Source organism: Salinisphaera orenii subsp. halophila YIM 95161 (genome assembly GCF_003732545.1).
GTDB classification, from domain to species: domain Bacteria; phylum Pseudomonadota; class Gammaproteobacteria; order Nevskiales; family Salinisphaeraceae; genus Salinisphaera; species Salinisphaera orenii_A.
On record NZ_AYKF01000074.1, the window covers coordinates 1 to 47,282 of the forward strand.

40 protein-coding genes are annotated in these 47,282 nt (G+C 67.1%); 22 read left to right on the top strand and 18 right to left on the bottom strand.

What is annotated here, in order from left to right; translation table 11 throughout:
• Positions 1 to 11 precede the first annotated feature (11 nt).
• The 7 genes from cas6f to SAHL_RS07490 form a co-directional block, all read right to left on the bottom strand.
• A complete protein-coding gene (cas6f, locus tag SAHL_RS07460; protein WP_123590781.1) occupies positions 12 to 578 on the bottom strand; it encodes a type I-F CRISPR-associated endoribonuclease Cas6/Csy4 in 567 nt (188 codons plus the stop codon).
• Positions 578 to 1,618, bottom strand: a complete 1,041-nt coding sequence (csy3, locus tag SAHL_RS07465; protein ID WP_123590782.1) for a type I-F CRISPR-associated protein Csy3 — start codon at positions 1,616 to 1,618, stop codon at positions 578 to 580. Before csy3 ends, cas6f begins: the two co-directional genes overlap by 1 nt.
• 13 nt (positions 1,619 to 1,631) lie before the next feature.
• Positions 1,632 to 2,582 (bottom strand): type I-F CRISPR-associated protein Csy2, encoded by a 951-nt coding sequence (csy2, locus tag SAHL_RS07470; protein WP_123590783.1) that lies wholly within the window; start codon positions 2,580 to 2,582, stop codon positions 1,632 to 1,634.
• Complete coding sequence (csy1, locus tag SAHL_RS07475; protein WP_123590784.1) at positions 2,575 to 3,939, bottom strand: type I-F CRISPR-associated protein Csy1; 1,365 nt, start codon at positions 3,937 to 3,939, stop codon at positions 2,575 to 2,577. The genes csy2 and csy1 overlap by 8 nt, the downstream gene beginning before the upstream one ends.
• Positions 3,940 to 4,031: 92 nt before the next feature.
• Complete coding sequence (gene cas3f / locus SAHL_RS07480; protein WP_123590785.1) at positions 4,032 to 7,388, bottom strand: type I-F CRISPR-associated helicase Cas3f; 3,357 nt, start codon at positions 7,386 to 7,388, stop codon at positions 4,032 to 4,034.
• Positions 7,385 to 8,368 carry a type I-F CRISPR-associated endonuclease Cas1f gene (cas1f, locus tag SAHL_RS07485; protein ID WP_123590786.1) on the bottom strand — a complete coding sequence of 328 codons (984 nt, stop codon included), beginning with the start codon at positions 8,366 to 8,368 and terminating at the stop codon, positions 7,385 to 7,387. The genes cas3f and cas1f overlap by 4 nt, the downstream gene beginning before the upstream one ends.
• Before the next feature lie 90 nt (positions 8,369 to 8,458).
• Complete coding sequence (locus SAHL_RS07490; protein ID WP_221177876.1) at positions 8,459 to 9,157, bottom strand: TetR/AcrR family transcriptional regulator; 699 nt, start codon at positions 9,155 to 9,157, stop codon at positions 8,459 to 8,461.
• Positions 9,158 to 9,356: 199 nt separating this feature from the next.
• On the opposite strand from SAHL_RS07490, the gene SAHL_RS07495 reads away from it, so the two are divergent.
• Both SAHL_RS07495 and SAHL_RS07500 read left to right on the top strand, forming a co-directional pair.
• Complete coding sequence (locus SAHL_RS07495; RefSeq protein WP_123590788.1) at positions 9,357 to 10,319, top strand: NAD(P)H-dependent flavin oxidoreductase; 963 nt, start codon at positions 9,357 to 9,359, stop codon at positions 10,317 to 10,319.
• Positions 10,320 to 11,033: 714 nt separating this feature from the next.
• The gene (locus SAHL_RS07500; RefSeq protein WP_123590789.1) at positions 11,034 to 11,432 is read left to right on the top strand and encodes a four-helix bundle copper-binding protein; all 399 of its coding nucleotides are present in this window, start codon (positions 11,034 to 11,036) and stop codon (positions 11,430 to 11,432) included.
• Positions 11,433 to 11,544: 112 nt separating this feature from the next.
• Here the strand turns inward: SAHL_RS07500 and SAHL_RS07505 are convergent, their stop codons facing one another.
• From SAHL_RS07505 to SAHL_RS07530, 6 genes are all read right to left on the bottom strand, one after another.
• Entirely contained in the window at positions 11,545 to 12,327 is a 783-nt protein-coding gene (locus tag SAHL_RS07505; RefSeq protein ID WP_123590790.1) for an enoyl-CoA hydratase-related protein, read from the bottom strand.
• 20 nt (positions 12,328 to 12,347) lie between these two features.
• Positions 12,348 to 12,806 (bottom strand): MaoC family dehydratase, encoded by a 459-nt coding sequence (locus SAHL_RS07510; RefSeq protein ID WP_123590791.1) that lies wholly within the window; start codon positions 12,804 to 12,806, stop codon positions 12,348 to 12,350.
• A 133-nt stretch (positions 12,807 to 12,939) separates the two neighbouring features.
• On the bottom strand, positions 12,940 to 13,890 hold the full coding sequence (locus SAHL_RS07515) for an electron transfer flavoprotein subunit alpha/FixB family protein (RefSeq protein ID WP_123590792.1): 951 nt from the start codon (positions 13,888 to 13,890) through the stop codon (positions 12,940 to 12,942).
• Positions 13,887 to 14,633, bottom strand: a complete 747-nt coding sequence (locus tag SAHL_RS07520; protein ID WP_123590793.1) for an electron transfer flavoprotein subunit beta/FixA family protein — start codon at positions 14,631 to 14,633, stop codon at positions 13,887 to 13,889. The genes SAHL_RS07515 and SAHL_RS07520 overlap by 4 nt, the downstream gene beginning before the upstream one ends.
• A gap of 45 nt (positions 14,634 to 14,678) precedes the next feature.
• The gene (locus tag SAHL_RS07525) at positions 14,679 to 16,316 is read right to left on the bottom strand and encodes an electron transfer flavoprotein-ubiquinone oxidoreductase (RefSeq protein WP_342782240.1); all 1,638 of its coding nucleotides are present in this window, start codon (positions 16,314 to 16,316) and stop codon (positions 14,679 to 14,681) included.
• Positions 16,317 to 16,511: 195 nt separating this feature from the next.
• The gene (locus SAHL_RS07530) at positions 16,512 to 17,297 is read right to left on the bottom strand and encodes an SDR family NAD(P)-dependent oxidoreductase (protein ID WP_123590795.1); all 786 of its coding nucleotides are present in this window, start codon (positions 17,295 to 17,297) and stop codon (positions 16,512 to 16,514) included.
• 598 nt (positions 17,298 to 17,895) lie between these two features.
• On the opposite strand from SAHL_RS07530, the gene SAHL_RS07535 reads away from it, so the two are divergent.
• The 8 genes from SAHL_RS07535 to SAHL_RS07570 all read left to right on the top strand — a co-directional run bounded on the left by SAHL_RS07535 (position 17,896) and on the right by SAHL_RS07570 (position 26,857).
• A complete protein-coding gene (locus SAHL_RS07535) occupies positions 17,896 to 19,572 on the top strand; it encodes a long-chain fatty acid--CoA ligase (RefSeq protein WP_123590796.1) in 1,677 nt (558 codons plus the stop codon).
• Between the two features lie 84 nt (positions 19,573 to 19,656).
• Positions 19,657 to 20,520, top strand: a complete 864-nt coding sequence (locus SAHL_RS07540) for a branched-chain amino acid ABC transporter permease (protein ID WP_123590797.1) — start codon at positions 19,657 to 19,659, stop codon at positions 20,518 to 20,520.
• Positions 20,520 to 21,563, top strand: coding sequence for a branched-chain amino acid ABC transporter permease (locus SAHL_RS07545; RefSeq protein WP_184947503.1), 1,044 nt, complete (start codon positions 20,520 to 20,522; stop codon positions 21,561 to 21,563). Before SAHL_RS07540 ends, SAHL_RS07545 begins: the two co-directional genes overlap by 1 nt.
• Complete coding sequence (locus SAHL_RS07550) at positions 21,556 to 22,320, top strand: ABC transporter ATP-binding protein (protein WP_123590798.1); 765 nt, start codon at positions 21,556 to 21,558, stop codon at positions 22,318 to 22,320. The genes SAHL_RS07545 and SAHL_RS07550 overlap by 8 nt, the downstream gene beginning before the upstream one ends.
• Positions 22,307 to 23,014, top strand: coding sequence for an ABC transporter ATP-binding protein (locus tag SAHL_RS07555; protein ID WP_123590799.1), 708 nt, complete (start codon positions 22,307 to 22,309; stop codon positions 23,012 to 23,014). Before SAHL_RS07550 ends, SAHL_RS07555 begins: the two co-directional genes overlap by 14 nt.
• Before the next feature lie 76 nt (positions 23,015 to 23,090).
• A complete protein-coding gene (locus SAHL_RS07560; RefSeq protein ID WP_123590800.1) occupies positions 23,091 to 24,263 on the top strand; it encodes an ABC transporter substrate-binding protein in 1,173 nt (390 codons plus the stop codon).
• A gap of 109 nt (positions 24,264 to 24,372) precedes the next feature.
• The gene (locus SAHL_RS07565; protein ID WP_123590815.1) at positions 24,373 to 25,404 is read left to right on the top strand and encodes an NADP-dependent oxidoreductase; all 1,032 of its coding nucleotides are present in this window, start codon (positions 24,373 to 24,375) and stop codon (positions 25,402 to 25,404) included.
• Between the two features lie 13 nt (positions 25,405 to 25,417).
• Positions 25,418 to 26,857, top strand: coding sequence for a DHA2 family efflux MFS transporter permease subunit (locus tag SAHL_RS07570; protein ID WP_245968441.1), 1,440 nt, complete (start codon positions 25,418 to 25,420; stop codon positions 26,855 to 26,857).
• A 42-nt stretch (positions 26,858 to 26,899) separates the two neighbouring features.
• Here SAHL_RS07570 and SAHL_RS07575 read toward each other — a convergent pair whose 3' ends face one another.
• From SAHL_RS07575 to SAHL_RS07585, 3 genes are all read right to left on the bottom strand, one after another.
• Complete coding sequence (locus tag SAHL_RS07575; RefSeq protein WP_123590801.1) at positions 26,900 to 28,102, bottom strand: acetyl-CoA C-acyltransferase; 1,203 nt, start codon at positions 28,100 to 28,102, stop codon at positions 26,900 to 26,902.
• A gap of 228 nt (positions 28,103 to 28,330) precedes the next feature.
• Positions 28,331 to 29,431: an acyl-CoA dehydrogenase family protein gene (locus SAHL_RS07580; RefSeq protein WP_123590802.1), complete on the bottom strand. Its 1,101-nt coding sequence runs from the start codon at positions 29,429 to 29,431 to the stop codon at positions 28,331 to 28,333.
• A 174-nt stretch (positions 29,432 to 29,605) separates the two neighbouring features.
• Positions 29,606 to 30,793 carry an acyl-CoA dehydrogenase family protein gene (locus SAHL_RS07585; protein ID WP_123590817.1) on the bottom strand — a complete coding sequence of 396 codons (1,188 nt, stop codon included), beginning with the start codon at positions 30,791 to 30,793 and terminating at the stop codon, positions 29,606 to 29,608.
• 639 nt (positions 30,794 to 31,432) lie between these two features.
• On the opposite strand from SAHL_RS07585, the gene SAHL_RS07590 reads away from it, so the two are divergent.
• The gene (locus tag SAHL_RS07590) at positions 31,433 to 32,275 is read left to right on the top strand and encodes an IclR family transcriptional regulator (protein WP_123590803.1); all 843 of its coding nucleotides are present in this window, start codon (positions 31,433 to 31,435) and stop codon (positions 32,273 to 32,275) included.
• Between the two features lie 29 nt (positions 32,276 to 32,304).
• Entirely contained in the window at positions 32,305 to 32,763 is a 459-nt protein-coding gene (locus SAHL_RS07595; RefSeq protein WP_123590804.1) for a PaaI family thioesterase, read from the top strand.
• Between the two features lie 38 nt (positions 32,764 to 32,801).
• On the opposite strand, the gene SAHL_RS07600 is transcribed toward SAHL_RS07595, so the two are convergent.
• Both SAHL_RS07600 and SAHL_RS07605 read right to left on the bottom strand, forming a co-directional pair.
• Positions 32,802 to 33,296 carry a MaoC family dehydratase gene (locus tag SAHL_RS07600; protein WP_123590805.1) on the bottom strand — a complete coding sequence of 165 codons (495 nt, stop codon included), beginning with the start codon at positions 33,294 to 33,296 and terminating at the stop codon, positions 32,802 to 32,804.
• A 13-nt stretch (positions 33,297 to 33,309) separates the two neighbouring features.
• Positions 33,310 to 34,440, bottom strand: coding sequence for a TAXI family TRAP transporter solute-binding subunit (locus SAHL_RS07605; RefSeq protein WP_245968445.1), 1,131 nt, complete (start codon positions 34,438 to 34,440; stop codon positions 33,310 to 33,312).
• A 293-nt stretch (positions 34,441 to 34,733) separates the two neighbouring features.
• Between SAHL_RS07605 and SAHL_RS07610 the strand changes: the two genes are divergently transcribed.
• From SAHL_RS07610 to SAHL_RS07655, 10 genes are all read left to right on the top strand, one after another.
• Positions 34,734 to 35,951, top strand: coding sequence for an acyl-CoA dehydrogenase family protein (locus SAHL_RS07610; protein WP_123590807.1), 1,218 nt, complete (start codon positions 34,734 to 34,736; stop codon positions 35,949 to 35,951).
• Between the two features lie 40 nt (positions 35,952 to 35,991).
• On the top strand, positions 35,992 to 36,756 hold the full coding sequence (locus SAHL_RS07615) for an SDR family NAD(P)-dependent oxidoreductase (protein ID WP_221177877.1): 765 nt from the start codon (positions 35,992 to 35,994) through the stop codon (positions 36,754 to 36,756).
• A 2-nt stretch (positions 36,757 to 36,758) separates the two neighbouring features.
• Positions 36,759 to 37,838 carry a phosphotransferase gene (locus SAHL_RS07620; protein ID WP_221177878.1) on the top strand — a complete coding sequence of 360 codons (1,080 nt, stop codon included), beginning with the start codon at positions 36,759 to 36,761 and terminating at the stop codon, positions 37,836 to 37,838.
• A 62-nt stretch (positions 37,839 to 37,900) separates the two neighbouring features.
• A complete protein-coding gene (surE, locus tag SAHL_RS07625) occupies positions 37,901 to 38,704 on the top strand; it encodes a 5'/3'-nucleotidase SurE (protein WP_123590808.1) in 804 nt (267 codons plus the stop codon).
• A gap of 144 nt (positions 38,705 to 38,848) precedes the next feature.
• A complete protein-coding gene (locus SAHL_RS07630; protein ID WP_123590809.1) occupies positions 38,849 to 40,513 on the top strand; it encodes a long-chain fatty acid--CoA ligase in 1,665 nt (554 codons plus the stop codon).
• A 150-nt stretch (positions 40,514 to 40,663) separates the two neighbouring features.
• Positions 40,664 to 42,751 (top strand): 3-hydroxyacyl-CoA dehydrogenase NAD-binding domain-containing protein, encoded by a 2,088-nt coding sequence (locus SAHL_RS07635; protein ID WP_123590810.1) that lies wholly within the window; start codon positions 40,664 to 40,666, stop codon positions 42,749 to 42,751.
• A 22-nt stretch (positions 42,752 to 42,773) separates the two neighbouring features.
• On the top strand, positions 42,774 to 43,952 hold the full coding sequence (locus SAHL_RS07640) for an acyl-CoA dehydrogenase family protein (RefSeq protein ID WP_123590811.1): 1,179 nt from the start codon (positions 42,774 to 42,776) through the stop codon (positions 43,950 to 43,952).
• 18 nt (positions 43,953 to 43,970) lie between these two features.
• Complete coding sequence (locus tag SAHL_RS07645; RefSeq protein ID WP_123590812.1) at positions 43,971 to 45,122, top strand: acyl-CoA dehydrogenase family protein; 1,152 nt, start codon at positions 43,971 to 43,973, stop codon at positions 45,120 to 45,122.
• Between the two features lie 88 nt (positions 45,123 to 45,210).
• Entirely contained in the window at positions 45,211 to 46,152 is a 942-nt protein-coding gene (locus SAHL_RS07650) for a ketopantoate reductase family protein (protein ID WP_123590813.1), read from the top strand.
• 92 nt (positions 46,153 to 46,244) lie between these two features.
• Positions 46,245 to 47,282: histone deacetylase family protein (locus SAHL_RS07655; protein ID WP_221177879.1), on the top strand; the 1,038-nt coding region annotated here is incomplete at its 3' end.

Sequence of the window (47,282 nt, forward strand, 5' to 3'; positions counted from 1 at the left end):
GAGAAAAAGGGTCAAAACCATGGGATGGTCGCGCCACGACTGAGCCCGTATGTGTTGAATTGGCCAGGTTCGGGATTCGGCTGAACGGGGCCGTGCTCGATGAACAGACTAAAACGTTGGCCGGTGCTTGTACTGCGTATCTGTACGAACGGTAGTGACACGCGTTGTTCGACGCTGTCGGGGATGCGTTCCAGGACGGTGGCTTCTGACTCGTTGTGCCGGCGCATACGCCGTCGCCGCAGACGTTCTGCATTGGTCTTGAACTGCCGCCGCGATACGGTGCGGTGTGAAGCATCCGTAGGGGCCGGCGCTACTTCGCTGATCTCGGCGTATTCCCGCATGCCGCCGAGCCAGGCGGTGTCCATGAGTGAATCCAGGTCTGTTGGCGTGGCATGGATACGTAATCGGTTGCCAACGTCTCGCGGCTGCAGTCGATGGGCCGGAAAACTCACGCCGATCGCGCTCGCATCGAGCGCGACAAGTCGGCGATGCAGCTTCGAGAACAGGGCGCCCATGAGTTGGCCTGCGGGAAAATCCGGGTCCGGCCGAAGCTGGATGTCGACGTAATGCGATGTCATCAGCCGCCCTCCCCGAAGACGCCGCCACGGATCAAGGTGGCCATGACGAAATGCTGCTGTTCCGGCGCGGGCTTTTCGTCCTTGAGCATCCAGCGATCGAGCAGCGTGTAGAAGTCGACCTTGGCTTTCGGCTGACGGTAGGCGGTGCCTTGCGTCGTGACCGAGCCGTAAGGTTCGACCGCGATCGGGCCGAGCGCGTTGCTGTCGGCGTCCGGGTACCAGGTGTCGACGGTGCGCAGGGCGTTACCGAGTTTCTGTGAATGCATGCCCGCAATGCCGTCGACGGAGTAGAGCGTCTTGGATTTGTCGCCACGGCTGCGATCGAGTATCAGCTCTTGCGATGGGAATACTTCCTGACCAGCGCCGACGCGGGCGAAGGCGGTAATCTCGAACAGGGCATACTGTTCGCCGGCCAGCCCGTCCGCGATCTGTGCGGCCAGTGCGTCCACGGATGACTGAGCGGCACCGTGGGCCTCGAAACGGCGAAGATCGAAGGCCAGTGCATCGAATGTCCATTCATGTTCGGTCTTGCCCTTCACGAGCTGGCGAACACGGACTTCGACTTCTTCTGCCACCAGCCGGTTGCGCCAGAGGAAGCGGCCGTTGGCGATATTGTGGGCGTAGCGCTGTGCGAGCGTGCCGAAGCCGTGCTCGGATGCGTAGCCGGTTACGGCTTCCGACAGACGTTGTTCGTACGCGGCGTTGTTGCAGGCGGAAGGTTTGCCGGCCCCGCCGAGCACGCGCAGGCTGAACCGGGCCTTGAGCGTGTCGGCGTCGTGCGGGAGGGTGGCGACGTCCACCGTCTGCAGATTCGGGTTTTCGATCGCCGCGTCGAGTTTAGCCGGGTCCTGGTCCTTGGCCTTGAGTCGGTTGGAGATCGTGCCGCGCACGGATTTTTCGCGCAGTGTCACCGCCGGCCAGTCGGCGCTCTGGCCGCGGGCGTCCCAGTCGCCGGCATGAAACAGGGCGTCGGATGGATCGAGCTTGCGCTCGAAGGCGAGTACGGAAGCGGTCTTGGGTGCGTCGTCTTTCTTGGCCATGATGATTCTCCCCCTAGGAGTGTTTGTGGTCGCGATAGTCGTTGTTCAGGCGATACACGCCGTGCTCGAGATCGTTGTCGACGTACCAGAGCAGTGACTCGGGTCGATCGAGACGGTGTGGGCTGACCCACTGGCCGATCGAGTACAGGCTTTCGACAAAACGAAACGGTGTCGTGGTGTCGCGCGCGTTGGCGACTTCACCGGGCTCGTGGGTACTGAGCGTGCCGTAGCCGATCGGAATGGGTACGTGCCACCCCGGTATGCTGCGGACCTCCCAGCGATGCGTGCCGTCATCTGCGTCGATGACGCACTGGTGGTGGAGCCGGGCGAAGTCGAGCCAGGCATCGAGACGCGATGCGCCGGGGGCTGTCGTCTGGAGCTCGTCCAGACGATCGGTCAACGCCTGCTCATTCAGCACGAGCGCAAAGCCGGGCAGTAGTCGGCTGCGGTGCTTTCGAAACATGGCTTCGTATTCGTCGGCATCGTCCGGCATGGAGACGAGCTGCGGGTGGCGCTTCGTGTCGTTACGGGGAATCACGCTGCCGCCGGCGATGCGCATGCCGTGCACGATGTCGTCGATGCCCTCGGCGATGTGTGCGGTGCGAGCCTTGTCTGCCGTGCAATTATCGCCGCTGACGGCGAATACGAGGCTGATGTCCATGTGCATGCGGCCTTCTTCGGCGATGGCCGCGGTGTCGCCGTCCTTGTTCACGGGGTTGCGGGTTAGATGAAACTGCTGCAGGTTGTAGCCGGCGGATGAGGACAGGATTTCGTGGCTGTGACACACCACGCCGATCTGTTCGAGTTGCAGATAGAGATCGTCCGGCAGCTTGCGTTCCAGCGCATGCATGAAGCCCACGAATGCGCTCATGGCCGGAAATCCCCAGGTCAGCGGGCTGGAAATGGCGTTCGCGTTCTGTACCCGCAGCCGGGGCAGAATCAGAAGGTGGCGGGGCTTACTCATCGTCGAATACCTCGGCGAGCGCGGCGAGTTCTTTCTCGAGCTGCGCCTGCCAATCCTTGCGAGCGCTCTCGAGTGCATTCCTGATGTTGGTGTCGTTTCCGGCCGCACTCGCGAAGTGGCGATGTTCCGCATCGCCCATGTGCAGGTTCCGATGGCGGTCGAGGCGCGCGTTCAGCCAGCGGCTGAAGTCCTGGCACATCTCGGGTAGCCATTCGGTTTCGACCAGGGTCTCGGCGAACTCGCGGTCCATTTCTGCGCGATGCGGGTCGAGCCAGCACTGTTGTTCGATGGGTAGGCGGCACTGCCAGTCGTCGGTCCAGCCCGGCGGCAGTTGACGCATCTCGCTCGTGAACACGATCAGCTCGTCGACGAGTTCCGCAGTGAGCTGATCGCGATAGTCGCGCGTGTGCATGTTGCGGGTCGGGTCTTCGGCCAGGAAAGTGCCGAGTTCGCGGATCGTGGCGCGCACGTTGCGGCGTCGGCCATAGGCGTTGAACGCCGAGGGCGAGCGGATCGGTGCGACGGCGCGGGATCGCCAGAGCGGCGGCGCCGATCCCAACAGATAACTGTTACCGCCGCGTTCGCTGTTCAGCTGTGAAATGTTCTGCGGTTTGCTGCCGCCGAAACGCTGCACGGCCAGGCCGGGATAGTCGCAATACCCGGTTTCGCTGGGCTGGTCCTTTCGCCGTGCGTCGCGGGCCGCTTTCGCTTCGTCCGAAAAGCGGTCGCGATTGATGGTCTGGAAGACGCGATGGGCCAGCGAAGTTGCGTAGAGCGGTGCCAGCAGATGGAAGTCGTCGTTCACGGCCGGGTCGTCGCCGACCAGCCAGAACAGTTGCTTGCCGCGCGTATGCGATGCGTACCGGCCGCCCGGCTCGGTGATCGTCGCGAACTGCTGCATCCGCTCGCGACCGGTCTGGGGGTCGTCGCTCAGAGCGGCTTCGAGATCCGGATCGGACTGTTCGACGCGTTCCAGGAGCGTGCGACCGTCGACGTCGATCTTCAGGAACTTGAAGACGTCCAGAGCGGCGGCGTTGCCGACCACGTCCACCGTGAATTGGTCACCGAGCAGGTCGGTGCCGACGACAGCGCCCGGCCGCGGGGCGCCGGGCGGCGCGTACACGCTGGAGCCCTTGGCGTCGGGATGAATCGGTTTGAGCGAGTGGGTCACCACCTGGAGCTGGGCCACCCGTCGGGCGGCGTCCGCGAGCCAGTGTTCGTAATCGAACTGGGCGACCAATGCTTCGTGCTTCGGGTCGTCCTCGGCGAGCTTCTCGACCTTTCCTGCCAGGCGCTCGCTCAAGAATTCCTGGATGGTCAGACGTAGTTTTTCTGTTTCATTGGTGCTGCCCCGCATATCCCCTCGCGCACGCGTTGTTGGTCGATGACTCTGTTGTCCCAAGACTAGTCATCGGCTGGGTCAATGCATGACCTTTGCTTTCTCGCCGATCATGTTTTTCTGAAACCCAGTAGCGGATGCGAGAGCCAACCGTTCTCGGAGGCATCCATCTGAATCGTTCCGAACAGGCGTGCGCACTGCTCCAGGTCCATGTCGCGTGCCGTGGCAAGGGCCGCGAGCTCGGTCATGTAGTCGGCGTTCGCCCAGGGCGTGATGCGTTCGGCTGTCAGCGTCTCCTCGCCGATCCGGCGATTGAAGCGACCTTCGACCGCGGTTTCCTTGGGTGGGCCGAACTTCTGCGGCTCGCTTTGTACGAGCTGATAGTCGGTTTCGTCCTCGTTGGGCAGGAGCACGAGTTCGACTTGCGCGGCGGTCTGCTCACGAAAGCGTTGCTGCTGTGCGAGGACGCCGGTAAGCCACAAGTCGGGGCGTGAATAAGCGCTATGGGCGGCGAGTGCCGGCGTGGCGGGTGCGTTGCGTCGGCGGCGACCTCGGCTCGGTTGTGTCGGCTCCGGCGGTGCCGCGGGCGCGAGCAGGTCGTCGGCCATGCGGGCGTGCTCGAGATCCACGAGGCTGTGGCGGGCATCGAGTGGTTCGCGAGCCACCAGGCGCGGTCGTGCGTCGACGATGCGGTATTCCTCTTCGGCCAGCAGCTGGGAGAGGGCATGGCTCGCGAGTCGATGGTCGCCGTCCTCGAAGCCGGGGCGGCGGAACACCGGTTCACCCGGCTCGGCCGTCAGCGCGCGCCAGTTGCGCTCCAGCAGGATGATGTTGTCGTGTTCCGCCTCGCCGAGGCGATGACGGCGCACGCGCCCGGCCAGCTGGATGATCGAACGCATGGAGGAGGGCTCGACCACGGCCCAGTCGTAATCGTGGTCGCGGCCGACCTCGGTGACTGGGGAGCCGAGCACGATGAACAGCTGATCGGGTTCGGTGGTGTGGTCCAGATGGCGGCGTATGTCGGCCAGTTCGTAGACGGCGGCCGGGTCTCGGCGATCCAATGCCGCATCCAGCCGGGTTTCGATGGCCGAGCGCGCCAGTAACGGGAACTGGGCGTGATAGACGCACAAATGAAACCGGACCCCGGGCGGCGCATCGAGGGCATAAAGCGCCCGGGCGATATCGAAAAGCGGGCCGATATTCGCCATGCGGATGAGACCGAAGCTCACGCGGTGGCCGGTGTGCGGATCGGTTTCGTGATGGTGCTCGTGCAGGGCCATCGCATGGGTTTGAAGCGCTTCGGCGAACTGTCGCGGAAGTTCGTCGCGCTTCGAACGCGCGACACCGAGCTCGGTGATCCTGGCGCGGCGATGTGGCATCGCCTTCGACAGCGCGGTGGCGCGACGGACGGCGAATGCGTCGTGCCGGGCGCGGAACGACGCGCTGTCTGAACAGTCGTGGTGCACGCGATCATGCTCGTCGAACCAGGCGCAGCAGATGTCCAACGGTTGGCCCGGCTCGCCGCGGTTCTTCTGGAGCTCCGCGCGCCCGGCGCGATAGGCGCGAAACAGGCCTTCGACCATCGCCGGCGGCAATGTGGCGGAGGACAGGATGAGCCGGGAACCGAGCAGCCCGGTCCAGTAGACCAGCCGACACAGCGCAGGCATGTCGCTCTGGCCGAAATCGTCCGGTTCATCGAGGATCAGGTCGGCCCCCATCAGGCGGAGCATCGGCGCGATCTGGCCGCCACCGCGGAGGCTCTCGGTGGCCGGCATCAGATGATCGATGGTGCAGACCAGAATCGGCGCGGCGATCAGCGACCGTGCATGCGGGGATTTCACCACCCGTGACAGCAGCGGATGCTCGTCGATGCGGCCGTCGAAATGAACATAGCTGTCGCTATCGAACAGAGGTTCCGCCGAGCTGCGGCCCTGGGTATCGAGTTCGGCTTCGCGATGATGGAACAGCGCGCGGCTGGCCTGTCCGCCGACGCGAACCGCGAGATCGTCACTCGATAGGTTGAGATCGCGACGATAGGCGCTGCCGGTCTGTAATGTGAGCGTGCGTAGCCCCAGGGCGATGGTGAAACGGGTGCCGCGGTCGGGATCTGACAGGGCGTAGCAGATGCGGCCGTTGGCCAACGTCTTGCCGCAGCCGGTCGAAGCCATGTTGATGCCGAAGAATCCCTGGCGCTCGCTGCGATCGCGCAGAGACGCGCTCAGGTCGAACGCCCGATCCTGCCAGCGAAAGCGTGCGTCCTTGCTGCGCTTTCGAAAGCCCTTGTGACGGGCGATTCGCGGTAGCGCCGCAATGCTGTCCGGCAGACGATGGCTGATCGCACCGACCTCCCGGGTGACGCCCAGCAAATGATCGTCGAGTCGCTGTGCCAGCACGTTCTCGCTGTCTGTGTTGGCGAACAGGGGAAAGTCGGTATCGCCCGCCGTCGGGCGATGGCGAGCCTGATCGCTCAGGCTGGAGTAGTGATGGTCCGCCAGCATCAGACACAGCCGTGCGATATGCAGCGCGTACGGGTTGTGGATATCGACCGCGCCGAGCATCGATTGACGGGCAAGGCTTTGGCGCGCGATGCGGGTGGCGCGCTTGCACCACGCATGGCTACGGCTCGGCAGACCGTGCGGGAACGTCCAGTACGGCGCGATCGTTGCCGCATCGTCGGGCGCATCGATTTCATTCCAGCCGGCATGGATACCGTCCGGCAGGTCGGGAATCGAATCGGCGTTGTCCCGAGTGGACTTGCGGCCGATGCGTTGCTGGGCTTCGTTCTCGTCGTAGCTGGGCAGCACGGGCAGACGGTGATGACCGATCACGAGCCAGCCCACCGTGCGAGCGATGGGCGGCAGGTCGGCTAACGGTAACGGCGTATTTCTGGTCTGGCCGTCCCTGACGAGGACGCTCAGCCAATGCGCTTCGTCGATGGCCTCGGGATGGCGTAGCCGGGCCAGCCAGTCGGCGTCGTCACTGTCGCCCACGAATGCCTGCAGCAGCCTGAGCGATATCCATTCGTGTCGATAGCGATTGCGCTCGGTGTTCTTTCCCGTGAGCTTGTCCTGAAACGCTTGGCAGGCCTTGCCGAAATCGTGGAACAGGGCGGCGAGCGAGGCGAGCAAGTGAATGTCGGTGAGGGTATGCCAGTCGTTTTCGTCACGGCTGCGCAGAATATCGCTGCGCGTGGTGTGGGTAGGGACCGCGCCGCGAAAGTTGAATCGCGACGCGTCACCCACGACCCACAGCAGTTCGCTGTGATCGCGTCCGCGTATCCAGTGACAGGCCACGGCCGTGTTCTTGCGCGCGTTCTTGCGCAGCATCCGGCGCAGGGTGTCGAGGCCCGCTTTCGTGATCGGGGTCTGCCAGGTGCGTTCGCCGCGGCGCTCGGCGAACTGATCGAGGACCCGGCGAGTCTCCTTGAGCGCGTTCTTGCGACACTGCGAGACGAGGACGACGTTCATTCCGAGGCGGCCCGGCGTGCCAGCTCTTCGGCGACGCGTTTGATGGTATCGATCATGCCGTCGAGCGCTTCCACCTGGGTCAGGCGCTGGATACAGCCCTGGCGGAACTCCTGTTCCTCATCCCCGCGTACGGCCGAAATGAATGCCTGCGGCAGGATGACGCCGTCCTTGATCAGGTCGGCGACGTCGAATACCAGGCCGCCACGTCGTGTCTTGCCGTGGAGCACGGCCAGTCCGTGCGGTAGACCCAGAACCCAGCAAGCGGTTGCGGCCAGCCCGTACGCCAGATAGTTGCCGTGATCGAGAAACCGGTTCGCCGGATCGATGCCGCTGCCGCGTTTCGCACGGGTGAACTCGCCGTAGTCGACACTCCCGGCAGCGAGCTTGAAAAGCGTGCGGGTCAGGCGAGCCTCGAGTGTTAGCAGTTCCGTGGTGTCGCGTGCGTTGTCGATCGGCGGAAGCTGCGCATCGACTGCGGCTTCGAGCCGGGCCTTGTCGACGTTGAAGCCGGCATCGGGTAAGGCACGGTCGGTGGTCCAGAGCGTGCGGATCGTTGCCAGACGTGACCGCTGAAACGCTTTCGCCGCTTCCAGTCTGAGTGTGTCATCGAACCAGAAACGCACCCAGTACTGCAGGTACTCGGTGGGCCGGTATTCGCTCTGCGGCGTCAGCCAGGCAACGTCGACGTCCACTTCCGTCGCCGAGAACAGCGGTGTGCCTCCGCCGCCGCAGAATCCGACGAGCACGCCGGCCTTGGCGAGTTCCCGCATCGCCGCCTGCGTGATCGATGTGCCCGTGCCGAGGAGAATCGACGTCGTATTCGCGATGGGAATATTCCAGTATCTGGATTCACGCCCTTCGTCGGTGACGTACGAAACCCGTCCGCCTTTGACCAGCACACGACAGTGCTGCAGGTAGTACAGATTCGCGCGCTTGGAGTGCAGGATCGTTTTCAGATCGCTGGGCGCGAGATCTTCCATGGTTTTGCCCCCGAGTCCCCTACGGTTACAGCGTCGCCGCAGAGCCGATGTGCATGCAAATCCCGTTGCCACGACGGCGGCAGGGGCGGATCACGCCGGTGCGTGCTGCAGATACCGCTCGAGGACCTCCCGCATCGTTTCGGCGTAGGTTGTCACCGACGTGCCCTGGTCGTGATACTTGCCGCGCTTGAGATACCAGTCTTGAAGCATGGCCTTGATCAGCGAGGCCAGCAGACGGGCGTCGACGGGACGAAATGCGCCGGCCTCGATGCCTTCGGCGATGATGTCGTGGTAGACGCGCTCGGTCTCGCGCTCGATGGCCACGGCGTCGCGCTTGTGCGACTGCGCCAGGTGCCGCGCCTCCATGTAGGAGAAATAGAACCACGGCCGCATGAGTTCGCTGAGAAAGAGATGGCTCTTGACCGCGACATGCAGTTTCTCGTGCGGGTCGTCGACGTCGCGGGTGAAGTCGTGGAGCGTGCGCCGGGTGAGCATGAAGCCGTGGCTCTGGATCAGGCCGACGAGATCGTCCTTGTTGCGGATGTAGGCGTAGAGTCCGCCCATGCTCAGGCCGGCGTCGGTGCACAGATCGCGCAGGGTCATGCCGGTGAAGCCCTTGGCGTTGGCCAGCCGCAGGGTGGAGTCGATGATGCGCACGAGGTTGCGCACCGCCACGTGTTCCTTCTTGATGCGGATCAGGTCGCGGTTCTGGCGATAGAGCGTCGTGCAGATGTCCGTTTTCGAGACGCTGACGATCTCCTTGAACTGGTCGAAATCCAAATCCGCCACGATGGTGCCGCTGCCTCTTTTCTGTACCCGTCGGATGGGCGCACAGCCTAGCGTCTGTGGCCCGGCGGCGACACTCGTGCCGTGTGGCATGGGCCGGAAAATGGGCTGGAACGACGGCTGATCGCAGAACGCAATTCCACAAAGCGCCGCGATTTGCTAGGTTCTCGTCTGCTTTTATCCGTATACAAAAGGAAACAAGATGTCGCTGCTCGAGGAGCTCCGGGGCCAGATGCGCCTGCCCGTCATCGGTTCGCCGATGTTCATTCTGTCCAACCCGGACCTGGTGATCGCCCAGTGCCGCAGCGGCATCATCGGCGCGTTCCCCGCGCTCAACGCGCGCCCGGCCGACCAGCTGCCCGTCTGGCTGGAGCGCATCACCACCGAGCTGGCCGCCGCCCGCGAGGCCGATCCGACGGCGAAGATCGCGCCGTTCGCGGTCAACCAGATCGTGCATTCGTCCAACGACCGGCTGGAGCAGGATATGAAGGTCTGCGCGGATTACCGGGTGCCGATCATGATCACCAGCCTGCGCGCGCCGCACGCGGCCGTCGAGGTGGCCCACGACTACGGCGGCCGGGTCTTTCACGACGTCATCAGCGTGCGCCACGCGGAGAAGGCGATCGAGGCCGGGGTCGACGGGCTCATCGTGGTCTGCGCGGGCGCCGGCGGTCATGCGGGCACGCTCAGCCCGTTCGCGCTGGTCTCGGAGATCCGCCGGTTCTGGGACGGGCCGCTGATCCTGTCGGGCGCGATCACCCGCGGCGAACACGTGCTCTCGGCCCAGGCGATGGGTGCGGATCTGGCCTACATGGGCACGCGCTTCATCGCCAGCGCGGAGGCCAACGCGGCGCCGTCCTACAAGGAGATGGTGACCACTTCGAGTGCGAAGGACATCGTCTACACCAACCTGTTCACGGGCGTGCACGGCAACTATCTGCGCGGCTCCATCGAGAACGTGGGCCTGGATCCGAACGACCTGCCCGAGTCCGGCAAGGATGCGATGACCTTCGGCTCCGACCGCGACGAGAAGAAAAAGGCGTGGAAGGACATCTGGGGCGCCGGGCAGGGCGTCGGCAACATCGACGACATCAAGCCGACCGGCGAGATCGTCGATCAGCTCGAGGCGGAATACGAGGGCGCCCGCGCCCGTCTGTCGCTCTAGAGGCGCCGGCGGGTACGGGGTCGCCTTAGACGCGATCCGTGCCGGCCCGCGTCGAGCGCCGCGGGCCTCGGCCGGCCCTCCATCGGCGCAGGGCGGTCTTGGCCGCGCCCGCGTGACAAGACCCGGCGCGGAGAACGTCAGGCGTGATCCGTGTCGCCCCGGCGGCCTTCGCCGCTGCCGCGGCGAAGGCCGGGCCGAGCGCAGTGCTGTAGTCGCCCCGCGCCGCAAACCTCCGGGCGCGCGGCTGTTCGTGGCGGCGGCAGTCGTTGCACGCCGTGTGTGCCAGCGCGAGCCCGCCGGCACGCCGAAGCGCGCCGACGGTGACCGGCCCAAGGCGTCCTTCGATGCCGGTGCGGCGCTGGTGTCGCCCTGGAACTGGCCCGGTCGATGCCGGACTCATGCCGCGTTTCGTCCGGGGCGTCGGCGCGCGGGCGACCGGGCCCGTGACGATCTGCGCCTTGGCCGCTCCAGCCGGCCCGTTTTGCCGTGGCCGTTCGGCCTGTCATGAGCGCCTTGAGCCAGAGTCCAATGTCCGGCTCCGTAGCACTGCCCATATACCGGCGCGCCGCCCTCGGTTTTCATGCCTGCACACGACACGCCGCGGTGGCCGAGCCGCCGCGGCCGAACCACTCGCGGTGCGTCGCTCGGGCGCATCCGCTGCCACGGCACTGCCGAGAACGCCGGTGGCGTGGCGGCCCATCCAACGGAGTCATCATGCAAATCGAAACCATGCACAAGACGCATCCGAAACCGGTGTCCTTCCAGGACCAGCTCGCCGACTGCCTGTCGGCCTGCCTCGAGTGCGCGCATACCTGCGCCAGCTGCGCCGACGCCTGCCTCGCCGAGGACAGCGTGGCCGATCTGCGCGGCTGCATCCGCACCGATCTGGACTGTGCCGACATCTGCACCGCCACCGCCCGCGTGCTGTCGCGCCAGACCGCGTTCGGCGAGTCGCCCGCGGCCACGCAGGTCAAGGCCTGCCGCGACGCCTGTCAGAAGTGCGCGTCGCACTGCGAGGCGCATCGGAGTCATCACGCGCACTGTGCGCACTGCGCCGATGCCTGCAACGCCTGCGCGGCGGCCTGCGACCGGCTGCTCGGCGTGATCGACTGATCGACCGCTTCGCTGCCTGCGGCGGTCCGGCATCGGGCCGCCGAGCGACAGGGCCCCTGCGTGATCGCGCAGGGGCCTTTTTCGTGCGCGTCGTTGCCGTGGCTGTCTCGGTTCAGCCCTTGCGCTTGAGGAAGCGGTTCATGATCTCGCGGACTTCATCGGAAATCAGCCGCTCGCCGAAGACTTTCGCCTCGCGGTCGATCTGACCGTCGACGTCGTCGCTGCCCAGCCCCGCGCGCATGAGCTGCTTGGTCAGGCGCACGGCTTCCGGCGGCTTGGCGGCGAGCCGCTCGGCGAGCGCCGTGGCGTGCTCGCCGAGCTCGATCGCCGGCACGCGGTAGGCGATCAGGCCCATGCGCTCGGCCTCGGCGGCGTCGAGGGTGTCGCCGGCCAGCAGCAGGCGCGCGGCGTTCTGTCGACCCACGAGCTGGGGCAACAGCAGGCTGGAGGCGGCCTCGGGCACCAGCGCCAGGTCGATGAAGGCGGTATAGAAGCGAGCACCGTCGGCGGCGACGACCAGGTCGGCGTGCAGCAGCAGGGTCGTGCCGATGCCGGTCGCCTGGCCCTGGACGGCGACCACGACCGGCTTGTCCAGCGCGCGCAGCGCCTTGATGAAGGCCAGCGCCGGACCGGCCGCGCCGTCCTCGCGTTCGTGCGGGTCGACGTTGGCGAAGTCCGCGATGTCGTTGCCGGCGCAGAACATCTCGCCTTCACCGGCGATGAGCACCGCGCGGACGTCGTCGCTGTCCGCGGCGTGATCCATGCACCGGCGCAGATCGGTGTACATCGCCCGGGTCAGGGCGTTGCGCTTGTCGGCGCGGTCCAGGGACACGTGCAGGACCTGAGACTCGGTCCGGGCGCGGATGTGGCCGCTTTCGAGTTCGGGTTCGGACATGGTGATGCGGGCCTCGACGGTCAGAGAATGTAGAGCAGCAGACTTTCGGCGATACAGGCGGGCTTGTCACTGCCTTCGAGCTCGATGGTGACCTCGTTGCAGATCATGTAGCGGCCCTCGCCGCGTTCGTCCACGGATTTCAGCCGCACGCGCGCCCGCACCCGGTCGCCCACCGGCACCGGCGCCATGAAGCGCACCTTGTTCAGGCCGTAGTTCACGCGCGTGGACACGCCCTCGACGCGGTAGATGTCGTTGACCAGCGGCGGCAGCAGCGACAGCGTGAGAAAACCGTGCGCGATGGGCCCGCCGAAGGGCGACTCGCGTTTCGCGCGCTCGACGTCGACGTGGATCCACTGGTGGTCGTCGGTGGCGTCAGCGAAACCGTCGACGCGCTGCTGGTCGATGGTCAGCCAGTCGCTGGCGCCGATCTCTTCGCCGGCAAGCGCCTGCAGTTGTTCGATGTTGTCCAGGGTTCGCATTGGATTCTCCTCTTTTTTCAGTTCGTTCCGGCGCCCGTCAGGCGGCCGTCGGGCATAAAAAAGCCGGCTGCAGCGCGCCGCGGCCGGACCGCTGCGCGCCGCCAGCCGGCGGCTCGTGGCCGGGCGGCCATCGTCAGCCGATCTTTTCTTCCAGTTCCGGGATGATCTTGAACAGATCGCCCACGAGGCCGATGTCGGCAACCTCGAAGATGGGCGCCTCCTCGTCCTTGTTGATCGCCACGATGGTCTGGGCGTCCTTGATCCCGGCCAGATGCTGGATCGCGCCGGAGATGCCGAAGCACATGTAGAGTTCCGGCGAGATGATCTTGCCGGTCTGGCCGACCTGCATGTCGTTGGGCACGTAGCCGGCGTCGACGGCCGCACGGGATGCGCCCACGGCGGCGCCGATCTTGTCGGCCAGGTCGTAGATGACCTTGAAGTTCTCCTCGCTGCCGACACCGCGGCCGCCCGAGATGACCTTGGGTGCGGTCTGCAGGTCCGGCCGATCGCTGGAGGCCTGCTCCAGATTCACGAAACGGGTGTGGCCCGGCAGCTCCGCGTCCAGCGACAGCGTCTCGATCTCGGCGCTGTTGCCGCCCGGCGCGGCCGGGTAGGAGGCGCAGCGCACCGAGGCGACCAGCACCTGATCCGTGGGGGCGCCGACCGTGATCACGGCGTTGCCGGCATAGATGGGCCGGTCGAACTCGTGCGCCGAATGCACGCTCATGATGTCGGTGACCATGGCCACGCCGAGCTTGGCGGCCACGCGCGGCATCAAGTCCTTGCCGAAGGTCGTGTTCGGCCCGAGCACGTGGCTGTATTCGCCCTGCTGGGCGGCGGCCACGATCTGCGGCGTCAGCAGGGCGGCCATCGGATGCGCGTTGGCGGCGTTGTCGGCCTGCAGCACCCGGGACACGCCCTCGATCTGCGCGGCCTCCGCCGCTACGCTCGCGCCGTCCTCGGCGAGCACCAGCACGTCGATGCCGGTGGGCGACATCTGCTGCGCACAGGCCACCGCGCGGGCGGTGGACTCGTTGAGCGAACCGTCCAGATGGTCGGCGATGATCAGAATCTTGTTGCTCATACCAGGCCCTTTTCCTTGAGTTTGGCGACCAGCTCGTCGACGGACTCGACCCGTACGCCCGCCTCGCGCGTGGGCGGCGGGGTGGTCTTGAGCGTCTCCAGCCGGGCGGCGGCTTCCACGCCGAGATCATCCAGGCTCATGTCCTCGATGGGCTTCTTCTTCGCCTTCATGATGTCCGGCAGCTTGAGATAGCGCGGCTCGTTCAGGCGCAGATCGGCGGTGATCACGGCCGGCAGGTCGACCTCGAGCGTCTCCAGGCCGGCGTCGATCTCGCGCGTGACCTTGGCGGTCTCGCCGGACAGCTCGATCTCGGAGGCAAACGTCGCCTGCGGCCATTCCAGCAGCGCCGAGGTCATCTGGCCGGTCTGGTTGGAGTCGTCGTCGATCGCCTGCTTGCCCATCATGAAGACCTTGGGCTCTTCCTTCTGAGCGATGGCCTCGAACACCCGTGCGGCGGTCAGCGGCTGGACCGGCTCGTCGGTCTTGATGTGGATGGCGCGATCGCAGCCGAAGGCCAGCGCGCTGCGCAGCTGTTCCTTGGCCGCGTCCGGGCCAATGGTCACCGCGACCACTTCCTCGGCGGTGCCGGCTTCCTTCCAGCGCATCGCCTGTTCGACGGCGATCTCGTCGAAGGGGTTCATGCTGTGCTTGACGCCGTTCTCGACCACGCCCGAGCCGTCGGGCTTGATCTGGATGCGCACGTTGTAATCGATCGCGCGCTTGACGCTCACCAGTACTTTCATGTGTCGTCCTTTTTGTCGCTGTTTCTCAAAGACATTCGATCGCGGCTACATCGCCGAATACTTGGGCCCGCCGCCGCCCTCCGGCGGCACCCAGGTGATGTTCTGTGCCGGATCCTTGATGTCGCAGGTCTTGCAGTGCACGCAGTTCGCGAAGTTGATCTGGAAACGCGGGTTGCCGTCGCCGTCCTCGACCACCTCGTAGACGCCGGCCGGGCAGTAGCGCTGCGCAGGCTCGGCGTATTTGGGCAGATTGTGCTCGATCGGGATCGACGGGTCGGTCAGCTTCAGATGGCAGGGCTGATCCTCTTCGTGGCCCGTGTTGGACAGATGCACGGACGACAGGATGTCGAACGACAGCTTGCCGTCGGGCCGCGGGTAGTCGATCTGCTCGCACTCCTCGGCCGGCTTGGTCGCCGCGTGGTCCGGCGTGGTGTCGTGCATGTTCCAGGGCGCTTTGCCCTTGAACCAGTTCTGCTCGATGTAGTTGAGCGCGCCGCCCTTGAAGGTGCCGAACTTGTGCAGCGAGGCGCCGAAGTTGCGGCTGGCGTAAAGCTCCTCGTAGGCCCAGCTGTTTTTGAAAGCGTCCGTGTAGCCGGTCAGTTCGTCGCCGCCTTCGCCGCCACCGGCCAGCGCCTCGGCCGCGGCCTCGGCGGCGAGCATGCCCGACTTCATGGCGGTGTGGTTGCCCTTGATCTTGGCGAAGTTGAGCGTGCCGGCGTCGCAGCCGATGAGTGCGGCCCCCGGCAGCGTCATCTTCGGCAGCGAGTTCAGCCCGCCCTTGGTGATCGCGCGCGAGCCGTAGGACACGCGCTTGCCACCCTCGAGATACCTGGCGATCTCGGTGTGGTGCTTGAAGCGCTGGAATTCCTTGAACGGCGACAGATAGGGGTTTTCGTAGTTCAGGTCCACGATCAGCCCGACGGCGACCATGTTGTCTTCCAAATGATAGAGGAAGGAGCCGCCGCTGCCGGACGTATTCAGCGGCCAGCCGGCACCGTGGATCACCAGGCCGGGCTCGTGCTTGTCGGGGTCGATCTCCCAGATTTCCTTGAGGCCGATCCCGTAGTGCTGCGGATCGACGTCGGCGTCGAGGCCGAATTCGCGGATCAGACGCTTGCCGATATGGCCGCGGCAGCCTTCGCCGAACAGCGTGTACTTGGCGCGCAGCTCCATGCCGGGCACGTGCCCGTCCTTGGGCTCGCCGTTCTTGTCCACGCCCATTTCGCCGGTGACGATGCCCTTGACCACGCCGTCCTCGACGATCGCGTCCTGGGCGGCGAAGCCGGGATAGATCTCGACGCCGAGTTCTTCGGCCTGTTCGGCGAGCCAACGGCCGAGCTGGCCCAGCGAGATGATGTAGTTGCCGTCGTTGTGCATCGGCGCCGGCACGAACGCATTGGGCATCTTCTTCGACTTGGTCTCGCCGGTGAAGAAATACACTTCATCGCGCGTGACCGGTACGTTCAGCGGCGCGCCTTTTTCTTTCCAGTCGGGGAAGAGCTCGTCGAGTGCGCGCGGCTCGAACACCGCGCCGGACAGCAGATGGGCGCCGACCTCCGAGCCCTTTTCGACGATGCAGACCTCGAGATCGGGACTTTTCTGCTTCAGTCGGCAGGCTGCGGACAGCCCGGCCGGTCCCGCGCCGACGATCAGCACGTCGTACTCCATCACGTCACGTTCGATTTCTTCAGTCATGCGTTCTCGCTATTGGCTGCCGCGCGGTCTCGCGACGGGCGCCCCGGCTTCCGGCCGCCGGAGCCGCCGCGGACGAGACGCGAGAGGTTGCGCAATGATGGCAGCGATGGGCTCAAAACTCCATTTGCGACAGGACCCGTATCGACGACCGGGCCGTTTGTGATGCGGGCGCGCATCGGTCGGCTAGAACTTCATGCCGGGCATGTTCAGCGACGCCGTGTTGCCGCCGTCCACGGCGATCGCCTGGCCGGTCATGAAGCTGGCGTCGTCGCTGGCCAGGAAGGTGATGACGGCGGCGATCTCCTCCGGCCGTCCGTAGCGCCGCAGCTCGCAGCGCGAGCCCAGCTTGTGGGTCTTGTCATGGGCTTCGGCGTAGTCGAAGACCGGCTGGGTCATGCCGGTCTTGACCAGGCCGGGGCAGACCGCGTTGACGCGGATGCCGTGCTCGCCCAGATCGCATGCCGTGGTCTGGGTCAGGCTGATGATGCCGGCCTTGGAGGCGCTGTAGGCGTTGCCGCCGGCGCCGGATCGCAGGCCCGCCACCGAGGCGGTGTTCACGATCGCCCCCGCTTCGCGCGTGCGCATGTGGCGGGCGGCGGCACGGGTGCAGTGCAGCGTGCCGAACAGGTTGACGTCGATCACCTGGCGCCAGGTGTCGGTCTCGTTGGCGTCGACCGCGGAATAGTCGCGGCCGGAGATACCGGCGTTGTTGCAGAGCACGTCGATGCCGCCGTGGCGCTCGGCGATGTCGTCGATCAGGGCGGTCGCGGCGGTCTCGTCACAGACGTCCAGCACGCGGGTCTCGACGTCGCCCGCATCGAGCGCATCGCCGATCCGTTCCAGGGCCTCGGCGTCGCGGTCGACCGCGATCACCCGGGCGCCTTCGGCGGCGAACCGCTGCACACAGGCACGGCCGATGCCGCTGGCGGCACCGGTGATCAGCACAACGCGTTGATCGAATCGTTTCATGGTGGGAACAGCGCGCTTGGACGGACTCACGGATTCTACTCCTGCGAATCGAGGCGTCAAATTAAATGAAACTGTGTTTCGCTTGGTGTAATTCCGTTGGCGGCCAGACCCGAACGGTCAGGTTGACGCCGTTCAGACGGCGAGGCGGCACCTTCAGGCTCGATAAGTATACTGTATACATAAATAGGGCGCTGTCCAGCCCGCGCGCCCACTTGTCATCCTTCGGTCCTGCGATGCAGTCGGCGCAAAGTCGGCTGCCGGGGTCAACGCCCGCGGCGATCCCCGTACGCCATCGGATGCTTTCGAGACAGCGACTGACGCTGGCCGACTGTCTCCGGTCGGCCCGACGGTGCTGATCTAACGACGATAACGCGCCTGAAACGCTCTTTTGCAAGATGCAGCGACTGTTGTCGGTGTGAGTGTCTTGTGCGAGAGACACCGATTCGGGAAGTGAAATGCGGTTTCAAAATACAGTTGACGCCCGTGGGGTGGCGTGGCAGCTTTGATCGAAACAAGCATAACCAGCGATGGCGGCCCGGGCACTGCGACCCGATAAAACAACAGCCCGCCCATCGTCGATATGAGGAGGAGAGTCGCGATGGCGGAGCGTCACGTGTCCGCTTGGCCGGCGGGATTGCCACGGCATCTCAGTCTGCCGAGAACGAGCCTGTACACCAATCTCGAGATATCGGCGCGCCGGTATCCCGATCAGCCGGCCATCGTTTACTACGGTCGCGTTCTGACCTACGCCGAACTGCATGACGAGGTCGAGGCGCTGGCGGGGCAGCTCCGGCATCTCGGTGTGGCCCGCGGCGATCGCGTGCTGCTGTTCATGCAGAACGCGCCGCAGTTCGTGATCGGCTACTACGCCATCCTGCGCGCGGACGCGGTGGTCGTGCCGGTCAATCCCATGAACCGTACCGCCGAACTCGGCCATTACCTGGCCGACACGCAGGCCGCGGTCTGTCTCTGTGGCCAGGAGCTGTTCGATGCGATCGAGCCGCTGCTGGGCACCGAGGCCCTGACCGACGTCATCGTAACGGCCTATCGCGACTACATCGACCCGCGCGCCGACCTGGACTTGCCGGCCGAAGTCGCCGCGCCGCGCCGGGCCCTGGAGCGCGCCGGTGTGATCGATTGGCGAGAGGCGATCGCAGCCGGGCACACGCCCGGGACACACACCGCCGGGCCGCAGGATCTGGCCGTGTTGCCTTACAGTTCGGGCACCACCGGGGCGCCCAAGGGCTGCATGCACACCCACGCCTCGGTGATGGCGACCTGCGTGCACGGCGCCCACTGGATGCACAGCACCACGGAGTCGGTCACCCTCGCGACGCTGCCGTATTTCCATGTCACGGGCATGCAGGGCGCGATGAACTCGCCGATCTACGGCGGCGCCACCATCGTTCTGATGACGCGCTGGGACCGGCGCACCGCGGCCCGCCTGATCGAGCGCCATCGCGTGACCAACTGGACCAACATCGTGACCATGGCCATCGATCTGCTCTCCGATCCCGAGATCGATCGCTACGACCTGTCCAGCCTGAACAACATCAGCGGCGGCGGGGCGGCGATGCCCGAGGCCGTCTCCGACAAGCTCATGGCGCTCACGGGGCTGCGCTACATGGAGGGCTACGGTCTGTCCGAGACGATGGCGGCCACGCACATCAACCCGCCGGATGCGCCCAAGAAGCAGTGTCTGGGCATTCCGGTGTTCGACGTGGACTCGCGCATCATCGATGTGGATACCGGCGCGGAGCTGGGCGTGGGCGAGGTCGGCGAGATCGTCAGCCGCGGCCCGCAGCTGTTCTCCGGCTACTGGAACCGGCCGGAGGAGACCGAGGCCGCCTTCATCGAACTCGACGGTGCCCGCTTCTTCCGTACCGGCGATCTGGGCTATGTCGACGCAGACGGCTATTTCTTCATCGTCGACCGCGTCAAGCGGATGATCAACGCCTCCGGCTACAAGGTCTGGCCGGCCGAGGTCGAGGCGCTGATGTACGGCCACCCGGCCATCCGCGAGGCCTGCGTGATCTGCACCCCGGACCCGCGGCGCGGCGAGACCGTCAAGGCCTGCGTGGTGCTGGCCGAGGGCGCCGATCCGGTGACGCCCGAACAGATCATCGCCTGGTGCCAGCAGACCATGGCCGCCTACAAGGTGCCGCGGATGGTGGAGTTCCGGGACGCGCTGCCGCGTTCGGCCACGGGCAAGGTGATGTGGCGGGTGCTCCAGGAAGCCGAATACGACAACAGCGGCGCCGGCGCCACGGCCTAGAGGATGCGGCCGCGAGCGTCGCGGCGACGACAATGACAGGAGCGCCGGCGGGCGCCATCGTCGTGAATCGGAGGAGAAACGAGTTTGGAACAGTTCATACAGCAGATCCTCAACGGCCTGACGCTGGGCAGCATCTACGGGCTGGTGGCCCTGGGGCTGACCCTGGTGTACGGCATTCTGCACGTGCCCAACTTCGCCCATGGCGCGCTCTATATGGTGGGGGCATACGTGTGCTACTTCGCCATGGTCGAGCTCGGCCTGAACTACTGGGTCGCCATGGCGGCCGCGGCCGCGGTGGTGGCGCTGCTGTCGGTGCTCTGCGAGCGGCTGGTGTTTCATCCGCTGCGCCACGCGCCGCCGATTCACGACAAGATCGCGGCCATCGGCATCCTGCTGTTTCTCGAGGCGGTGGTGCAGATGCACTGGGGGGCGGACTTCCGCCGCATACCCACGCCCTATACCGAGATCCTGCGCCTGGGCGAGCTCACGCTGCCGGCCCAGCGCCTGCTGATCATCGGCGGCGCGTTCGCGCTGATGGGGGCGCTGCATCTGTATCTGAAAAAGACCATGACCGGGCTGACCATCATCGCCATGGCGCAGAACCGTGAAGGCGCCTTCCTGGTCGGCATCGACGCCAATCGGGTGGCGATGATGACCTTCGCGATCGCCGGGGCGCTGGCCGCGATCGCCGCGAGTCTGTTCGCGCCGATCAATCTCGTCTACCCGGCGATGGGGCATCTGGTACTGCTCAAGGCCTTCGTGATCATCATTCTCGGCGGCATGGGCAGCATTCCGGGCGCGATCATCGGCGGTCTGATCATCGGCTTCGCCGAAGCGCTCGGCGGTTTCTACATCTCGAGCACATACAAGGACGTGATCGCCTTTGTGCTGCTGGTCGTGATCCTGTCGATCAAGCCCACCGGCCTGTTCACCAAGGGGGTCCGCTGATGAACCGTGCCATCGACTTCTTCCTGAGTTCGACCATGCGCTGGCTACTGCTGGCCCTGGCGGTCGTGTTTCCACTGGTGGTCACGAGTGAGTATCTCGTTTACGTGATGGCGCTGGCCTTCGTCTGGGCCATCGCGGTCTACGGGATGAACATCATCACCGGCTACTGCGGCCAGCTGAATCTGGCCCACGGCGGCTTCTTCGCCATCGGCGCCTATACCGTCGCGATCCTGACCGTCGATCACGGTTGGCCCTTCTGGCCGGCGTTTGCGATGGCGGGCGTGTTCGGCGCGGTCTTCGGATTACTGGTCGGCGTGGTGTCGCTGCGGCTCAAGGAGCATTATTTCGCCATCTTCACGTTGTCCGTCGGCTACATCATCTATCTGTTGATCGACAAGTGGGAGGAACTCACCCACGGCTCGCTCGGCATCATCAACATCGCGCCACCGGAAGGCTTCGGCCTGGTCGATTTCACCGAGACCGTGCCGTTCTATTACCTGGTGCTGGCCTTTCTCGTGTTCGCGATATGGGTCACGCGACGGATTTCGGAATCGCTGCTCGGGCGGACCTTCCGCGCGATCCGCATCAGCGACGATCTGGCCCAGTCGCTGGGCATCAATCTGATGCGCAACAAGATCCTGGCGTTCGTGATCTCCACGGTCTACGCGGCCTTCGCTGGCGGGCTCTATGCGGGTGTGGTGCGCTTCATCGGTCCGGAGCAGGCGAACTTCATCCACACCTTCGACATGATCGCCTACCTGCTGGTCGGCGGCTTTGGCACGCTCATGGGGCCGCTCGCCGGTACGCTCATCATCACCTGGCTCACCCAGGCGGTGCAGGGGCTCGAGGAGTACCGGATGATCGTGTTCGGGCCGATGCTCGTGCTGCTGGTCATCTTCTTTCCGAAAGGGCTGGTGGGCACCTTCCTGAGCTGGCGGGGCCGCCGCCTGGCGCGCCAGGCGCCGCGCGGCACCCGCGAGCCCCGTACGGGCGCCTCGGAGCCGGCGGCCGATCAATCGCAGGGAGCGCGCAACAATGCTTGATATCCGCAACCTCACCAAGCGCTTCGGCGGTCTCGCCGCGGTCAACGACGTGAGCGTCGAGTTCCCGGCGAACCAGATCAACGCCATCATCGGTCCGAACGGCGCCGGCAAGACCACGTTCTTCAACCTCGTGGCCGGCGCGATGGCGCCGACCGAGGGCGTGATCGAGTACAAGGGCCGGAACCTGGCCGGCGAGGCGCCGGATGCGATCGCCCGTCTGGGTGTCGCACGCACGTTCCAGACCACGATGCTGTTCGAGGAATCCACAGTCCTCGACAACCTCATCGTCGGCCATCGGCTGCGCACCGGCTCGAACCTCTGGGACGTCATAGTCAATTCCAGGCGCCTGAAGGCGGACGAGAAGCGCTGCCGCGAAAAGGCTGCCGAGACGCTTGAGTTCGTGGGTCTGTCGCACATCGGCCATCGCTACATCGCCGATACCAGCCAGGAGGAGCGCAAGCGCGTCGCCTTCGCGCTGGCCCTGGCCACCGACCCGGAGCTGGTACTGCTCGACGAGCCGGCCGGCGGGGTGAATCCTGAGGAGACCGACGGGCTCATCAACCTGATCCACAAGATGGTCGAACACGGCGTCACCGTCTGCCTGATCGAACACAAGATGGACATGATCATGCGCATCGCCGACAAGATCATCGTGCTGGATCACGGCGAGAAGATATCCGAAGGCACGCCGGACGAGGTCAAGAACGATCCGGTCGTCATCGAAGCCTACCTGGGGAAGGAAGATGCTGAAGCTTGAGGGCGTCGACGCCAAGTACGACAGTTTCAAGGCGCTGGACGGCATTTCGATGTCGGTCGAGCCCGGCGAGCTGGTGGTGCTGCTGGGTGCCAACGGCGCTGGCAAGACCACTCTGTTCAACACCATCAGCGGCCTGATGAAACCGGCCGCCGGGCGTATCACCATTGATGGCAAGGACGTGACCGGGCGCAAACCTTCGGCGCTGGTCGCCGCGGGCGTGGTCCAGTGCCCGGAGGGGCGCAAGCTGTTTCCCGGCATGTCCGTGCTCAAGAATCTGCGCCTGGGCGGCTATGTGCACCGGCGCGATCGTGCCGGCATGAACAGGACGCTGGAGCAGGTGCTCGCGATGTTCCCGATTCTCGATGAGAAGAAGGACGAGCCAGCCGGTTCGCTCTCCGGCGGCCAGCAGCAGATGGTGGCGGTCGGGCGTGCGCTCATGGGCCGGCCCAAGCTGCTGATGCTCGACGAGCCGTCGCTCGGTCTGGCGCCGCTGGTGGTCAAGCAGGTCTTCGAGCGGGTGGAGCAGATCAACGCCGAAGGCACCACGATCCTGCTGGCCGAACAGAACGCCTACGCCGCGCTCAAGATCGCCAACCGGGCCTACGTGATCGAGAACGGCCGCCTGACCATGCAGGGCGACCGCGAGGAAATGCTCGGCAACGAAGCCGTGCGCAAGGCCTATATCGGCGCGTGATGCCGTCTGGCCGAGCGCGCGTATCGAATCAACCGCTGTACACAACCAACCCTGGATAGAGAGGGGGAGATCAGAGATGACATTCACCAAGACAATCCGCCGCGTGGCGGCGGCCACCGCCCTGGCCATGGGCCTCGCCGGCGGCGCGCATGCCGCTGAAACCGTCAATATCGGCTTCACCGGGCCACTGTCCGGCGGCGCGGCGCTCTACGGCGAGAACACGCTCGAGGGTCTGCGCATGGCCGTCGAGGAGATCAATGCCGACGGCGGCATCGATGTCGACGGCACGCAGTACGAGATCAACATCGAGAGTCTCGACGACATGTATTCGCCCAGCCGTGCGGCGGTCAACGGCAAGCGCCTGGTCCAGCAGTCCAACACGCCGGTGGTCTTCACGCCGCATTCGGGCGGCACCTTTGCGCTACAGGCCTTTAACGAGCGCGACGGCTTCCTGATCATGTCCTACACCTCGATCCCCTCGGTGACCGAGAAGGGCAACGAACTCACGGTCAAGATTCCGCCGAACTTCACCGACTACGTCGAGCCGTTCACCAAGATCACGATGGAACGCTTCGGCAAGAAGCTCGGCGTGGCCAACGCCACCCACGACTACGCCAAGTACTGGACCAAGGCGTTCGTGCCGGCCTGGGAAGAGGCCGGTGGTGAGGTCGTGGCGAGCAACCCGATGGACTACAACAAGTCCGCGGATTTCTACACCGGCGTGAGCAAGGTGCTGTCGGCCGATCCGGACGTGCTGTTCGTCGGCGGGGCTTCCGAGCCCACCGGTCTGGTGATTCGCCAGGCCCGCGAACTCGGCTTCGAGGGCGGTTTCGTCATCATGGATCAGGCCAAGATCGACGAGGTGGCCGAAGTGGCCGGCGGCATGGACGCGGTCGAGGGTGCGGTGGGCGTGACCCCGCTCGCGCATTCGGACAATCCGGGTGCCGCGGACTTCGTCGAGAAGTACAAGCAGGGGCACGACAACGTCGCCACGTCGGAGACCGCCTACAACTACTTTGCCATGCATCTGGTCGCCCGGGCGATGGAACAGGCGGGCACCGTCGACGACCCGGCCGCGATCCGGAAGGCGATTCCCGAAGCGCTGGCCGACATCCCGGCCGAGTACAATCCCTACGATGTGCAGGAGATCAGCGACGACGGCGATCTGATCATCGACGCCGAGGTGGCCGAGGTGGTCGACGGCGAGATTGAGCTTCGCCGCATCTCGGATCTCCAGGACGACGACTGAACGCGTCCGGTGCAAGGACCGACGAGGAGCACCTGCGGGTGCTCCTTTTCGTTGAGTGATCGGCGATCGCCGTCCGGCGGCGACCGCCCGCAGCCATGAGGACGCAGCAATGCGCGTGAACCGACAGATCATCCTCGCCCGCCGGCCCACCGGGATGCCCGACGACAGCAACCTGGTGATGCAGGAGGGTGCCGTTCCCGAGCCCGAAGACGGCGAAGTGCGGGTGCGCACGATCTATCTTTCCCTGGACCCCTACATGCGCGGACGCATGAGCGCGGCCAAGTCCTATGCCGCGAGCGTGGCCGAGGGCGCGGTCATGGAAGGGGCGACCGTAGGCCAGGTCGATGCCTCCCGGCATCCGGACTTCGAGGCCGGCGACTACGTGCTCGCACACGGCGGCTGGCAGGACTATTCGGTCCAGCCCGGCAAGGCCCTGCGCCGGCTCGACCCGCAGGTCGCGCCCATCACCACCGCCGTGCACGTGCTCGGCATGACCGGTTTCACCGCCTATGTCGGGCTCGACGAGATCGGCCGGCCCGAATCGGGCGAGACGCTGGTGGTCTCGGCGGCCGCCGGCGCGGTGGGTCAGGTCGTCGGCCAGATCGGCAAGATCCGCGGCGCGCGGGTGGTCGGCGTGGCCGGTGCCGATGACAAGTGCCGGCACGTGATCGACGCCTACGGCTTCGACGCCTGTGTGAATTACCGCGATGACGACTTCGAGGCGCAGCTGGCCGCGGCCACGCCCGAGGGGATCGATGTCTACTTCGAGAACGTCGGCGGCGCGGTGTTCGATGCCGTCGCGCCGCGGCTCAACGATTTCGCCCGCATGCCCGTCTGCGGCCGCATCGCGCACTACAACGACACTGAGGCCCCGCCCGGGCCGGATCGGCTGCCCGGCTTCATGGGCCAGGTGCTGGTCAAGCGTCTGTTGATCAAGGGTTTCATCCAGTTCGACTATCGCCACCGCCACCGCGATTTCCAGCGCGACATGAGCGCCTGGGTAGCCGAGGGCCGGGTGACCTATCAGGAGGACATCGTCGACGGCCTGGACAATGCGGTCGACGCTTTCCAGGGGCTGCTGTCTGGCCGCAACCGCGGCAAGATGCTGATCCGCGTCAGCGACGATCCGACCCGCGGCTGACCGGACCACGCCCGTGAGCGAGGCGTTCGCGGTCGATCGGCTGTTCGCCCGCCACGGGCCGGCCTACCGCTGGTACGCGACCGTCACGGTCATGCTCGGCACCCTGTCCGTGGTGCTGGCCTCGACCATCATCAACGTCGCCGTGCCGGCGATCATGGCCCGCTTCGCGGTCGCCCAGGACCAGGCCCAGTGGCTGGTCACGGCGTTTCTGGCGGCCATGACCGTGGGCATGCTGCTCAACGCCTGGGCGATCGCGCGGCTGGGGTCGCGTCGCGCCTTCACGCTGGCGATGAGCGTCTTCATCGCGGCCTCGCTGGTCGGCGGCCTGAGCCGGCATTTCCCCGTCCTCGTGGCCGCGCGCGCGGTCCAGGGACTGACCGCCGGCATGATTCAGCCGCATGCACTGATCGTGATCTTCCAGGTGTTTCCGGTGGCGCGCCGCGGCCAGGCGATGGGCATCTACGGCATGGGCGTGATCCTCGGGCCGGCGGTGTCGCCGGCGCTGGGCGGCGTGCTGGTCGATGCCATCTCCTGGCGGGCGACCTTCTTCGTGGTGCTGCCGGCCTGCGTGCTCGCCCTGGGCATGGCCTGGCGCTTTCTGCCCGCCCACGGCGGCACCGCCCGCAGCCGGCTCGACTGGCCGGGCGTGGTGCTGCTGGCCGCGGGCATGGTGGCCACGCTCTGGATGCTGGCCGCCCTGCAGCGCCGCGGGCCGGGCGACGCGCTGGTGCTGGCCGGCATGGTGGGCGGGCCGCTGTTGCTGGTCGCGTTCGTCCTGCGTCAGAGTCGGGCTGTCGAGCCGCTGTTCGATCTGGCACTGTTCCGGGCGCCGGGCTTCGGGGCCGGTTTCGCGTTGTCGATCGTGATGGGGGCGGGCCTGTTCGCGACGACCTATCTCACCCCGCTGTATTTTCAGCAGGCCGCTCACATGAGCCCGACGGCGGCCGGTTTCATGCTCTTGCCGGCGGGTATCGCCATGGCGCTGGTGTTTCCGCTGGCCGGTCATCTCAGCGACGGCCGGGCGTCGATTGCGGTGATCGCCACGGGGCTGGGCCTGTTCATCGGCGCGACGGTGCTGCTCGTGGCCAGCAGCGGGACCACGGCCGCGGTCTGGCTGATCGCCTGGGCCGCGCTGGCCCGGGTGGGTATCGGCGCGATGATGCCGCCGGTGACGACCGCGAGCCTGCGCCTGCTGGAGGGGGCCGCGATGGACCGCGGCTCCGGCATCATCAATTTCGGACGCCAGTTCGGCGGCGCGCTGGGGGTGAACCTGTGTGCGGTGCTGGCCCAGTACGTCAACGATGCGCAGCTGCACGCGGGTACCGCGGTCAGCCGCGCCGCCGCCCACGAGGCCGGCTTCGACGCCGCGTTCTGGGCCCTGGCCGGCCTGTTCGCACTCGCGTTCTGGCCGCTGGCCCATATGCGCCGTTCGCGCCGGCGTGACGCCGGCTGAGTGCGGCGCGACGGCCGTCTGGCCGTCGCGCCCGCCGGATCGCTAGAAGACCTCGAACAGGCCGGCGGCGCCGATGCCGCCGCCCACGCACATGGTCACCACCACGTACTTCGCGCCCCGGCGCTTGCCCTCGATCAGGGCATGGCCGGTCATGCGGGCGCCCGACATGCCGTAGGGATGGCCGATGGCGATCGAGCCGCCGTCGACGTTGTATAGGTCCGGATCGATGCCGAGGAAATCGCGGCAGTACAGGCACTGGCTGGCAAACGCTTCGTTGAGCTCCCAGAGGCCGATGTCGTCGACCTTGAGACCGTAGCGCTCGAGCAGCTTGGGCACGGCATAGATCGGGCCGATGCCCATCTCGTCCGGGTCGCAGCCAGCCACGGCCATGCCGACATAGGCGCCCAGCGGCTCCAGGCCGCGGCGTTCGGCCTCGGCGGCCTCCATGAGCACGCTGGCCGACGCGCCGTCGGACAGCTGCGAGGCGTTGCCGGCGGTGATGAAGCGGCCCTCGGCGACCTCCATGCCGTCCTTGAACACCGGCTTGAGCTGCTGCAGGCCCTCCAGCGTCGTGCTCGGGCGATTGCCCTCGTCCTTGTCGAGGGTGACCTCCTCGTCATGGACCTCGCCGGTCTCCTTGTCCATGACCTTCTTGATCGTGGTCAGGGGCACGATCTCGTCGTCGAAGCGGCCGGCCTCCTGCGCTGCGGCGGTACGCATCTGCGACTGATAGGCGTACTCGTCCTGGGCGTCGCGCGACACGTTGTAGCGGTCCGCCACGACCTCGGCGGTCTCCAGCATCGACATGTAGATGTCCGGACGGTGGTCGACCAGCCACGGGTCGCGGGCCCGGTGCCGGTTGTAGTGCTCGTTCTGGACCAGGGAGATCGACTCCAGGCCGCCGCCGACGATGACATCCATGCGGTCGTTGACGATCTGCTTGGCGGCGGTGGCGATGCCCATCAGGCCGGAGGCGCACTGGCGGTCGATGGTCATCCCCGGCACGGACGTCGGCAGGCCGGCGCGCAGCGCGCACTGGCGGGCGACGTTCTGGCCGGTGGCGCCCTGCTGCAGGGCGGCGCCCATGATCACGTCGTCGATGTTCTCGCCCTCCAGCTTCGCGCGCTTGAGCGCGTGCTCGATGGCGTGGCCGCCGAGAGCCTGGGCCTGGGTGTCGTTGAACGCGCCGCGATGGGCCTTGCCGATCGGGGTGCGGGCGGTGGAAACGATAACGGCTTGTCGCATGGGACTCCTCATTGATGCATCGGAAGCGACGGCACGAGCGCGGTGTCGATGCCGCCGGTGGGCGGGTTCGGGTGGTTTCGGGGCCGCAGCCGGCTGGCGTCGCGACGACCCGCGGCCGGGTCTCGGTCATCGTGCCACGCGCCGGCGCGCAATCGGGCGCGCAACGATCGGCGCCGGGCGTATCGTGGCCGGCCGCGAGCCCGGCCGATCGGTCGGAGGCTGGGCAATTCAGTATCCGCGGGCGCGGGCGAAGGCATCGGTGCAGTAGCGGTAATCGCCGAGCGCATGGCCGGCGGCGCGCGCCCGCTTCATGAACAGGCCGATGTCGAACTCGTCGGTCATGCCCATGCCACCGTGCATCTGAACGCCCTCGGCCGCGGTCAGGCGGGCCACGGCGGCGGCCTTGGCCTTGGCGGCCGGGACTAGCGCATCGGCGCCCGGCTCGTCGCGGTCGCAGGCCTCGAGCGCCCGGAACGCAAGCGCCTCGGCCATCTCGATCTCCACGCTCAGGTGGGCGGCGCGATGCTGCAGGGCCTGGAAACTGCCGATGGCGCGCCCGAACTGGCGGCGTTCGTGCAGATAGCCGAGTGTGCGTGCGAACACCTCGCGGGCGATGCCGACCAGTTCGGCGGCGAGCACCGCGCGGCCGGCGCGCAGGCTGGCGTCGAGGGCGGGCCGACCCGCGCCGAGCGGCTGCGCCGGCGTGTGCTCGAGCGTGATGCGGGCGCAGCTGCGGCTGTCGAGCAGCTGCGTCGACTCGATCGTCAGGCCCGCGGCTCCGGCCTCGACCGCGAACAGGCGCGGCCCGTCGCCGTCGTGGGCGGACACGAGCAGCAGATCGGCCTGGGCGGCGTCGTTGACCAGCGTCTTCTCGCCCTGCAGATGCCAGCCGTCGTCGCCGCCGGCCTCGGCCCGGGTGGCGAGGTCATGCGGGCGGTGATGGCGGCCCTCGTCACAGGCCAGCGTGGCGATGGCGCTGGCGTCGGCGATGCCGGGCAGCCAGCGTGCCCGGAGGTCGTCGTCGTCGGCCGCGCCCAGCGCGGTGGCCGCGAGCACGGCGCTGGAGACATAGGGCGTCATCGCCAGCCGACGCCCGGCCTCGCGGGCCACGAGGCCCGCGCCGACCAGGCCGAAGTCCATGCCGCCGTGGGCCTCGGGCACGAGAATGCCGGTCAGGCCGGCTTCGCCCATGGCCTGCCACAGCGTCTGGTCGTAGCCGCTGTCGATGCGGCCGTCGCGGATCGCGCGGACGGTGTCCGGGTCGGCCTTGTCGGTGAACAGGCGCGCGGCCAGATCCGCGAGCATGCGTTGGTCGTCGTTGAGCAGCATGGTGGGTGTCTCCAGGGCCCGGTCAGTTGTCGTGTGGCCGCGGCGGGGCGGGGCTCGCGGCGCCGGTGCGGCGGGGCGTGGGTGATCGACGCGCCGGTCGGCGTCGTCGTGCCTGCCTGCCGGGCCGACTCGCGGCGGTTCGCTCGCGCGGTGTCGATGGCATCGCGAGTTGCACTAGCCGCGCGGCAGTTCGAGTACGTGGGCGGCCACGATGTCGAGCATGATCTCCGAGGTGCCGCCCTCGATCGAGTTGCCCTTCGAGCGCAGCCACTCGCGGGCGTACTGGCCGCCGTGGGTGCGTTCGCCTTCCCACTCGAGCGCTTCCGCGCCCATGACGTCCATCATCAGGTCGTAGCGGCGCTTGTTCAGTTCGGTGCCGTAGTACTTGAGCATGGCCGAGCGCGCGCCGACGCCCTGGCCGGCCTCGGCCCGGGCGCGCACGTCGTCGACCAGGGCGCGAAAGGCCATGGCGTCGATCTCCAGGCCGGCGATGTCGTGGCGCAGTGATGGGGCGTCGATGCGGCCCTCGGCGTCGGCGCCGATCGCGGCCAGCGCCATCGTGCCGAGATCGCGCCCCTTGAGCAGCCCCGGCGGTTCGCCGCCGATGTTCTCGCGCTCGTGGGTGAGCAGATACTTGGCTATCGTCCAGCCCTGATTGAGTTCGCCGACCAGGTTCTCGCGCGGGACCGACACATCGTCGAAGAACGTCTCGCAGAAGGGGGACTCGCCGGAGATCAGCTGGATCGGGCGGGTGGATACGCCCTCGCTTTCCATATCCAGCAGCAGGAAGGAGATGCCGGCCTGCTTGCGGGCGTCCGGATCGGTGCGCACCAGGCAGAACATGCAGTCGGCGCGGTCGGCGTAGGAGGTCCAGATCTTGCGGCCGTTGACCACGAAATCATCATCATGGGCTTCGGCGCGGGTCTGCAGGCTGGCCAGATCGGAGCCGGCGCCCGGTTCGGAATAGCCCTGGCACCAGCGGATCTCGCCGCGGGCGATCGCGGGCAGGTGGCGGCGTTTCTGGGCTTCGGAGCCGAACTTGAGCAGGGCGGGGCCGAGCATCCAGAAGCCGAAGTTGCTGACCGGTGTGCGCGCACCGATGCGGGCCATCTCCTCGCGGAGAACCGCGTGTGCCTCGGGCGAGAGGCCGGCGCCGCCGTATTCGACCGGCCATTCGGGCGCGGTCCAGCCCTTCGCGGCCATGCGCTCCAGCCAGAGGCGCTGGGCCTCGGAGGCGAAGACCCAGCGCCGGCCGCCCCAGACGTGATCGTCGGCCGACCGGACCGGTTCGCGCATGGCATCCGGACAGTTGGCGGCCAGCCAGTCGCGCACGTCCATGCGCCAGGCCTCGAGCTCGGCCATGGTCTCCTCCGTCATTTTTGAAATAGTATTTCAAAAAGTATGTTTAATCGCGTCTGCGCGCGTCAAGAAGGTGGCGGTCGCGCACCGGATCCGGTCGTCTCGTGATCGTTGCGGCGCCGCGCCCGACACGACCGCCAAGCAGTCGGCCCGCGACGCAGGGCGACTGATTTGGGTGTACTGTATACCGAATAGTATTTTATTCGGCTCCGCAGGGGCGCGCGTCGATCATGGCGACTCGTCGGGAAGACGCCAAGCGGTCGCCTTGATCGTCGAACACCGCCGTGCCGCGGCGATTGCGAATGTTCGCTCGAGGGTGCGACCACTTGCGGGCTCGGCCGCCGGAGCGGCGCAGCTGAATACGCATCAAGGAATACGATTCTGCAAAGCAGAATTTCAGTGCAGATAACAACAGAAATAACCGAAACGCCGTTTTGTTTTTCTGACAGTATTAAGACTACAAAATCAGAAACGTGGGCCGCGGCCGCGGCGATGTCCGAGCGCCGGAGCCGACGAACACGATCGACGACCGCTGGCGAGTGGCTCGATTTGTACGTAGTGTTCCGCCAGGCAACAGGCGGCGGCTCGTCGAGTCCGCCACGGCGTAGCCGTTCGGCGGCGCCGAGTGCAGGAGTGGGGTGAATGCAGCGAAGCAATCCGGATGCGGCCCAGGCCGAAGACAACAAGAAGAACCACAACTACGTCACCGCGCTGGCGCGGGGCCTGGAACTGCTGCGCTGTTTCGGCGACGCGGACGAATATCTGGGCAACGCGGAGCTTGCCAAGCGCACGCACATACCGCGGCCGACGGTCTCGCGCCTCACGGCCACGCTCATGCAGCTCGGCTATCTGGTCTACATGCCGCACATCGAGCGCTATCGCCTGGGCCCGCGGGTGCTCGATCTGGGCTACCGCTATCTGGCCAGCGAGGGCGTCGGCACGATCGCCCGGCCGCTGATGCAGGAGCTCGCCGATGCGACCGACTGCTTCATCGCCATCGGCGTCGCCGAAGGCATCCAGATGACCTACACCCAGACCTGCCAGGGGCCGGGGCCGCTGATCCTGCGCATGAGCACGGGCTCGCGCGTGCCGATCGCGCACACCTCGATCGGCCGGGCCTTTCTCGCTGCCCTGACGCCGGAGCAGCGCGAGCCCTATTACGCGCTGATCCGCGCCGAGGAGCCGGCCGAATGGCCGCGGATCGAGCGCGGTCTGGAGCGCACCTTCGCCGACTACGAGCGCGACGGTTTCTGTATCACCGAGGGCGAATGGAGCCGGGAGGTCAGCGGCGTGGGCGTGCCGCTGGTGCTCGAGAACGGCTATCGCGTGGTCTCGTTCGGCTGCAGCGGCTCCGCCCTGCGCCTGACCCAGCGCGTGATGAGTGAAAACCTCGGCCCGCGGCTGCGCGACATGGTCGGACAGGTTCGACAGCTGGTCGATGGCGCCGATGGCGCCGCCAATCGCGACCTGACGACGCGGGCGTAACCGTTTCCATTTCCACGACCGACACTGCCATGACCGACACCGCCGCCGCCTTCTCCCTGGACCACGCCACCGCGCGCTATGACCGCGGTTTCGCGCTCGAGCTCGGCTTCGAATTTCTCGAATGGACGCCGGAACGGGCCGTGCTGGGCATGCAGGTGCAGGACAAGCATCTCAACCTGTCCGGCGTAATCCACGGCGGCATTCTCGCTTCGCTGCTCGATATCGCCGGTTCGGCGGCCGGTAGCTACTGTCCCTATCCGGGTCGTATTCGCAAGGTCATCACCCTGTCGATGACCACGACCTATACCGCCCAGGGCGGGCTCGGCTACATTCGTGCGATCGCGCGGCGGCGTGCTGGCGGCCGGCGCATCTTCAACGCGAGCGTCGACATCGTCGCGGCCGATGAGCGGCTGCTGGCGATGGGCGAGGGCACGTTCCGGCTGCGCTCGGGCAGCGAGGACAGCCGCGGCGTGCCCGTCGAGGACTGAACGGCGCGGTCACGCGCGCGACCGGCGTCACGGCGCGATCAGGCGGGCGGGCGTCGGCGCAGCAGATAGCGCTGACGGCCGTCGAGTACGCGTACGCCGTCGCGGTTGTGCACCATAGTGGTCATGACGAGCACGCCGGTTCGGCGCTGTGGCACGAGCTCGGCCACGGTTAGCGCCGGATACAGCGTATCGCCGGGATAAACCGGCGCCAGAAAGCGCGACGACTGCTCCAGAAAGGCGACCAGCGCCTCGCCGACCTCGGCTGGGAAGGCGCCCGCGCCGGCCGCGGTGAAGCACAGGACCTGCAATCCGTGCGCGAGCAGGTCGGGGTGACCGTGGGCCCGGCAGAACGGCCGATCGTAGTGGATCGGGTGATTGTCACCCGACAGCGTCTGGAAGGCGGCGAAATGGGCCTCGGTGACGGTCCGGCCCGGCAGCGGATAGCGCTCGCCGATCCGGAAATCCTCGAACCAGCGCTGCGGCGTGGTGTCGTGGCCGGCGGGGTCGAAGTCCGGATCGGGCGAGCGGGTCATGGGCGGCTACCGCTCAAAGGGACTCGATGGCCGCGGCGCGACGCTCGGCCCAGGCCTCGGCGAACGCTTCTTCGGAGGCGTCGGGATTGGCCTCGACGGTCTCTTTCCAGGCCGACCGCAGCGCGTCAAGTCGCTTGAGCCGCTTGTCGTTCCAGGCCTGATCCTCGTCGGTCCAGATGCCCTTCTCCTTGAGATAGCGGATCGCGCCGGAGTGGAAGGGCGCGCCCATCGGCGCGTGGCCGGCCTCTTCGAGGTCCCAGCGCGGCATGGCGGCGCTGACGTTGCTGTAGATGTCGAAGGTCTCGTCCAGCGCCTTGATGATCTCGTAGACCCGCGCCTCGCTGGTGTCGGCCCGCACCACGATCTGCGGGTACCGATAGCCCATGAGTTCGACCGGATCGTCCTCGGACACGCCCGCGCCGACGGTCTCGGTATAGGGGCTGGCGTAGGGGGCCATCCGGGTCACCCGGGCCCAGGCCTCTTTGTCGGCGGCCGGCATCTCGGGCCAGTGGATGCCGCGCGGCGATTCCGCCAGCTCGTACATCAGGCTCGGGGTCGTCAGCGTGCAGGTGGCGTCCGCCTTGTCCTGCTTGAGCGCGCTCATGGCGGCGGTGTAGGTCGGGAACATGCGCAGGTCGACGTCGTCGCGGGTGAGGCCGGCGAAGGCGAGCACCGCATCGCACTTGACGTTGACCGACGGATTGCCGGCGACGTAGGCGAGCCGCTTGCCGCGGACGTCGCCGATGGTCTCGATGTCGGCATCGGCCGCGGTCGGCATGCCGAAGGCCGCGGCCTTGCCCGCGATCACGCGCAGATCCTGCGGGCCCCAGTCGCGATCGGCGAAGTCGACGATGCCCTCGGTCGCGAAGAAGGTGCCAGAGGACAGAAAGCCCAAGTCGGCGCGCTCGTTGACCACCGGCCGCAACCGGCCGATCGCGGTGCTCGACGGCTGGATCCGGATGCGCGTGCCGTAGGCCTTGCCGAAGGCATCCGCCACGGCCGAGGCGTTGGCATAGCCCGCGGAGCCGACGTTGTAGGCCGTCCAGATCATCGTCGAGGGCAGCGTGTCGTCGTCTGCAGCATGGCTGGCGAACGCGCACGTCGCCAATGCGGCCGCGATGAGCGGCCGGGAAAATACCCGCATCATGAACCTCCTCCGGTTCGCTTGGATCGTTCTGGAAATCGGATGCTCTGTCGGCATCTCGTTCGTGCTGTATACAGTACCCGGTAGGCGGTTGCAAGATACGGGCTGGGCGCACGGATCGGCCGGGCCTTTTTGGAGGCCTCGTGCTCTCGGCCGCGCCTTGATGAAACTGCGTTTTACAAAATTGACGACCGGGGGCGCCTGTGTCAGGTTGCCTGCCGACTACAACAACCGACCGGCCGCCGGAGGACTCCCGCGGCGGCCCGGCATGCGTTCTGCACAGGAGATTGCCCATGCTGCCGCTATCCGAGCGCGCCGAAGCGCTGCGTTCCCAGTTGCTCGCGTTCATGGACGCGCACGTCTATCCCGCCGAGGCGGTCCACGCGCGTCAGCAGGCGGAGGCGACGGATCGTTGGACGCCGCCGCCGATCCTCGACGAGCTCAAGGCCAAGGCGCGCGCGGAAGGGCTCTGGAATCTGTTCCTGCCGGAAAGCGAGTACGGCGCCGGGCTGTCGAACTACGACTACGCCCATCTCTGCGAGATCATGGGCCGCAGCCCGATCGCGCCCATCGTGTTCAACTGCAGCGCGCCGGACACCGGCAACATGGAGGTCCTGGCGCGCTACGGCAGCGAGGCCCAGCAGCGCCAGTGGCTCACGCCGCTGCTCGAGGGCGAGATCCGGTCCTGTTTCTCCATGACCGAGCCGGACGTGGCTTCCTCGGATGCGACCAACATCCGGACCGAGATCCGGCGCGACGGCGACGATTACGTCATCAACGGCCGCAAGTGGTGGTCCTCGGGCGCGATGGCCAGCAACTGCAAGATCGCCATCGTCATGGGCAAGACCGATCCGTCGGCGGCCAAGCATCAGCAGCAGTCGATGATCCTGGTGCCGCTGGACACGCCGGGCGTGAATATCGAGCGGCCCCTGCACGTGTTCGGCTACGACCACGCGCCCAAGGGCCACGCCGAGATCCACTACGACGACGTGCGCGTGCCCGCCGACAATCTCATTCTCGGCGAGGGCCGCGGTTTCGAGATCGCCCAGGGCCGGCTCGGGCCGGGACGCATTCACCACTGCATGCGCACCATCGGTGTCGCCGAGCGGGCGCTGGCGGCGATGTGCGCCCGCGTCGAGGAGCGCGTCAGCTTCGGCCGTCGTCTGGCCGAGTTCGACTCCATCCGCAAGGAGATCGCGCGCTCGCGGATCGAGATCGACCAGGCGCGGCTGATGACGCTCAACGCCGCGCAGATGATGGACGAGGTCGGCAACAAGGCCGCCCGTCAGGAGATCGCCATGATCAAGGTGATCGCCCCGGAAATGGCGCTGCGCGTGCTCGACCGGGCCATCCAGGCGCACGGGGCCATGGGCGTGTGCCAGGACAGTTTCCTGGCCTCGGCCTGGGCTAACGTGCGCACCCTGCGTCTGGCCGACGGCCCCGACGAGGTGCATCTGGACACCATCGCCAAGCTCGAGCTGCGTGCGCAGCAGAGCGCGGCCGCGCAGTGACGCACTGCCCGGCGGCCAGCTACAACAAGAGGAGTTCTCGATGATGAATCTGTTCGACATGCAGGATCGCGTGGCCGTGATCACCGGATCCAGCCGCGGCATCGGCCGCGCCATCGCGCGCCAGATGGCCGCCCACGGCGCGAAGGTGGTCATTTCCAGCCGCAAGGCCGAGGCCTGCGAGGCGGTCGCGGCGGAGCTGCGCGACGAGGGCTTCGAGGCGATCGCGGTGGCCTGCCACATCGGTGACAAGGCGCAGCTGCAGGGCCTGGTCGACGCCACCCTGGCGGCCTACGGCCGTATCGACGTGCTGGTTTGCAACGCCGCGACCAATCCGGTCTACGGCCCCACCGCGGACATGACCGACGAGGCCTGGGACAAGATCATGGAAACGAACGTGCGCGGCACGTTCTGGCTGTGCAACATGGTGCTGCCGAAGATGGCCGAGGCCGGCGGCGGTCGCGTCATCGTGCTGTCGTCGATCGCCGGTCTGCGCGGCAACACCGTGATCGGAACCTACGGCGTGTCCAAGGCCGCCGAGGCCGCCCTGGTGCGCAATCTGGCGGTCGAGTGGGGCCCGTCCAACATCCGCGTGAACGCGATCGCGCCGGGTCTGGTGCGCACCGATTTCGCCAAGGCGCTGCTGGAGGATCCCAAACGTCTCGAGCAGGCCGAGCAGCGCACGCCCGTGCGCCGTATCGGCGAGCCCGACGACATCGCGGGCGTGGCGGTGTTTCTGGCCACCGACGCCAGCGCCTACGTCACCGGCCAGACCCTCGTCGCCGACGGCGGCGAAACCATCAGCTGACCGTGGCGGTGTCCGACGGCGGTGCGCCCGAGCTGGTCCCGGTGCGCGAGGCGCACCGCTTCGACGAGGCAGCGCTGCGTGCCTATCTGGCGTCGCACGATCTGCTGGGCGAGACCTTCAGGCTGTCGCAGTTCCAGGGCGGCCAGTCCAACCCCACGTTCTTCATCGAGACCGGCACGGCGGCCGATCCGCGCCACTACGTGCTGCGCAAGCAGCCGCCGGGCGAGATCCTGCCGTCGGCCCATCGCATCGACCGCGAATACCGGGTGATGGCGGCGCTGGCCGACGCGCCGGGCGTGCCGGTGCCGACCATGCACTGCTACTGCGACGATGCCGCGGTGATCGGCACGCCGTTCTACGTCATGGACTACGTGCCCGGGCGGGTGTTCGGCGATCCGGCGTTGCCGGCGCTGGACCCCGACGACCGCGGCGGTGTCTATCACGCGCTGATCGACAGCATGGCCGCGCTGCACGGCGTGGACGTCGAGGCCGTCGGCCTGTCCGATTTCGGCCGGCCGAACGGCTACGTCGAGCGCCAGATCCGGCGCTGGCGCAGCCAGTACGAGGCCTCGGCCACCGAAACCGACGCCAACATGGATGCCCTGGGCGCCTGGCTGGCCGATCACGTGCCCGCCGACGACGCGCCCGCCATCGCCCACGGCGATTTCCGCATCGGCAATCTGCTGCTGGCGCCGGAGGCACCGCGGGTGGCCGCGATCCTGGACTGGGAGCTGGCCACCATCGGTCACCCGCTGGCCGATCTCGCCTACGCCTGCATGCCCTATTATCTGCCGCACGGGGTCGAGGGCGTACGCGGCATCGAGGGGCTGGACCTGGCCGCGGCCGGCATCCCGACCGAGGCCGAACAGCTGGCGCGCTATCGCGAGCGTCGCGGTCTCGGGTCGATCGACGACTGGCCGGTATTCGTGGCCTTCGCCCTGTTCCGGACGGCGGCCATTCTCCAGGGCGTCTACGCCCGGGCCCTGGCCGGCAACGCCAGCAACCGCGATGCGCTGACCGTGGGTCGACGCGCGGGGCTGATCGCCGAGCGCGGCTGGGCGGTCGCGAAAAGCCATGACTGAGGGCGCAGTGTACGGCGGCGATCGGGTAGGCTGCGCCGGGCAGCCATCAACCGCGTGATTCCATGACAGCCTTTCCGCGCATTCTCGTGACCAATGACGACGGCATCGACGCCCCCGGCCTGGTCGAGGCCGAGCGGATCGCGGCCGCGCTGGCCGACGAAGTCTGGACCATCGCGCCGCTGGGCGACCAGAGCGGCGTCGGTCAGGGCATCTCCATGCACCAGCCGCTGCGGCTGTCGCGCTACGGCGAGCGCCGCTATGCGGTGTCGGGCACGCCCGCGGACTGCGTGATGTACGCGATGGCGGAGTTCTTCGCCGACGAGCCGCCGGACCTGGTGCTGTCCGGGGTCAACTGGGGCGCGAACCTGTCCGACTCGGTGATGTACTCGGGCACGGTCGGGGCGGTCCTGGCGGCCAACCACCTGGGCATCGACGCGATCGCGCTCAGCCAGGCATTCCACGCCCGCAGCGCGGTCGACTTCGCGGTCACCCGTGCCTTCGCGGTGCCGGCGATCGAGACGCTCGCGGCGCGCCGGTCGGCCGACGGCAGCTGTTGCTGGAACGTCAATTTCCCCATGCAGGCGGTCGAGAGCGTGCGCGGGCTGCGCTTCACCCGCCAGGTCGGTGGGGCGATCCGGGCGCCGCAGCTCATTGCGGGCGCGGACGGCCGCGGTCTGGCCTATCACTGGCTGAGCTTCGAGCGCGATACCGGTGCCATCAGCGCCGCGGATGCCGACGTGGTCGCCCTGCGCGATCACTGGGTCTCGGCCATGCCGCTGCACGGCACGCGCTGCGACGAAGCGCTGTTCCAGCGCGCGTCGGCCGAAGGCGAGCATCGGCTGCAGCCGGCGGCCGAATCCGCCTGACCGCGTCGATACGCGAAAAATTGAAACAGTATTTCGAAAACCGTTGACGCGCCGGTACGGCGGTGCGACAGTCAGGCACCGCCCGGCCCGGCACGCCGCACCAGGAGCCTCCGGGTTTGCTGGACGACGAGGAGACCGCACGCCATGTTCGATCGGCACCATGCGGTGTGGCCGGATCGCCTGCCGCATCATCTGCCGCTGCCGCAGACCAGCCTGTTCACGAATCTCGCGATCTCGGCGCTGCGCTATCCCGCGCGTGATGCGCTGATCTACTACGACACGCCGCTGACCTACGCCGAGCTCGAGCGCCAGGTGCTGGCACTCGCCGGCTATCTGCAGGCCCGTGGCGTGGCCCGCGGTGACCGGGTGCTGCTCTACATGCAGAACGCGCCGCAGTACGTGGTGGCCTACTACGCGATCCTGCGCGCGGACGCGGTGGTGGTGCCGGTCAACCCGATGAACCGCGCCGCGGAACTGGAACACTACGCCGACGACACCGGCGCGTCGCTGTGCATCTGCGGCCAGGAGCGCCTGGCCGACGTGCAGCCGCTGTGCACGGCGGACCGGCTGGACGAGATCATCGTCACCGCCTACAGCGAGTACGCCACCCGGGCCACGGATCTGGATCTGCCGACGGAGGTCGCGGCCCCGTTCGAGGCGCCGACGGCCGCGGGCGTGACCGCCTGGCGCGACGCGCTGGCGGCCGGCCACGAACCGGGTCCGCACACCGCGGCCCCGGACGATCTGGCGGTACTGCCCTACAGCTCCGGCACCACCGGCCAGCCCAAGGGCTGCATGCACACGCATGCCAGCGTCATGGCCACGGCCGTGCACAGCGTGGTCTGGGGCAGCGGCACCGCGGAGACCGTCACGCTGGCCAGCCTGCCGTACTTCCATGTCACCGGCATGCAGAACGGCATGAACGCGCCGATCTACGCCGGCGCCACGGTGGTCATCATGACGCGCTGGGACCGGCGTACCGCCGCGGAGCTGATCCAGCGCTATCGCATCCGCCGCTGGACCAACATCGTGACGATGGCGATCGACATGCTCTCGGATCCGGAGATCGAGCGTTTCGACCTGTCCAGCCTGACCTATATCGGCGGCGGCGGCGCGGCCATGCCCGAGGCCGTCTCCGAGAAACTGTTCAAGCTGACCGGCCTGCGCTATATCGAGGGCTACGGTCTGAGCGAGACCATCGCGGCGACCCATATCAATCCGGTCGACGCGCCCCGCGCCCAGTGCCTGGGCGTGCCGGTGTTCGACGTCGACTCGCGCATCGTCGACACCACCACCCAGGCCGAGCTCGGCGTCGGCGAGGTCGGCGAGATCGTGGTTCGCGGACCGCAGGTCTTCGCCGGCTACTGGAATCGGCCGACCGAGACCGCCGAGGCCTTCATCCCGCTCGACGGCGCCGACTTCTTCCGGACCGGCGACATCGGCTATTACGACGAGAACGGCTATTTCTTCATCGTCGACCGCGTCAAGCGGATGATCAACGCCTCCGGCTACAAGGTGTGGCCGGCCGAGGTCGAGGCGCTGATGTATCGCCATCCCGACATTCGCGAGGCCTGCATCATCTCGACGCCGGACCCGCGCCGCGGCGAGAGCGTCAAGGCCTGTGTGGTGCTGGAGGCCGAGGCGAGCGCCGACGAAGCCGCGATCCTGGCCTGGTGTCGCGAGAACATGGCCGCCTACAAGGTCCCGCGCGAGATCGAACTCTGCGAGGCGCTGCCGCGCTCGCCGACGGGCAAGGTCATGTGGCGTCATCTGCAGGAACAGGCCTGGGCCGATTCGGCCGACGCCTGAGTGCACGGCGCTTGTTCTGCTTGGTAAAACAAGATTTCGAAAAATTGATCCGCAGGGTCGTTCTGGTTTAGTTTCACGCCCCTGTCCCCGCTCGCCGCGCGTGCCCGAAAGCGCAATGCGAGCGCACAACGAACCATTCGAGGAGCCGCTATGAGCGATGTCGTTTCCTATCAGCGCGAAGACGAGATCGGCCTGATCGTCGTCGACAATCCGCCGGTCAATGCGCTCGGCCATGCCGTTCGCCAGGGGCTGCTCGACGCGCTCGACCAGGGGCTGGCCGACGACGGCGCCCGTGCGCTCGTGGTCATGGGTGCCGGCCGCACCTTCCCGGCCGGGGCCGATATCCGCGAATTCGGCCAGACGCCGAAGGAGCCGGCGCTGCCCGACGTCATCAACCGGCTGGAGGATTCCGGCAAGCTGCTGATCGCCGCGGTTCACGGCACCGCGCTGGGCGGCGGCATGGAGATCACGCTCGGCTGCGACTATCGCCTGGCCCTGGACTCGGCGCGGATGGGGCTGCCGGAGGTCAACCTCGGACTGCTCCCCGGCGCCGGCGGCACCCAGCGCCTGCCGCGGCTGATCGGCGCGCAGGCCGCGCTCGACGCCATCGTCGGCGGCAAGCCGATGAAGGCCGGCCAGCTGGAGAAGATGGGCGTGGTCGACAAGGTCGTCTCCGGCGATCTGAAGGCCGAGGCGATCGCCTATGCGCGCCAGCTGGCCGACGACAATGCCCCGCGCCGCAAGGTCTCCGAGCTCACGGTCGACAAGGAGAGCAACACGGTCTTCAGCGACTACGAGCAGTCCATCGCCCGCAAGAAGCGGGGTTTTCTCGCTCCGTTCCACTGCATCAAGGCGGTCCAGGCGGCCACCGAGCTCGATTTCGCCGCCGGCCAGAAGCGCGAGCGCGAGCTGTTCACGGAACTGCTGAATTCGCCGCAGTCCGCCGCCCAGCGTCACGTCTTCTTCGCCGAGCGCGAGGTCGGCAAGGTGCCCGGCATCGCCAAGGACACGCCCCGGCGCGAGATCGCGCAGGTCGGCATCATCGGCGCCGGCACCATGGGCGGCGGCATCGCCATGAACTTCCTGTCCGCCGGCATCCCCGTGAAGATGCTGGAGATGAAGCAGGAGGCGCTCGACAAGGGCGTCGCGCTCATTCGAAAGAACTACGAAGCGACGGCCAAGAAGGGCCGCATGACCAGCGAGCAGGTCGAGCGGTGCATGTCGCTGCTCACGACCACGCTGTCCTATGACGATCTCTCGGACGTCGATCTGGTGATCGAGGCCGTGTTCGAGAACATGAAGGTCAAGAAGGAGGTCTTCGGCGAACTGGATCGCGTGACCAAGCCGGGCGCCATTCTGGCCACCAATACGTCCACGCTGGACGTCAACGAGATCGCGCAGTCGACCCGGCGTCCCGAGGACGTCATCGGCATGCACTTCTTCTCGCCGGCCAACGTCATGAAGCTGCTCGAGAACGTGCGCGGCGAGGCGACGTCGGACGAGGTCATCGCCACGGTCATGGACCTGTCCAAGCGCATCGGCAAGGTCGGCGTGCTGGTCGGCGTCTGCTACGGCTTCGTGGGCAACCGGATCCTGCACAAGCGCCAGGCCCAGGCGATATCGCTGGTCAACGAGGGCGCGGCGCCGGCCCAGGTCGACAAGGTGCTCTACGACTTCGGCCTGCCGATGGGGCCGTTCGCCATGGCCGATCTGGCCGGGCTCGATGTCGGCTGGCGCATCCGCGAAGGGCTGCGCGAGAGCGATCCGGCCAACGCCCCCGAGCGCAACTGGCTGGACGCGCTGGCCGAGCAGGAGCGCTGGGGCCAGAAGACCGGCGGTGGCGTGTTCGACTACGCCGAGGGCGATCGCACGCCGCGGCCCTCGGAGGTCACCGCCGCCGAGATCGAGAAGTACCGTGCCGAGCAGGGCATCGACACCCGCGAAGTCAGCGACACCGAGATCCTCGAGCGCTGCCTCTACGTGATGGTCAACGAGGGCGCGAAGATCCTCGAGGAGGGCGTGGCCATGCGTCCGCTGGACATCGACATCGTATGGATCTACGGCTACGGTTTCCCGGTCTATCAGGGCGGGCCGATGTTCTGGGCCGACTCGATCGGTCTGGACAAGGTCCACGCCAAGATCCAGCAGTTCCACGACGAGACCGGCCACGACGACTGGAAACCGGCGCCGTTGCTCGAGCGGCTTGCCAAGGAAGGCAAGCGTTTCGCCGATCTTTAATCTTTCAGGATAGAACACCGCGATGGATATCGAATACAATGCCGAGGAACGCGCCTTTCGTGACGAAGTGCGCGCGTTTCTCAGGGACAACCTGCCGGCGGACGTAGCCGAGAAGGTCAAGCAATACAAGCGGCTCACGCCCGAGGAGATGGTGCACTGGCACCGCGTGCTCGGCGAGAAGGGCTGGCTGGCCATGCACTGGCCCGAGGAATACGGCGGTCCGGGCTGGAGCCCGGTGCAGAAGCACATCTTCGAGGAAGAGGCCGCCGAGGCCGGTTCGCCGCGGCTGCTGCCGTTCGGCATCAACATGGTGGCGCCGGTCATCATCAAGTTCGGCACCCAGGCGCAGAAGGACTACTATCTGCCGCGCATCCTGCGCACCGACGACTGGTGGGCCCAGGGGTATTCCGAGCCGGGTGCGGGCTCCGATCTGGCCAGCCTGAAGACGCGCGCCGAGCGCCAGGGCGATCATTACATCGTCAACGGCCAGAAGACGTGGACCACGCTCGGCCAGCACGCGAACATGATCTTCTGTCTCGTGCGCACCGACCCGACGGTCAAGAAGCAGGAGGGCATCTCCTTCCTGCTGATCGACATGAACAGCCCCGGCGTCACCGTGCGCCCGCTGATCACGCTCGACGGCGAGCGCGAGGTCAACGAGGTGTTCTTCGACGACGTCAAGGTGCCGGTCGACAACCTCGTGGGCGAGGAGAACAAGGGCTGGACCTGCGCGAAGTACCTGCTGACCTTCGAGCGCACCGGCATCGCCGGGGTGGGCATCTCCAAGGCCGCGCTCGCGCATCTCAAGACCATCGCCCGCGAGACGGTCGTCCGCGGCACGCCGCTGATCGAGCAGCCGGCCTTCGCCGAGCGCCTGGCCGAGCTGGAGGTCGAGCTGATGGCCGTCGAGATGACCAACCTGCGCGTGGTCGCGGCGGCCGAGGCCGGCGGCGTGCCGGGCGCGGAGAGTTCGTTTCTCAAGATCATGGGCACCGAGGTGCGCCAGAAGATCTCCGATCTCTATCGCGAGGCCGCCGGGCCCTATGCGCTGCCGTTCATCGACGAGTCGGAGCCGGCGGTGGGGCCCGAATTCGCGAACGTGGCCGCGCCGACCTACTTCAACCTGCGCAAGCTCTCCATCTTCGGCGGATCGAACGAGATCCAGAAGAACATCATTTCCAAGGCCATCCTCGGCCTTTAACGATCAGGCGGACGCGTCATGGATTTTTCGTACAGCGATGAGCAGCGGATGCTCAAAGACATGGTGGACCGGCTGGTCGCCGATCAGTACACCTTCGAGGCCCGCGAGAGCATCCGCACGTCCGAGGCCGGCTTCTCGGCCGAGGTCTGGCAGCAGTTCGCCGAACTCGGCCTGCTGGGCGTGCCGTTCTCCGAGGCCGCCGGCGGCTTCGACGGCGGCGGCGCCGAACTGATGGTGGTGTCCGAAGGCTTCGGGCGGGGTCTGGTGCTCGAGCCCTATCTGTCCACGGTCGTGCTCTGCGGCAGCCTGATCGACCGGCTCGCCGACGAGACGCGCCGGGCCGAGCTTGCCGAGGGCATCATCGGCGGCGAGACGCGCTACGCGCTGGCCAGCCACGAGCCGGACGGCGGTTACGACCCGCACTGGGTCCGGACCACGGCGCGCGCCGAAGGCGACGGCTTCGTGCTCGACGGCCACAAGGCCGTGGTCGTCCACGGCGACAGCGCCGACCGGGTGATCGTGATCGCCCGCTCCAGCGGCGAGATCGACAGCGCCGAGGGGCTGAGCGCCTTCATCGTGGAAGCTGATGCCGACGGCGTGCATCGGCGCGGCTACGAGACGATCGACGGCCACCGCGCCGCCGAGATCACCCTCGAGGCCGTGCACGTCGACGCCGACGCCCTGCTGGGCGAGGTCGGCGGTGCCGGTGACGCGCTCGAGTCGGCGCTGGAGCGCGGCGTGGTCGCCCTCTGCGCCGAGGCCGCCGGGGCGATGGAGATCGCCTGCGATCTGACGCTGGACTATCTCAAGGAACGCAAGCAGTTCGGCGTGCCGATCGGCAGCTTCCAGGCGCTGCAGCATCGCATGGTCGACATGCGCATGGCGCTGGAGAAGGTCCGCTCGCTGACCTTCTGGGCCGCCTGCTCGCTCGAGTCCGACCCGGCCGAGCGCCGCCAGCGCATCGCCGCGGCCAAGGTCATGGTCGGCAAGGCGGGGCGTCTGGTGGCCGAGGAAGCCATCCAGCTGTTCGGCGGCATGGGCATGATGGAGGAATCCGCGATCGCCCACTACGCCAAGCGCATCGTCATGATCGACCATTATCTGGGCGATCGGACCTGGCATATGGCCGCGCTGCGCGAGACCCTCACCGACACGGCACGCGCCGCCTAGGCGAAACGGCGGCCGGGACATCCGGGCGCGGCCGGCGGTATCATGCCGGCGGCCCGGTTCCCGGCATTCATCACAAAGGCAGGTGGTCATGGCGGACATGCCCCATGTACTCGTTGTCGGCGCAGGCGCGATCGGCAGTTTCTACGGCGCCATCGCCAAGCGCGCCGGCTGTGCGGTCAGCGTGGTGCTGCGCTCGGAATACGACGTCGTGCGCGAGCGCGGCTTCGCCATCAGCAGCCCGCTGGGCGATCTGTCCTACCGCCCGGATCACGTCTATCGCGACGGCGACACGCCCGTCGCCACGCCGGACTACGTGATCTGCTGCGTGAAGGTGCTGCCCGGCATCGACCGCGCGGCGCTGCTCGCGCCCTGGGTCGGTCCGGACACGGGCATCGTGCTCATCGAGAACGGCATCGACATCGAACCGGCGGTGGCCGAGGCCTTCCCCGACAATCCGCTGATCAGCTGTCTCGCCTTCATCGCCGTCAGCCGGACCGACGAGCCGGCGGTGATCGAGCACAAGGCCTTCGGGCGTCTGACCATGGGCGCCTGGCCGGCGGGCGTGACCGACGACTGCCGTGCGCTCGAGGCCCTGTTCACCGACGGCGGCATCAACGTCAAGCTGGCCGATCAGGTGGTGGGCGAGCGCTGGGCCAAGAGCCTCTGGAATACACCGTTCAACCCGCTGTCGGTGCTGGCCGACGGCGCGGATACCGTCACGATGCTCGACACGCCCGGCGGCGAGGCGCTGGCGCGCGAGATGATGGCCGAGGTCAAGGCGGTCGCGGCGGCCGACGGCCATCCGCTGCCGGATGACGCCATCGACAAGAACATCGCCGGCACCCGCAAGATGCCGGCCTATCGCAACAGCATGGCGCTGGACTATCTCCACGGCCGACCGATGGAGATCCAGGCGATTCTCGGCAACGTGGTCGCCCTGGCCGAACGCTACGGTGTGGCCGTACCGCGGCTGTCCACGATGGCCACCATACTGGCCATGCGCGATCGACTGGCCGAAGGCGACGCCTAGCCCGGATTCGGCCGGCGCGTCACGACGCTGATGCGTCGTCACCCCGGCGCCGGCGCGTTATGCTGCTCGCGGATTCCCATGGAGGCCCGTGCGTGACTGGCGATCGAGATGTACTGGTGATCTACGACGAGCGGGTGCTGTTGCATCGGCCCGAGGCCGAGGAGCCGTTCCTGCCGGGCCGTATGGACAAGCGCATCCGCAGCATCCTCGACGGCCTGGGGCTGAGCGCCGACGCGAAGTGGAGCTATCCGGAGCATCCCGGTCGGGTGACGGCCATCCGCGATCTGCTGGTCGGCGATCCGGTGCCGGGCGTGCGTTTCGCCGGCGCCGAGCCGGCCACCCGGGAACAGCTCCAGCGCGTGCACACCACCTCCTATCTGGAGAACCTCTACGAGCTCGAGGGCAAGCAGGCCTGGCTCGACGTCGACACCACGGCGATCTCCGCAGGCAGTCTCGATGCCGCCGAGGTCGCCGCCGGTTCGGCGATCGCCGCGGTCGATGCCGTGTTCGAAAAGCGGGCGCAGTCGGCGTTCGCCATCAGCCGGCCGCCGGGACACCACGCCAACGCGGTCCGGGCGCGCGGCTTCTGCCTGTTCAACAACATCGCGGTGGCCGCCGCCCACGCCCAGTTCCACTGGGATATCGAGCGGGTGCTGATCATCGACTGGGACGCCCATCACGGCAACGGCACCCAGGACATCTTCGCGGCCGATCCCAGCGTGCTGTTCTTCGACACCCACCGCGCCGCGCCGTTCTACCCGGGCACCGGCGACGTCGAGGAGATCGGCGACGGCCTGGGCGAGGGCACCACGGTCAACGTGCCGCTGCCGGAGGACGCCGGCGATCGCGCGGTGGTCGCGGCCTTCGAGGACATCCTCGTGCCGGCCGCCGAATGGTTCCAGCCGGAGCTGATCCTGGTCTCGGCGGGCATGGACGCGCATCGCAACGAGCTGTGTCTGCAGATGAGCTACGACGGCTACAGCGCGCTCACGGGCATCGTCCAGCGCCTGGCCGACACCTACTGCGACGGCCGGCTGGTTATGAGTCTGGAAGGCGGCTACAACCCGGACACGCTGGCCCGTTGCACTCGCCGGGTGCTCGAGGTCATGGCCGGCGGCGAGCCGGCCACG

What these genes read in the sequence shown, in the direction of transcription:
- cas6f (WP_123590781.1), bottom strand. Translation starts at nt 578, where the DNA reads ATGACATCGCATTACGTCGACATCCAGCTTCGGCCGGACCCGGATTTT.
- csy3 (WP_123590782.1), bottom strand. Translation starts at nt 1,618, where the DNA reads ATGGCCAAGAAAGACGACGCACCCAAGACCGCTTCCGTACTCGCCTTC.
- csy2 (WP_123590783.1), bottom strand. Translation starts at nt 2,582, where the DNA reads ATGAGTAAGCCCCGCCACCTTCTGATTCTGCCCCGGCTGCGGGTACAG.
- csy1 (WP_123590784.1), bottom strand. Translation starts at nt 3,939, where the DNA reads ATGCGGGGCAGCACCAATGAAACAGAAAAACTACGTCTGACCATCCAG.
- cas3f (WP_123590785.1), bottom strand. Translation starts at nt 7,388, where the DNA reads ATGAACGTCGTCCTCGTCTCGCAGTGTCGCAAGAACGCGCTCAAGGAG.
- cas1f (WP_123590786.1), bottom strand. Translation starts at nt 8,368, where the DNA reads ATGGAAGATCTCGCGCCCAGCGATCTGAAAACGATCCTGCACTCCAAG.
- SAHL_RS07495 (WP_123590788.1), top strand. Translation starts at nt 9,357, where the DNA reads ATGTCGCTGCTCGAGGAGCTCCGGGGCCAGATGCGCCTGCCCGTCATC.
- SAHL_RS07500 (WP_123590789.1), top strand. Translation starts at nt 11,034, where the DNA reads ATGCAAATCGAAACCATGCACAAGACGCATCCGAAACCGGTGTCCTTC.
- SAHL_RS07505 (WP_123590790.1), bottom strand. Translation starts at nt 12,327, where the DNA reads ATGTCCGAACCCGAACTCGAAAGCGGCCACATCCGCGCCCGGACCGAG.
- SAHL_RS07510 (WP_123590791.1), bottom strand. Translation starts at nt 12,806, where the DNA reads ATGCGAACCCTGGACAACATCGAACAACTGCAGGCGCTTGCCGGCGAA.
- SAHL_RS07515 (WP_123590792.1), bottom strand. Translation starts at nt 13,890, where the DNA reads ATGAGCAACAAGATTCTGATCATCGCCGACCATCTGGACGGTTCGCTC.
- SAHL_RS07520 (WP_123590793.1), bottom strand. Translation starts at nt 14,633, where the DNA reads ATGAAAGTACTGGTGAGCGTCAAGCGCGCGATCGATTACAACGTGCGC.
- SAHL_RS07530 (WP_123590795.1), bottom strand. Translation starts at nt 17,297, where the DNA reads ATGAAACGATTCGATCAACGCGTTGTGCTGATCACCGGTGCCGCCAGC.
- SAHL_RS07535 (WP_123590796.1), top strand. Translation starts at nt 17,896, where the DNA reads ATGGCGGAGCGTCACGTGTCCGCTTGGCCGGCGGGATTGCCACGGCAT.
- SAHL_RS07545 (WP_184947503.1), top strand. Translation starts at nt 20,520, where the DNA reads ATGAACCGTGCCATCGACTTCTTCCTGAGTTCGACCATGCGCTGGCTA.
- SAHL_RS07550 (WP_123590798.1), top strand. Translation starts at nt 21,556, where the DNA reads ATGCTTGATATCCGCAACCTCACCAAGCGCTTCGGCGGTCTCGCCGCG.
- SAHL_RS07555 (WP_123590799.1), top strand. Translation starts at nt 22,307, where the DNA reads ATGCTGAAGCTTGAGGGCGTCGACGCCAAGTACGACAGTTTCAAGGCG.
- SAHL_RS07560 (WP_123590800.1), top strand. Translation starts at nt 23,091, where the DNA reads ATGACATTCACCAAGACAATCCGCCGCGTGGCGGCGGCCACCGCCCTG.
- SAHL_RS07565 (WP_123590815.1), top strand. Translation starts at nt 24,373, where the DNA reads ATGCGCGTGAACCGACAGATCATCCTCGCCCGCCGGCCCACCGGGATG.
- SAHL_RS07575 (WP_123590801.1), bottom strand. Translation starts at nt 28,102, where the DNA reads ATGCGACAAGCCGTTATCGTTTCCACCGCCCGCACCCCGATCGGCAAG.
- SAHL_RS07580 (WP_123590802.1), bottom strand. Translation starts at nt 29,431, where the DNA reads ATGCTGCTCAACGACGACCAACGCATGCTCGCGGATCTGGCCGCGCGC.
- SAHL_RS07585 (WP_123590817.1), bottom strand. Translation starts at nt 30,793, where the DNA reads ATGGCCGAGCTCGAGGCCTGGCGCATGGACGTGCGCGACTGGCTGGCC.
- SAHL_RS07590 (WP_123590803.1), top strand. Translation starts at nt 31,433, where the DNA reads ATGCAGCGAAGCAATCCGGATGCGGCCCAGGCCGAAGACAACAAGAAG.
- SAHL_RS07595 (WP_123590804.1), top strand. Translation starts at nt 32,305, where the DNA reads ATGACCGACACCGCCGCCGCCTTCTCCCTGGACCACGCCACCGCGCGC.
- SAHL_RS07600 (WP_123590805.1), bottom strand. Translation starts at nt 33,296, where the DNA reads ATGACCCGCTCGCCCGATCCGGACTTCGACCCCGCCGGCCACGACACC.
- SAHL_RS07605 (WP_245968445.1), bottom strand. Translation starts at nt 34,440, where the DNA reads ATGCGGGTATTTTCCCGGCCGCTCATCGCGGCCGCATTGGCGACGTGC.
- SAHL_RS07610 (WP_123590807.1), top strand. Translation starts at nt 34,734, where the DNA reads ATGCTGCCGCTATCCGAGCGCGCCGAAGCGCTGCGTTCCCAGTTGCTC.
- SAHL_RS07615 (WP_221177877.1), top strand. Translation starts at nt 35,992, where the DNA reads ATGATGAATCTGTTCGACATGCAGGATCGCGTGGCCGTGATCACCGGA.
- surE (WP_123590808.1), top strand. Translation starts at nt 37,901, where the DNA reads ATGACAGCCTTTCCGCGCATTCTCGTGACCAATGACGACGGCATCGAC.
- SAHL_RS07630 (WP_123590809.1), top strand. Translation starts at nt 38,849, where the DNA reads ATGTTCGATCGGCACCATGCGGTGTGGCCGGATCGCCTGCCGCATCAT.
- SAHL_RS07635 (WP_123590810.1), top strand. Translation starts at nt 40,664, where the DNA reads ATGAGCGATGTCGTTTCCTATCAGCGCGAAGACGAGATCGGCCTGATC.
- SAHL_RS07640 (WP_123590811.1), top strand. Translation starts at nt 42,774, where the DNA reads ATGGATATCGAATACAATGCCGAGGAACGCGCCTTTCGTGACGAAGTG.
- SAHL_RS07645 (WP_123590812.1), top strand. Translation starts at nt 43,971, where the DNA reads ATGGATTTTTCGTACAGCGATGAGCAGCGGATGCTCAAAGACATGGTG.
- SAHL_RS07650 (WP_123590813.1), top strand. Translation starts at nt 45,211, where the DNA reads ATGGCGGACATGCCCCATGTACTCGTTGTCGGCGCAGGCGCGATCGGC.